General features: G+C 62.0%; 34 protein-coding genes. 5 read left to right on the forward strand and 29 right to left on the reverse strand.

Annotation, left to right across the window (positions count from 1 at the left end; translation table 11 throughout):
- From QMA15_RS28955 to QMA15_RS28990, 8 genes are all read right to left on the reverse strand, one after another.
- Positions 1 to 11,020: non-ribosomal peptide synthetase (locus tag QMA15_RS28955; protein WP_290287774.1), on the reverse strand; the 11,020-nt coding region annotated here is incomplete at its 3' end.
- A gap of 459 nt (positions 11,021 to 11,479) precedes the next feature.
- Positions 11,480 to 12,085 carry a 3-oxoacid CoA-transferase subunit B gene (locus tag QMA15_RS28960; protein WP_176749024.1) on the reverse strand — a complete coding sequence of 202 codons (606 nt, stop codon included), beginning with the start codon at positions 12,083 to 12,085 and terminating at the stop codon, positions 11,480 to 11,482.
- Positions 12,086 to 12,126: 41 nt separating this feature from the next.
- A complete protein-coding gene (locus QMA15_RS28965; RefSeq protein WP_290287775.1) occupies positions 12,127 to 12,882 on the reverse strand; it encodes a CoA transferase subunit A in 756 nt (251 codons plus the stop codon).
- A gap of 3 nt (positions 12,883 to 12,885) precedes the next feature.
- Entirely contained in the window at positions 12,886 to 13,713 is an 828-nt protein-coding gene (locus QMA15_RS28970; RefSeq protein WP_020906880.1) for a CoA ester lyase, read from the reverse strand.
- Positions 13,710 to 14,198 (reverse strand): MaoC family dehydratase, encoded by a 489-nt coding sequence (locus QMA15_RS28975; RefSeq protein ID WP_003942078.1) that lies wholly within the window; start codon positions 14,196 to 14,198, stop codon positions 13,710 to 13,712. The genes QMA15_RS28970 and QMA15_RS28975 overlap by 4 nt, the downstream gene beginning before the upstream one ends.
- Positions 14,195 to 15,358, reverse strand: coding sequence for an acyl-CoA dehydrogenase family protein (locus QMA15_RS28980; protein WP_007730190.1), 1,164 nt, complete (start codon positions 15,356 to 15,358; stop codon positions 14,195 to 14,197). The genes QMA15_RS28975 and QMA15_RS28980 overlap by 4 nt, the downstream gene beginning before the upstream one ends.
- Positions 15,358 to 17,397 carry an acetyl/propionyl/methylcrotonyl-CoA carboxylase subunit alpha gene (locus tag QMA15_RS28985; protein WP_290287778.1) on the reverse strand — a complete coding sequence of 680 codons (2,040 nt, stop codon included), beginning with the start codon at positions 17,395 to 17,397 and terminating at the stop codon, positions 15,358 to 15,360. Before QMA15_RS28985 ends, QMA15_RS28980 begins: the two co-directional genes overlap by 1 nt.
- Positions 17,398 to 17,402: 5 nt before the next feature.
- Positions 17,403 to 18,992: a carboxyl transferase domain-containing protein gene (locus QMA15_RS28990; protein WP_290287780.1), complete on the reverse strand. Its 1,590-nt coding sequence runs from the start codon at positions 18,990 to 18,992 to the stop codon at positions 17,403 to 17,405.
- 98 nt (positions 18,993 to 19,090) lie between these two features.
- On the opposite strand from QMA15_RS28990, the gene QMA15_RS28995 reads away from it, so the two are divergent.
- On the forward strand, positions 19,091 to 19,690 hold the full coding sequence (locus tag QMA15_RS28995; protein ID WP_003941968.1) for a TetR/AcrR family transcriptional regulator: 600 nt from the start codon (positions 19,091 to 19,093) through the stop codon (positions 19,688 to 19,690).
- A gap of 63 nt (positions 19,691 to 19,753) precedes the next feature.
- Positions 19,754 to 20,485: a GTP pyrophosphokinase family protein gene (locus QMA15_RS29000; protein ID WP_007730187.1), complete on the forward strand. Its 732-nt coding sequence runs from the start codon at positions 19,754 to 19,756 to the stop codon at positions 20,483 to 20,485.
- A gap of 158 nt (positions 20,486 to 20,643) precedes the next feature.
- On the opposite strand, the gene QMA15_RS29005 is transcribed toward QMA15_RS29000, so the two are convergent.
- Positions 20,644 to 20,904 (reverse strand): GlsB/YeaQ/YmgE family stress response membrane protein, encoded by a 261-nt coding sequence (locus QMA15_RS29005; RefSeq protein WP_021334317.1) that lies wholly within the window; start codon positions 20,902 to 20,904, stop codon positions 20,644 to 20,646.
- Positions 20,905 to 21,092: 188 nt separating this feature from the next.
- Here QMA15_RS29005 and dctA point away from each other — a divergent pair, with 188 nt between their 5' ends.
- Positions 21,093 to 22,490 carry a C4-dicarboxylate transporter DctA gene (gene dctA, locus QMA15_RS29010; RefSeq protein WP_172933339.1) on the forward strand — a complete coding sequence of 466 codons (1,398 nt, stop codon included), beginning with the start codon at positions 21,093 to 21,095 and terminating at the stop codon, positions 22,488 to 22,490.
- A 550-nt stretch (positions 22,491 to 23,040) separates the two neighbouring features.
- Positions 23,041 to 23,895, forward strand: a complete 855-nt coding sequence (locus QMA15_RS29015) for a glycosyltransferase family A protein (RefSeq protein ID WP_024487831.1) — start codon at positions 23,041 to 23,043, stop codon at positions 23,893 to 23,895.
- A gap of 45 nt (positions 23,896 to 23,940) precedes the next feature.
- Here QMA15_RS29015 and QMA15_RS29020 read toward each other — a convergent pair whose 3' ends face one another.
- From QMA15_RS29020 to QMA15_RS29030, 3 genes are all read right to left on the reverse strand, one after another.
- A complete protein-coding gene (locus QMA15_RS29020) occupies positions 23,941 to 25,305 on the reverse strand; it encodes a PQQ-binding-like beta-propeller repeat protein (protein WP_290287786.1) in 1,365 nt (454 codons plus the stop codon).
- Entirely contained in the window at positions 25,302 to 26,693 is a 1,392-nt protein-coding gene (locus QMA15_RS29025; protein WP_290287788.1) for a hypothetical protein, read from the reverse strand. Before QMA15_RS29025 ends, QMA15_RS29020 begins: the two co-directional genes overlap by 4 nt.
- Before the next feature lie 183 nt (positions 26,694 to 26,876).
- Positions 26,877 to 29,123 carry an MMPL family transporter gene (locus tag QMA15_RS29030; protein ID WP_070387076.1) on the reverse strand — a complete coding sequence of 749 codons (2,247 nt, stop codon included), beginning with the start codon at positions 29,121 to 29,123 and terminating at the stop codon, positions 26,877 to 26,879.
- Between the two features lie 224 nt (positions 29,124 to 29,347).
- Here QMA15_RS29030 and QMA15_RS29035 point away from each other — a divergent pair, with 224 nt between their 5' ends.
- The gene (locus QMA15_RS29035) at positions 29,348 to 30,796 is read left to right on the forward strand and encodes a hypothetical protein (RefSeq protein ID WP_290287789.1); all 1,449 of its coding nucleotides are present in this window, start codon (positions 29,348 to 29,350) and stop codon (positions 30,794 to 30,796) included.
- A 54-nt stretch (positions 30,797 to 30,850) separates the two neighbouring features.
- Here QMA15_RS29035 and QMA15_RS29040 read toward each other — a convergent pair whose 3' ends face one another.
- From QMA15_RS29040 to QMA15_RS29120, 17 genes are all read right to left on the reverse strand, one after another.
- The gene (locus QMA15_RS29040; RefSeq protein WP_019744235.1) at positions 30,851 to 31,963 is read right to left on the reverse strand and encodes an NDMA-dependent alcohol dehydrogenase; all 1,113 of its coding nucleotides are present in this window, start codon (positions 31,961 to 31,963) and stop codon (positions 30,851 to 30,853) included.
- A 48-nt stretch (positions 31,964 to 32,011) separates the two neighbouring features.
- Positions 32,012 to 33,511, reverse strand: coding sequence for an aldehyde dehydrogenase family protein (locus QMA15_RS29045; RefSeq protein ID WP_019744236.1), 1,500 nt, complete (start codon positions 33,509 to 33,511; stop codon positions 32,012 to 32,014).
- A 108-nt stretch (positions 33,512 to 33,619) separates the two neighbouring features.
- Positions 33,620 to 35,287: a helix-turn-helix domain-containing protein gene (locus tag QMA15_RS29050; RefSeq protein WP_290287793.1), complete on the reverse strand. Its 1,668-nt coding sequence runs from the start codon at positions 35,285 to 35,287 to the stop codon at positions 33,620 to 33,622.
- 4 nt (positions 35,288 to 35,291) lie between these two features.
- The gene (locus QMA15_RS29055; protein WP_069146263.1) at positions 35,292 to 36,929 is read right to left on the reverse strand and encodes an AMP-binding protein; all 1,638 of its coding nucleotides are present in this window, start codon (positions 36,927 to 36,929) and stop codon (positions 35,292 to 35,294) included.
- 207 nt (positions 36,930 to 37,136) lie between these two features.
- On the reverse strand, positions 37,137 to 38,414 hold the full coding sequence (locus tag QMA15_RS29060; protein WP_020906868.1) for an MFS transporter: 1,278 nt from the start codon (positions 38,412 to 38,414) through the stop codon (positions 37,137 to 37,139).
- Between the two features lie 327 nt (positions 38,415 to 38,741).
- Positions 38,742 to 39,281, reverse strand: coding sequence for a hypothetical protein (locus tag QMA15_RS29065; protein WP_290287796.1), 540 nt, complete (start codon positions 39,279 to 39,281; stop codon positions 38,742 to 38,744).
- A gap of 142 nt (positions 39,282 to 39,423) precedes the next feature.
- On the reverse strand, positions 39,424 to 40,722 hold the full coding sequence (locus tag QMA15_RS29070) for an HAD-IB family phosphatase (RefSeq protein ID WP_069146261.1): 1,299 nt from the start codon (positions 40,720 to 40,722) through the stop codon (positions 39,424 to 39,426).
- A gap of 82 nt (positions 40,723 to 40,804) precedes the next feature.
- The gene (gene eutC, locus QMA15_RS29075) at positions 40,805 to 41,578 is read right to left on the reverse strand and encodes an ethanolamine ammonia-lyase subunit EutC (protein ID WP_290287799.1); all 774 of its coding nucleotides are present in this window, start codon (positions 41,576 to 41,578) and stop codon (positions 40,805 to 40,807) included.
- On the reverse strand, positions 41,575 to 42,999 hold the full coding sequence (locus QMA15_RS29080; protein WP_019744243.1) for an ethanolamine ammonia-lyase subunit EutB: 1,425 nt from the start codon (positions 42,997 to 42,999) through the stop codon (positions 41,575 to 41,577). Before QMA15_RS29080 ends, eutC begins: the two co-directional genes overlap by 4 nt.
- Positions 42,996 to 44,468, reverse strand: coding sequence for an ethanolamine permease (eat, locus tag QMA15_RS29085; protein WP_003941913.1), 1,473 nt, complete (start codon positions 44,466 to 44,468; stop codon positions 42,996 to 42,998). Before eat ends, QMA15_RS29080 begins: the two co-directional genes overlap by 4 nt.
- Before the next feature lie 165 nt (positions 44,469 to 44,633).
- Complete coding sequence (locus QMA15_RS29090; protein WP_019744244.1) at positions 44,634 to 45,194, reverse strand: DUF779 domain-containing protein; 561 nt, start codon at positions 45,192 to 45,194, stop codon at positions 44,634 to 44,636.
- A gap of 91 nt (positions 45,195 to 45,285) precedes the next feature.
- On the reverse strand, positions 45,286 to 46,809 hold the full coding sequence (gene adh / locus QMA15_RS29095; RefSeq protein ID WP_007730158.1) for an aldehyde dehydrogenase: 1,524 nt from the start codon (positions 46,807 to 46,809) through the stop codon (positions 45,286 to 45,288).
- Between the two features lie 143 nt (positions 46,810 to 46,952).
- On the reverse strand, positions 46,953 to 48,266 hold the full coding sequence (locus tag QMA15_RS29100; protein WP_019744245.1) for a helix-turn-helix domain-containing protein: 1,314 nt from the start codon (positions 48,264 to 48,266) through the stop codon (positions 46,953 to 46,955).
- 105 nt (positions 48,267 to 48,371) lie between these two features.
- Positions 48,372 to 49,853, reverse strand: coding sequence for a mycofactocin system GMC family oxidoreductase MftG (gene mftG, locus QMA15_RS29105; RefSeq protein WP_290287807.1), 1,482 nt, complete (start codon positions 49,851 to 49,853; stop codon positions 48,372 to 48,374).
- A complete protein-coding gene (gene mftF / locus QMA15_RS29110) occupies positions 49,850 to 51,247 on the reverse strand; it encodes a mycofactocin biosynthesis glycosyltransferase MftF (RefSeq protein ID WP_020906864.1) in 1,398 nt (465 codons plus the stop codon). Before mftF ends, mftG begins: the two co-directional genes overlap by 4 nt.
- Before the next feature lie 97 nt (positions 51,248 to 51,344).
- Entirely contained in the window at positions 51,345 to 52,037 is a 693-nt protein-coding gene (gene mftE / locus QMA15_RS29115) for a mycofactocin biosynthesis peptidyl-dipeptidase MftE (protein ID WP_019744248.1), read from the reverse strand.
- A gap of 101 nt (positions 52,038 to 52,138) precedes the next feature.
- On the reverse strand, positions 52,139 to 52,692 hold a 554-nt coding region (locus QMA15_RS29120), incomplete at its 5' end, for an HNH endonuclease signature motif containing protein (RefSeq protein ID WP_290287809.1).

Raw genomic sequence — 52,692 nt, forward strand, 5'->3', positions numbered from 1 at the left:
CACCAAACCGCGCAGCAGCATCATCGAACCACGCCGACAACGTCGAATCCACACCACGATCGATCTGGCCAGCACTGAAGCGGGACAGCAGGTTTCGTTCACCATCGACCAAGATGTCAACGTCACCCACCGCTACGGTGGGATCAGCAGTCACCGCACGGAAGGTCCGTACCAGCCGATCACCGAATTCCACAACGGTCGACTCGTCGAACAGATCCGTCGCATACGTCAACGAGGCGGACATTCCGGCAGGTGCGCCGGCCTCGTCGGTTCGTTCGGTCAGAGTCAACTGGAGGTCGAATTTCGCCAACGCAAGATCGGCACTTTCGATCGACACTTCGAGGTCGCCCAGTTCGAGCGTTGCCTGTTCGTGGTTTTGGAACGTCAACGCCACCTGGAACAGCGGATGACGAGCCTGCGAACGAACCGGATCGAGAACCTCCACCACACGCTCGAACGGAACATCCGCATGCGCGAACGCTTGTAGATCCACTTCACGCGCCGAAGCCAACAGATCCGCGAACGACATCGACGGATCAACCTCGGTACGCAACACCAAAGTGTTGACGAACATACCGATCAGATCGTCGAGCTGCGCCTCACCGCGACCCGCGATCGGTGTACCGATCGCGATGTCGGTCGTTGCGGACAAACGAGAAAGTACGACGGCGAGCGCTGCGTGAACAACCATGAACGGTGTCGAGTTACTGCTGTGCGCAATCGAATTGACAGCTTCGTGCAGGGTGGCGTCGATATCGAACTCGACCTCGGCTCCGCGCCCTGAAGCGACCTCGGGACGCGGACGATCACCAGGCAGATCCAACTGCTCCGGAAGATCAGCCAACGCACCCGACCAGAACGCAATCTGCTGCGCGATGACGGACTGCGGATCGTCCTCGGGCCCGAGAACCTCACGCTGCCACAACGCGTAATCCGCGTACTGCACCGGCAACGGCGTCCAAGCCGGCACCGACGCTCGTGTACGTGCTTCGTAGGCAACCATCACGTCGCGGGTCAACGGGCCCATCGAGAAACCGTCGGTCGAGATGTGATGCACCACGAACACCAGGACGTATTCGCTGTCGCCGACTTTGAAGAGCTTGGCGCGCAACGGGACTTCAGACGTCACGTCGAAGCCGACCGTCGCCAGCTCTGCGACGCCTGCAGCCAGGCGATCTTCCGTGATCGACACGGGGCTGAGATCGACAACAACGTCTCGAACGTCACGGATTTCCTGGTACCCGACGCCGTCGACGTCCGGATACAGCGTCCGCAGTGATTCGTGTCGGCCCACGACATCGAGCACGGCAGCGTTGAGAGCTGCCACGTCGAGGGCGCCCGAAATCCTGATCGCCGCCGGAACGTTGTTCACTGCCGACGCGGGTTCGAACCTGTTCAGGAACCACATGCGCTGCTGCGCCAACGAAAGTGGGATCCGAGCGGGCCGGGACTGCGGGACCAGTGGGGCCGTGGCACCCGAACCGGCGTGCAGCTCGAGCCGGAGGGCGAGTGACTGCACGGTCGACGCTTCGAAGAGCGCACGAACCGGAACGCTTGTGTCAAGCGCCTCCCCCAGCCGTGCGGCGACACGGGTCGCGATCAGCGAGTTGCCTCCGAGCTCGAAGAAGTCGTCGTCGCGGCCAACCTGTGCGACTCCGAGAACTTCGGAGAACACCTGCGCGACAGTCTCTTCGACGGTCGTGATCGGCGCCTGATACACCTTCGACTCGAACACGGGCGACGGCAGAGCTTTGATGTCCGTCTTGCCCGCGGTGGTCAACGGAATCGAATCGAGCACCAGGACCGAGTCGGGAACCATGTAGCCGGTGAGGAACGTCGACACCGACTCGATGACCTGTGTGGGATCCACCTCGGCGCCGGCCTGTGGCACCACGTATGCAACGAGGCGATCGCCGAAGTGATCGTCGGAGCGTACAAGAGCAACAGCTTGCGCAACGCCCGCGCATCGGGTCAGCGCGGCCTCGATCTCGCCGAGTTCGATACGGAACCCACGGATCTTGACCTGGAAGTCACTGCGGCCCATGTACTCCACTGCGCCACCGTCGATCCACCGGACCAGGTCACCCGTGCGGTACAACCGCTCTCCCGGCGCCCCGAACGGGTCTGCGACAAAACGACCCGCCGTCAATGCCGGCTGTCCCAGGTATCCACGAGCGACCTGAACACCCGACACGTACAACTCACCTGCGACACCAACCGGAACGGGCTGCAAGCGGCCGTCCAAGATCCGCGCGGCCATACCTCGAATCGGGCCGCCGATGTTCATACGATCAAACGCGGTCAGCGTATCGCTGATGTTCGAGGCGACTGTCGACTCCGTCGGACCGTACGCATTGAAGAATCCACGCACACCGCCATCCGGAAGCGGCACCGCCCACTTGGCAACGAGAGACCGCGAACTGGCTTCGCCACCGACGACAACCACCCGCAACGCGTCAAGCCCGCTCGGATCCACTGATGCCAGCGCAGCGGGCGTCACGAACGCATGCGTCACGCCCTCCGAGCACAAGATCTCGGCCAGTTCCGCGCCGCCGTACACCGTCGTCGGCGCAATCACCATCGTCGACGCGGAGCCGAATGCCATCAGCAACTCGAGGACAGACGCATCGAAACTCGGCGAGGCGAAATGCAGCGTCCGAGCATCCGCGGTCAGCGCATAGCGCTCGACCTGCTCGGCACAGAAATTCGCCACACCGGCGTTGGTGACCACAACGCCCTTGGGCAGACCTGTGGTGCCGGACGTGTAGATGACGTACGCAGGCTGCCGCTCGTCGATCGCACTACGTCGATCCGAATCACTCACCGGCGCGCAGGATTCTGCCGCGCACGCCGCCACTGTCTTCTCGTCGTCGAGAACAACCCACGTCAACGCCGACGGCAATCCTGCCTCGACGTCACTGAGCGCAAGACCCAGCACCGCACCGGAATCGGAGATCATGTGGGCGATACGGTCAACCGGATACGTCGGGTCGACGGGCACGAACGCAGCACCCGTTTTCGCCACTGCCCACAGAGCGAGAACCGAATCGGCCGAACGCGGAATCGCGATCGCGACCCGATCCTCCGGCCCGACGCCCTTCGCAATCAGAACACGAGCGAGTCGCGACGACCGCTCGTCGAGTTCGAGGTAGCTGATCGACTGACCGTCGAAGCGAATCGCATCCGCCGACGGATCCACAGCGGCCGCCGCTGTGAGAATCTCGACCAGGGTTCCCGAGACCGACTGACCTCCATGAACATCGGCCAGCACACCCCGCTCGGCCGCATCGAGAATATCGATGTCACCGACGACAATCGAAGGAACCGACACGACAGTCTCGAGGATACGAACCAGACGCCGAGCAAACCCCTCGACCGTCGAAACGTCGAACAGATCTGCAGCAAACGTGAATTCGGCCGAGAGCCCTTGCTGGATCCCGTCTTCGCCGATCGACTCGGTTACTGCGAGTTCGAGGTCGAACTTGGCAGTGGTCGTGTCGATTTCGGCGGCCTTGATCGCCAGTCCCGGCAGTTCCAATGCCGTTTGCGCGAGATTCTGCAAGGACAGCACAACCTGGAACAGCGGATGTCTGGCCTGCGACCGGGCGGGTGCCAAGACGTCCACCAACCGCTCGAAGGGCACGTCCGAGTGAGCGAACGCTCCGAGCGCAGAATCACTCGCCGCAGCCAGCAGATCCGTGAATGCCTGGGCCTGGTCGACCTCGGTGCGCAGAACAAGCGTGTTGACGAACATACCGACGAGATCGTCGAGCGCCTCGTCGCCGCGACCGGCAACGGGAGTGCCCACGGCGATGTCCGAGGTCCCGCTCAGTCGGGCCATCAGAACGGCAAGCGCCGAGTGCAACGCCATGAAGAGCGTCGCGTTGTTCTCCCGTGCCAGCGCGTCCAATCGACGGTGCACATCCCCGGAGATCTCGAACGCGAATCGCTCGCCGCGCATCGACGCCACATCAGGCCGAGACCGGTCCGACGGAAGCTCGATCACATCCGGTAGGTCTGCCAGAGTTTCGGTCCAGTACGAGATCTGCTGCGAGATCAGTGATTCCGAGTCGTCTTCCGACCCCAGAACCTCACGCTGCCACAACGAATAGTCGGCGTACTGCACAGTCAACGGCTGCCACGCCGGCGCGATCGCGTCCTTGCGTGCCGAGTAGGCAATCATGACATCGCGTGCCAGGGGCGCCATCGACCAACCGTCAGCGGCGATGTGATGAACCACGATCGCGAGGGTGTGCTCGGTGTCGCTGACCGTCAACAGGCGGACACGGATCGGCACGTCGACGGTGACGTCGATCGCTGAGGATCCGATTGCAGCGACTCGACTTTCGAGCTCGTCCGGATCCGAAACCGACTCCACGGTCAGTCCGCCGAACGCCTCCGAAAGCGACAGAATCGACTGCTTCGGTCCGGAAGCCCCGTCCGGATATACCGTTCGGAGCACTTCATGCCGGGCCAGTACGTCCTCGAGCGCAGTTTCCATCGCGGCAGTATCGAGTTGACCAGTCAGGTGCAGAGCAAAAGTGATGTTGTAAGCAGCTGAGTCGGTGTCGAAGCGGTTCAGGAACCACATGCGCTGCTGCGCCAGCGACAACGGAATTTCCGCGGGACGCACCTGTGCGACGAGCGCCTTCTGCCCGCCGCTACCTACGTGCGACTCGATGTGTGCGGCGAGCGCCTCGACGGTGGAAACGTCGAATAGCGTTCGCACCGGCACCGTAGTGTCGAGCGCCCGCCCCAATCGGGAGGTGACCTGAGTAGCCACCAGGGAGTTGCCACCGAGTTCAAAGAAGTCGTCGTCGAGGCCGACTCGTTCCACTCCGAGAACATCCGCAATCACCTGCGCGACAATCTCTTCCACCGGCGTAGTGGGTGCACGAAACTCGCGGACCTCGAAAACAGGCTCCGGCAAAGCCCGGCGATCCAATTTGCCCACCGGGGTCAACGGAACCTCGGCGAGTTCCATGATGACGGACGGAACCATGTAGCTCGGCAGAGACTCTGCCACGAACGAGGCGAGCACGTCCCGATCGAAACTCGACCCGTCAGCCAGTTCGACGTAGGAAACGAGGGTTGTGACACCCGTCGCGCCTTCGCTTCCGACCGTCACCGCGAAGCGCACAGACTCGTGCGAGGACAGAACTGCGTCGATCTCACCGAGTTCGATACGGAATCCGCGAACCTTGACCTGGAAGTCACTGCGGCCGACGTATTCGAGAACCCCCGCGTCACCGCGCGCGTCTCCGCCGGTCCAGCGCACGACATCGCCGGTCCGGTACATTCGCTCGCCATCCGGCGAATACGGGTTGGCAACAAACCGTTCCGCAGAAAGACCTCGCCGCTCGTGGTAGCCGCGAGCCAATGCAGCGCCCGCAAAGTAGAGCTCTCCCCTGGTACCGACTGGAACAGGATGCAGACGCTCGTCGAGTACCAGTGCCGACATGCCCTCGACGGGACGCCCGATGTCGATCGATCGGCCGATCGCGAGATCGCCGAACGACGAGATGATCGTGGTCTCGGTCGGACCGTACCCATTGAAGTAGGCGCGCCCTGGGGCCCATTTCGCCAGCAACTCGGGAGTGGTCACGTCACCGCCGACGGAGACGACTCGCAATTCAGGCAGCTCTGCCGGCTCCATGGTCCCGAGTACTGCGGGAGTGATGATCGCGTGTGTGACCTTCTCGGAATGAAGAAGATCCGACAACTCGTGTCCACCGATAATTGTCGACGGAACGATCACCAAAGTTGCACCCGCAGAGAAGGCGACCATCCATTCGAGTACCGACGGGTCGAAGCTCGGCGAACAGATATGGAGGAAGCGTGAGGACTGTTCTACCTCGTAGCGACGCTGTGCTGCGTCTCTGACCCCACGGAGACCACCGTGAGTGACGCTGACACCCTTCGGTTTTCCCGTGGAACCGGATGTGTAAATGACATATGCAACGTGAGAACTGTGAATCGGAGCGATTCGGTCCTCGTCCGTGACCGGCGCTGAAGATTGCGTCGACAGTTCTCCGTTCAGCGCCTGGCCGTCAAGGACCAACCATTCTGTGACCGCAGGAAGCTGATCTACGAACTGTCCCGACGTGAGTCCGATCGCGGCCGAAGAATCGGCCAGCATGTGCCGAACACGATCTTCCGGATAGCTCGGGTCGACTGGGACGTATGCCGCCCCTGACTTCGCCACCGCCCATACTGCACAGACCATCTCGTACGAGCGAGGAAAGGCGAGAGCAACAATGGTCTCGGGGCCGGCGCCACGTCCGATCAGAACCCGTGCGAGCTTCGACGACTGCTCATCGAGCTCGCGGTAGGTGATCGATCGACCCTCGAAGCGCACAGCAACCGAATCCGCCTCAGCCGTGCCGGACAGGAAGATGTCGACGAGACTCTGCCGGGGCATCGTGTAATCCGCGGCTACGACCGTCAGATCGGTGCGCTCGGAGCGTGAGAGCAGGTCGATATCGCCGACGATCGTTTCAGGTCGGGTAGCCACGGCATCGAGGATGCGCACGAATCGAGTAGCGAAAGTGTTCACCGTGGCCGGATCGAACAGGTCCGTGGCATAGGTGAAGGTGGCGCTCAAGACGTCCGAGTCTTCGCTGCTTTCAGGATTCTCGGACACCATGAGCTCGAGATCGAATTTGGCGACCGGTACTTCCAGTTCAGCTGCAACTGCTTTGACACCTGAGAATTCCAGTTCGCGTCGTCCACTGATCTCCGCAGTGAGCGCAACCTGGAACAGCGGGTGACGAGCCTGCGAACGCGCCGGACTCAGAACTTCGACCAACCGCTCGAACGGCACATCGGCATGCCCGTAGGCAGACAAGCCCGATTCCCTTACCCGAGCGAGCAACTCTTCGAATCGTTCGTTCGGATCGACCTCGGTGCGAAGCACCAGGGTGTTCACGAACATGCCGATCACGTCGTTGAGTGCTTGATCGCCTCGCCCGCCGATCGGGGCACCGATCGCGATGTCGGAGGTACCACTGAGCCGGCTCAACAGCGTTGCATATGCCGCCTGCAACACCATGAACAGCGAGACGCTCCTCGAGCGCGCCAACTCGTTCAACTTGCGCGTCGTGCGTTCGCTGATCTGAAAATGGTGCTTGGCACCGTGATTGGACGCGATGGCAGGACGAGGTCGGTCGGTCGGCAGATCCAACTGATCCGGCAAATCGGCAAGTGCCCGGCGCCAGAAGTTGATCTGGCGAGACGACTCCGAGCGCGGGTCTTCGTCGGATCCCAGTGCTTCGCGCTGCCACAGGGCGTAGTCGGCGTACTGAATCGGCAGCGGCGTCCACGCCGGCGCAGACTTCTCACTTCGCGCCGAGTATGCGACGAGAAGGTCACGTGCGAGCGGACGGAACGACAGTCCGTCTGCAGCGATGTGATGGAGAACCATCACCAGGACGTAATCCGTCGGAGACACCTCGAAGAGGGCAACCCGTACCGGGATTTCGAGCGTCACGTCGAAGCCGCGAGACGCCACGTCGAACAGGGCCGCGTCGAGATGCGAATTCCGAATCTTGACCGGATTCAACTCCACTGCAGCCCGATCGACCGGCAGTACAAGCTGTTGCGCGGTTCCGTCGACATCAGGGTAGATCGTCCGCAAGGACTCGTGTCGCTCGAGAAGATCCATCACCGCGGCATGCAGGGCGGACGGGTCCACCGAACCGGTGAGCCGGACCGTGAACGGAAGGTTGTACGCGGGCGTCGACGGATCGAGACGGTTGATGAACCACATGCGCTGCTGTGCAAGCGAGAGCGGGACAACCTGGGGACGAGGCTTGGCGATCAGCGGGGTGAGCTGCCTGGCGTTACCCGCCACAGACTCGGCGCGGGCCGCCAAGGTAGCGACCGTGGTGGACTCGAAAAGCTCTCGAACGCCGAGTTGCACTCCCAAGGCGGAACCCACGCGGGTCACCAACTGTGTTGCAACCAGCGAGTTTCCACCGAGTTCGAAGAAGTCGTCGTCGATACCGACGCGCTCGACACCGAGAACGTCGGCAAAGACGTCAGCGACAACCCGCTCGATTTCGGTGCGGGGCTCGCGGTACTGCTTCGCACTCGCGAACACCGGCTCGGGCAACCCGGCACGATCCAATTTGCCACTCGTGTTGAGCGGCAACGCATCGAGCACCATCAACGCGGCCGGAACCATGTACGAAGGGAGGCTTCGACCGGCGAACTCACTGAGCACCGCAGCATCGATGTTTCGGCCCGGGCCCGGCACGACGTAGCCGACCAATTGATCACCGGTCGGGGTGACGGTCACCAAGACAACAGCCTGGGAAACGTCGGGGTGTGCCAGAAGGACGGTCTCGATTTCGCCGAGCTCGATGCGCTGCCCACGGAACTTCACTTGGAAGTCGGTACGCCCGATGTAGTCGAGGTTTCCGTCCTCACTGCGACGGACGAGGTCGCCGGTCCGGTACATACGCTCACCGGCCGTGCCGTACGGATTGGCTACGAACCGATCCGAGCTCAGGTCCGGTCGACCAACGTATCCGCGCGCGAGTTGAACGCCGGCGAGATAGAGCTCACCCGGCTGCCCGATGGGGGTCGGGCGAAGTTGTCCGTCCAGTACGTGCGCCTGAGTGTTCCACTGCGGCATACCGATCGGCACGGAAGTAGTATCCGTGGCCACGGCCTCGTAGTACGTGACCGATACCGCGGCTTCGGTCGGACCGTACAGGTTGTGCAGTCCGGCTCCACAGAGTTCGCGGAAGGCGGAAGACGTCTCGGGCGGGAGCGCCTCGCCGATGACGAACACGTGGCGCAACGAATCACAAGATCCGGCAGGTGCATTCGCAGTGAACAGCGTGAGCATGGATGGCACGAAGTCGGTGATCGTGACGCCGAGCTCCGCGATCTTGTTCGCCACGTAGATCGGGTCTCGATGACCGTCCGGAGTCGCGACGACGAGCGTGGCGCCGACCTGCAACGGCATGAAGAATCCCCACAGCGACACGTCGAATGTCGTAGCGGTCTTCTGCAGGTAGATGTCCGACGCCGAAAGCCCGTACTCGGCGTTCATCCACTGAAGCTGATTGTTGATCGCTGCGTGAGTGACCGCGACACCCTTGGGTCGCCCGGTCGAGCCGGAGGTGTAGATCACGTACGCGGTGTTCGAGAAATGCAAGGGAGACAGGCGATCTGCGTTGGCGATCGGCCTGCTGTCGAGCTGCCCATAGTCCAGTGTGTCGATCTCGATGACCCGTGTGCCCGAGGGCAGATCCACGTCGTCCCGCGCAGTGGTCACAACACACGTGGGCTGCGCCGACTCGAGAATGTAGGCCGTGCGTTCCGCTGGGTGGTCGGGATCCACCGGCACCCAGGCTCCGCCGGCCTTGGCAATCGCGTACAGACCGACCATCAAGTCCAAAGACCTGCGGATCGACAGTCCTACAAGCGATTCGGGCCCAACACCCATGGCGATGAGTTGACGAGCCAAACCATTTGCGCGAGAGTCAAATTCGGCGTATGTGAGGCTGGCGCCTTCGAAAACGACAGCGGTGGCATCGGGAGTTCTCTCGACCTGACGCTCGAATGCTTCGGTGATGGTCTGCGAGGCGACGTGGAAGCCGGTGCGGTTCCACAAGGCAACCTTGTTTCGCTCCTCGTCGGTGGCGACAGGAAGATCCCAGACCTTGCGGCTCGTTTCGGCCGAGACGAACTTCTCGAGAAACTCCACGAACCGCGAGTGATTTCGCTGGGCGTCCGCGGGCGCATACAGATTGGGATTCGACTCGAAGTCGATGTGTGTGCGGGTATCGCCGACGCTCTGGTACAGGTTGACACCGAGGTCTTCGATCAAACCCGTGGACAGGATGTGAAGCTCGCCGACGAGGGGCCCGAACGCCAACTCGGTGGAAAACATCATGATGTTGATCCACGGGCCGAAGAATCCGCCCCGGCCCGGCCCGTCACCGCCGCGAACCATGTCCTCGTGTCGGTATCGCTGGTGGCGCAGCGCGCCGGACATTTCGTTCCTGACGTCGTCCAGAAGCTCCTGGACGGTGGTGTCCGCAGTGACGGTCAGGCGCAGCGGCACGACGTTGGAGACCATGCCTCCGGATCGACGCAGCACGGCTGTCGTTCGACCGGAAACGGGCAGACTCAGCGACACGTCCTCTCGTCCGGTCATCTGAGCGAGGTACGCCGCAAACGCCGCGACGACAGTGCCGGCAACAGTGGTCTTCTCTATGCGCTCGAGGAACCGCCCGAGCAGCGCCTCGACGTGGTTGGACAGCGCTGCGCTGTCGATCCGACTGACTGGAGCCGGCGCGGCACTTCGACCCGCGAGGCTCGAGATCTCGTCGAGATTCTCGATCTTGTCTGCCCAGTACTTGCGATCGGTTTCGAAACGACTCGACTGGCGGTACTTGTTGTCTACCTCGTAGACGTTCCGGAGATCGGAGGCCTCACTCGGCTCCGGATCCCGGCCCTCCACGCGCGCCGAGTACAGCTCCGCCACACGAGTGACGAACGTCGACGCACCGAAACCGTCGAGAATTGTGTGGTGGACCCGCGTGTACCAGTAGTAGCGGTTCTCGCCGAGGCGCAGGATCGTGGCAGAGATCAGTCGGTCCGTAAGCATGTCGATCGGCCGACTGCGATCTGCTCGCATCCACCGCATGGCGGCGTCGTGCGAGTCGTCTTCACTACGAAGATCGACGTAACCGACTGAATCATCGAGTGTGGGGTCGATGATCTGGTACGGCTGGGCATCGATCTCGAAGATCCGCACGAAGGCCGACCCGATTTCGCGACCGGCGTCTGCACAGGCCTGGCGAAGGGCGTCAAGCTCCAGAGCACCACGGAGTTCGACGTACTGGGCGATGTTGACCGGTACTGCGGGATCAAGGTGCTGCGCGAACCACATACCGAGCTGGGCCGCCGAAAGTGGGAATGCGTCTGATCGCTGAACGTCTTCCGGCGAGCTGCCGACCTCCGGCTTGCCGCTCCCCAGTTCTCCGTTACCCAGCGAATTCACGCCCACAGCCTCTCTTCCACACCATTGCGCACCCGTGCGAGCCGAACGTCCGATTCGCAGCAGCTACCGACCTCATCCAACCTCGACGAGCCAGAACCACCCATTGTCTCCGATACATAGGTGACAAGAGAAATCCATACCCCGGTGTATCGACGGTTTTGCTGCAATTCGTTACAAATCGCCCAGCTCATCTACCCCCCGATCGCATTGCCGAAACGCACGGTTCAGACACTGTGCGCGACATCTCCACCCCTGGAACAATCAATTTGCTGCCGACGATCTGCACCCCCATCCACATCAGTCACCTCGGACAATTTACAGGCCCCTCAGCTACTTGGTGCCCGAGCTCGAACCAGATTCGACAGTCGCTGATCGAGACTATCGGTACACGCCGACAGACCGACGAAAGAACGCGCCGACCAGCGGTCGGCGCGTTCTTTCGATTGAAGGTACGAAGCTTCAGGAAAAACCCACACCAGTCACACTCTTCAGGTGTTCACTGGTGACACCTGGAGCCAGCTCCACAAGCTCCAGCCCGTCCGCGGTGACGTCCAGCACCGCGAGGTCGGTGATGATCCGGTTGACGACGCCCTGCCCGGTAAGCGGCAGGGTGCATGCCTCGACGATCTTGGGGTTTCCGTCGCGATCGGTGTGCTCCATCACGACGATGACGCGGCGGGCACCGTGGACCAGGTCCATCGCCCCGCCCATGCCCTTGACCATCTTGCCGGGGACCATCCAGTTGGCGAGGTCACCCGTCTTCGACACCTGCATCCCGCCGAGCACCGCGGTGTCGATGTGGCCGCCGCGGATCATCCCGAACGAGAGGGCCGAGTCGAAGAACGCGGCACCAGGATTGACAGTGACGGTTTCTTTACCTGCATTGATGAGGTCGGCATCGACCTGATCATCAGTCGGATACGGTCCGGTACCGAGGATGCCGTTCTCGCTGTGCAGGACCACCTTGACACCCTCGGGCAAGTAACTGGGGATCAGCGTCGGCAGGCCGATACCGAGGTTGACGTACTCACCCGGCCGCATCTCGGCAGCAGCGCGAGCGGCCATCTCGTGGCGGGTCCAACCGATACGAGTTTCCTCTGCGCTGCTCACTTGGTACCCCCTGAGACGGTCCGCTTCTCGATCCGCTTCTCCTGTGGGCCTGTGTGCACGACCCGCGCGACGAACACACCAGGTAGGTGCACGTGTGCGGGGTCGATGTCGCCCGGCTCGACGAGGTTCTCCACCTGCGCGATGGTGATCCGGCCGGCCATGGCAGCAAGCGGGTTGAAGTTCATCGCCGTCTTGTTGAAGACGAGATTTCCTTCGGTGTCGCCGTAGTCCGCGTGCACGAGCGCGAAGTCAGCGGTGATCGCCTCTTCCAATACATACGTGCGGCCACCGAACACTGCCGTCGCCTTCGGTGGCGACGCCACGGCGATCGAACCGTCCGGGTTGTATCGCCACGGCAAGCCGCCCTCGGCGATCGGTGTGCCGACGCCGGCCGGAGTGTAGAACGCCGGGATGCCGGTACCGCCAGCTCGCAGCCGCTCGGCCAGCGTCCCCTGCGGCGTCAACTCCACTTCGAGCTCACCGGCGAGATACTGGCGGGCGAACTCCTTGTTCTCCCCCACGTACGACGCCGTCACCCTGGCGATCCGGTGCGCGCCGAGCAGAATGCCGAGACCGTAGTCGTCGACACCGCAGTTGTTGGAGAACACCTCGAGATCGGTGGCGCCGCCGTCGGCGATCGCCGCGATCAGTGCGTCGGGAATACCGCACAGCCCGAAGCCGCCCACTGCGAGCCTGGATCCGCTCGCGATGTCGGCAACTGCCTCAGCTGCCGTATTCACGACTTTGCTCATCCGTTAGTTCTCCTTCTGCTGAAAGATTCCGGCTCGGTGAAGAAGCTTCTCGGCGTGACGAAGAACGGGAGCGTCGACCATCTTGCCCTCGAACGCGAACACACCACGTTCAGTAGACACCGCGGCAAGCACTCGTGTGGCCCAGTCGATCTCTTTTTCCGAAGGTGCGAAGGCACCACGGATGACCTCGACCTGACTCGGGTGGATCGCAACCTTCACGTCGAAGCCGACTGCGACAGCATCAGCGGACTCGACGCCCAGGCCGACGAGGTCCTTGATGTCGAGATAAACGGAATCGACAGCCAACCGGCCGTAGCTCTTCGCAGCCAGGAGAGACGTCGATCGGACGTGCTTGGCAACGTCGCGGTACGAACCGTTCGGGTGCCTGCTCGAGTTACCGCCGAGACCGGCCACAAGGTCCTCGGCTCCCCACATGACACCGATGGCGTTCGCAGCAAGCGCGATGTCGGCCACGGCGAGGGCTCCTCGCGGGGACTCGACGAGTGCAACCACGTCCGCCGGTGCGAGCGAGAGGACGTCCTCGGCCGATTCGCACTTGGACAGCATGAGACGCGAATAGTGTGTGCCGTCCAGCGCGATCAGATCGAGTTCGTGATCAGGCGTACCGACCGGATTGACGCGCACAATCGTCCGGTCCGGATCGAGAGGAGTGTCGATCAGGGCTGCACGTGCGGCTTCTTTGTCGGCCGGAGCCACCCCGTCTTCGAGATCGAGGATCACGACGTCGGCAACGGCGGCCGCCTTCGCGTAGCGCTCGGGACGATCCGCCGGGCAGAACAACCAGGCCGGCCCCGGTGGCGTCCACGTCATGAGGACACCTCTGCCGGACGCAGTTGCACCAACGTCTTGCGCGTGGCCAGTGCGACGACATCGCCGTGCTGGTTACGCCCGGTGTGCACGAGCGTCACGATGCCTTCACCTGGACGACTCTTCGACTCGCGCTTGTCCGCGATGAGCGTCTCGGCATACAAGGTGTCGCCGTGAAAGAGCGGCTTCGGGAAGCTGATCTCGGAGAAACCGAGGTTCGCCACGATGGTGCCCTGCGTCAACTGCGCGACCGAGAGGCCGACGATGGTCGACAGGGTGAACATCGAATTGACCAACCGCACACCGAATTGAGTGTCCTCGCTGTACGCGGCATCGAGATGCAACGCCTGCGTGTTCATCGTCAAAGTCGTGAACAGGACGTTGTCAGCCTCGGTCACGGTCCGGCCTGGGCGATGCTCGTAGATCGCGCCGACCTCGAACTCCTCGAACCAGAGCCCGCGCTGAGTGATCTTCTTGGGGTTCGTCACAACCCTGCCTCACGGGCGATGAGCATCAACTGCACCTCGGTGGTTCCCTCACCGATTTCGAGGATCTTGCTGTCACGGTAGTGGCGCGCGACGGCGTACTCGTTCATGAAGCCGTATCCGCCGTGGATCTGGGTGGCGTCGCGGGCATTGTCCATGGCAGCTTCGGAGGAGATGAGCTTGGCGATGGACGCCTGCTTCTTGAACGGCTTGCCCGACAACATGAGTGCGGCCGCGTCGTAGTACGCGGTACGTGCGACGTGGGCACGAGCCTCCATACGCGCGATCTTGAACGCGATGGCCTGGTTGTGTCCGATGGGGCGACCGAACGCCTCGCGTTCCTTGGCGTACTTGATCGACTCGTCGACACAGCCCTGGGCGGCACCGACGCTCAACGCGGAAATCGCGATGCGGCCTTCGTCGAGGATGCGCAGGAAGTTTGCGTAGCCGCGGCCGCGCTCACCGAGCAGATTCTCTTCGGGGACACGAACATCGGCGAACGTGAGCGGATGGGTGTCGGATGCGTTCCAACCGACTTTGTTGTACGCCGGTTCGGCCGTGAAGCCGGGCGTCGTGGTCGGCACGAGGATCGTCGAGATCTCCTTCTTGCCGCCGTCCTTGACACCCGTGACCGCGGTGACCGTCACGAGCTTGGTGATGTCGGTGCCCGAGTTGGTGATGAACTGCTTGTTGCCGTTGATGATCCACTCACCGCTGTCGAACTTCGCGGTGGTCTTGGTTCCGCCGGCGTCGCTACCCGCACCGGGTTCGGTCAGGCCGAAGGCAGCCAACGACTTGCCGCTGGTGAGCTGCGGAAGCCACTCCTGCTTCTGTGCCTCGTTACCGAAACGGTAGATCGGCATGGCACCAAGGGACACACCAGCTTCGAGAGTGATCGCGACGCTCTGGTCGACCTTGCCCAGCTCTTCGAGCGCCAGGCAGAGTGCGAAGTAGTCGCCGCCCATTCCGCCGTACTCCTCGGGAAACGGCAGGCCGAACAGTCCCATGTCGGCCATCCCGGCCACTACCTCGTACGGGAAGGTGTGGTTGGCGTCGTGCTCGGCAGCAACCGGTGCCACTACGGTCTTCGCGAAGTCCGCAACCGTCTTGGCGAGCTGCTGGTATTCGTCCGGAAGCGCTCCGGTGGCAAGGTAATCGGACATCAGGCGTCTTCCTTCTGCGTCGTGTTCTCGGTCTTTACTTCTGCAGTCTCTTCGTCCGTGACAGGTACCACGCGGGCCAGAACCTGATCCACCATCACCTGATCGCCCTGACGGACAAGCACTTCCACGATCCCGTCGATCGGGGATGTCAAGGAGTGCTCCATCTTCATGGCCTCGACCACGACGAGTGGTTGTCCCGCGCTCACTGCCGCGCCGTTCTCGACGTTGACTGCGATGACGGCACCGGGCATGGGGCTGGCGATTTCGGCGTCACCGGCGTGCTTGTCCTCACCGCGAACGCTGACTTCGGCAACCTCGCGCACGTGCCAGGTTCCGCCGCCCGCCAGCCACAGACCACCATCGGTCTCGGCGACGACAAACCTGCGTCGGCGTCCGTCGATGACTACCGCCAGTTCGGATCCCGTCAGGGTCGCGCTGAATGCGCGCGGCTGTGAACCTTCGACCTCGACCTTTGCATCGGCGGGAACGCCGACGATCGCAAAGTGCGACGTTCGGGTGCCGGCGGCGAGCCTGATGCTGGTCGGAGCGGGAGTTCCGACGCGCCATCCACTCGGGACGTCCCAGGGATCAACGGATTCCGAAGTTGTCCATCGCGAGAGCCAGCGATACGCCGCGGCAGCAATGAGAACCTCGTCGGAGGCATCGGCCGCGACAAAGTCTTCGACGCGACGATCGAGCAGACCGGTGTCGAGGTTGCCCGCGATCACATCCGGATCAGCGAGGAGGAATCGTGCGAACTCGATGTTGGTCACGACTCCGAGCACTGCGGTGTCACCGAGTGCGCGATCGAGCTTGCGCAGTGCGCCCGCGCGGTCGGGAGCATGGGCGATGACCTTGCTGAGCATCGGGTCGTAGTCACTGCCGACGACCGTGCCCGCGAGCAGTCCGGAATCGACGCGCACGCCGGAACCTGACGGCTCGACCAGATCGACGACGCGACCGCCGGTCGGCAGGAACCCACGGCCCGGATCCTCCGCGTACACACGAGCTTCGATAGCGTGACCGGTCAGTGTGATGTCGCTCTGGGAGAAGGCCAACTTCTCCCCTGCTGCCACACGAACCTGCCATTCGACCAGATCCAGTCCGGTCACCATTTCGGTGACGGGGTGCTCGACCTGCAGGCGGGTGTTCATCTCCATGAAGAAGAACTCGTCCGGCTTGTCGGCGGAGACGATGAACTCGACAGTGCCGGCGCCGGTGTAATCGACGCTTCGAGCGGTGTTGCACGCTGCCGCGCCGATCCGGTCACGGGTCACCTGATCGAGCAGCGGCGACGGAGCCTCTTCGATGACCTTCTGGTGACGCCGCTGCAGGCTGCATTCGCGCTCACCGAGGTGAACGACGTTGCCGTGCTGGTCGGCGAGAACCTGGACCTCGATGTGCCGGGGCCGCAGGACGAATCGCTCGAGGAACAGGGTGTCGTCGCCGAACGACGACGCGGCCTCACGGCGGGCACTGCGAAGAGCCTCGGCCAGATTGGCCGGATCCTCGACCAGACGCATTCCCTTGCCACCGCCGCCTGCCGAAGGCTTGACCAACACCGGGTAGCCGATGTCCTCGGCCGCTGCGATCAGTTCTTCGTCGGTCAGATTCGGGCGAGCGATACCCGGGACCACCGGCACGTCGAACGCGGCAACCGCGTTCTTCGCGGTGATCTTGTCGCCCATCACCTCGATAGCCCGCTCGGAGGGGCCGAGGAAGGCGATTCCGGCGGCCGCACAGGCAGCCGAGAACGCCGAGTTCTCCGACAGGAAGCCGTAACCGGGGTGAATACCCTGAGCACCGGTGGACTTGGCAGCATCGATCACCTTGTCGATGACGAGGTAGCTTTCACGCGCCGCGGCCGGTCCGATGTTGACGGCAGTGTCGGCCTCGCGGACGTGGCGAGCATTCGCATCGGCGTCGCTGTAGACGGCGACGCTGCGAATTCCCAACTCACGCAACGTGCGGATCACGCGAACCGCGATCTCACCGCGGTTGGCCACGAGAACAGTATCGATAGTGCGCAACTCAGTCATTTCGCTCACATCCGGAAGACGCCGTAGGAGACCGGCTCGATCGGTGCGTTTGCGCACACCGAAAGGGCCAGGCCGAGAACAGTTCTGGTATCTGCGGGATCGATGACACCGTCATCCCACAGCCGCGCAGTGGAGTAGTACGGATTGCCCTGAGCCTCGTACTGCTCACGGATCGGCGCCTTGAAGGACTCTTCGTCCTCGGCCGACCACGGATTGCCCGCGCTGTCGAGCTGCTCGCTACGAACCGTCGAGAGCACCGAAGCTGCCTGCTCGCCGCCCATGACCGAGATGCGCGCGTTCGGCCACATCCACAGGAAGCGAGGCGAATACGCCCGTCCACACATGGAGTAGTTGCCGGCGCCGTACGAGCCGCCGATGACAACTGTCAGCTTGGGGACCCGTGCACACGCAACTGCCGTGACCATCTTGGCGCCGTGCTTGGCGATGCCGCCGGCCTCGTAGTCGCGTCCCACCATGAAGCCTGCGATGTTCTGCAGGAACAGCAGCGGCACACTGCGCTTGTCGCACAGTTCGATGAAATGTGCTCCCTTCATGGCGGATTCGCCGAAGAGCACGCCGTTGTTGGCGATGATGCCGACCGGGTGGCCCTCGATGTGCGCGAAACCGGTGACGAGCGTCTTGCCGTACTCAGCCTTGAACTCCTGGAACGCGCCACCGTCGACGAGCTTGGTGATCACCTCGTGCACGTCGTACGGAGTACGGGGATCGGTCGGGACGACGTCGTACAGCTCGCTCTGATCGGCGACGGGCGGAACCGTGGAGATGACGTCCCACGGGCGCTCGGAGCGGGGGCCGAGCGTGGCAATGATGTTGCGCACGATCCGAAGTGCGTCGCGGTCATCCTCGGCCAGGTGATCGGTGACGCCGGAAACCTTGGAGTGCAGGTCGCCGCCGCCGAGCTCTTCGGCCGTCACGATCTCACCGGTGGCAGCCTTCACGAGCGGCGGTCCGCCGAGGAAGATGGTGCCCTGGTTGCGGACGATCACTGCTTCGTCGCTCATCGCGGGCACGTAGGCGCCGCCCGCGGTGCACGAACCGAGAACCGCGGCGATCTGGGGAATCCCCTTGGCGCTCATGGTCGCCTGGTTGAAGAAGATCCGGCCAAAGTGCTCGCGGTCCGGGAAGACCTCGTCCTGGCGCGGCAGGAAGGCGCCACCAGAATCGACGAGGTAGATGCAGGGAAGGTTGTTCTGCAGCGCAACTTCCTGCGCGCGCAGGTGCTTCTTCACCGTCATCGGGTAGTACGTGCCGCCCTTGACCGTTGCGTCGTTGGCAACGATGACGCACTCGCGACCCGACACACGGCCGATACCGGTGATGACGCCGGCGCCCGGGCACTCGTCGTCGTACAGGCCGTTGGCCGCCAGTGGGGACAGCTCGAGGAACGGGCTGCCCTGGTCGAGCAGCGAGTCGACGCGATCTCGCGGCAGCAGTTTCCCTCTGCTCACGTGGCGCTCGCGAGAGCGCTCGTTGCCACCCAGCGCTGCTTGCGCCAGTTTCTTCTTCAGTTCGTCCACCAGAACGGTGTGATCGGACCGGTAGCCCGATCCTTGCGTGATTCCACTGGGAGTCATCCCGCCGCCTTCGCCATGAGTTAATGCTCGATAACTGAAACTAGATTAACTATGATTAACTGAGTTGTCCAGAACACAAGCGAAGAAAGATCGAGAGAATGACCTCTGAGCAGGTAGCAGCTCCGACGCGACGCGATCAGATGAAGGCCGACCGTCGTCGTCAGCTCTTGGATGCCGCCGCACGGTTGATCGCCGAACGCGGATTCGTGAGTGTGCGACTCGAAGACCTCGGCGCGGCCGTCGGTATCAGCGGCCCGGCCGTGTACCGGCATTTCCCCAACAAGGATGCCGTCCTCGTGGAACTTCTCGTCGGCATCAGCACGCGCCTGCACGAAGGCGGTTCTGCGGCAGCGGAGGCAGCGGACTCACCGAGCGCCGCTCTCGACGCACTAGTGGAGTTCCACCTCGACTTCGCGCTCGGCGAGCCGGACCTGATCCGCATCCAGGACCGCGACCTCGAAAGCCTGCCGGCCGACGCCCGTCGACAGGTGCGCCAAACGCAGCGCAAGTACGTCGAGGTGTGGGTCGGAGTCCTCGAGCAACTCGATCCCCAGCTCGACCAGGCGGATGCCCGCATCAAAGCGCATGCCACTTTCGGACTGATCAACTCGACCCCTCACAGCGCCAACCCAGCTTCGCCGGCACGCGCACGTCGCGTCCTGCGGGATATGACGCTCGCCGCACTGCGCACCCACTGAAACCGGACACGGCACAATCGGTGGCAGACTGGTTACACCAGCTAACAGATGAGGGTGCCGAACGTGGAAGACAGCAGTGGGGTCAGCAGAGCCGATTTCGCCGAACTGCGGACCGAGTTCTCCCGCTTCATGATGTTGTACCAATTCGGAATCTCCGAACTGATGACCAAGGTGAACATTCTCAAGGACGAGTTCACTCACATCAATCAGTACAGCCCCATCGAACACGTGACGTCACGGGTCAAGTCGCCGGACAGCATCCTGCGTAAGGCTCAACGCCTGAACATCCCGCTCACGATCGACGACATCTCGAAGAACATCTTCGACATCGCCGGCGTGCGCATCACCTGCAGCTTCATTTCCGACACGTACCGGATCGCCGAGATGCTCACCAGCCAGACGGACCTTCGGGTGATCGAGCGAGAGGACTACATCGCCGATCCGAAACCCAACGGCTACAAGAGCTTGCACCTGATCGTCGAGGTCCCGGTTTTCATGAGCGACCGCGTCAGGCACGTACCGATCGAACTCCAGATCCGCACCATCGCGATGGATTTCTGGGCGAGCCTCGAGCACAAGATCTATTACAAGTACAACCGCGAGGTTCCCGTCGAACTCCTCGACGAACTCACCGAGGCTGCTGCCGCGGCACATCGCCTCGACGTCAAGATGGAACGCCTCAACGACGAGTTCGCGAAAATCAAAGCGCTGCCGCATCCCGACGACGAAATTCTCGAGCAGGATCTGCCGGCGCAGTTCCTCGAGGCGCTGCATCTTCAGCGACGAGCGCTCTGAATTTACGGCGACCCTCCCCCTGAGCGAACGCGCCTTTCGGCGCATCTGAGGCGACGAGAGTGCCGTTCGCTCACAACTGGGGTCGGACAACTAGGGCAAACCAAAAGTGCGCCCTCCCGAACTTCGGGAGGGCGCACTTCGCGAATCGCGTTGGCTTGCTATTTCTTGCCAGTGACGGCGCTGTAGCCGATCGAGAGCACGGCCGCCGCGGCGATGCTGATGATCCAGCGGATCCAGTCGATTCCACCCGTGTCGCCCTTGTCCGAGATCGCTCCCCAGACCCAGTACCCGATAAGCGCTCCGGCGACACCGAGGACGACGGTGATGATCATGCCGTACTGCTGCTTACCTGGCAGTACGAGACGAGCCAGGATTCCGATGACTGCGCCGAAAATGATGGTTCCGATAATTTGCCCCATGACAGCCCCTCTCACACGTCGTGCATGCACGCGGACGGAAGATCACCGCTCAGGGAAACAATAACCACAGTCACACACAACTGTCGCTTGTTGACCGAATTGTTGTCCGAGATGCAACCTCGACGCGTTACATCCACGACATTCGCGAGTTATTTTTTCGCAATCAAGCAGACCTACCGTTCCCATCCATGCCAACTTCCGTAAAACTGCCGAACAGCGAGCTCGCGCGACTCGCCAACAAGCCGCCCTGGTACCGATCACTGTTCGTGCAATTGATCGCCGCTATCGTCATCGGCGTTCTCATCGGCTGGTTGTGGCCGGAATTCGGCGCGAATCTCAAGCCCCTCGCCGACGGCTTCATCAAGCTGATCAAAATGCTGATCGCGCCGATCATCTTCTGCACCGTCGTAATCGGGATCGCCCACGTCGGGGATCTGAAAGCGGTGGGGCGTATCGGCGTCAAAGCACTCATCTACTTCGAGGTCGTGACCGCCTTCGCGCTGCTGTTCGGACTACTCATCGGCAACCTGATGAAACCAGGAGCGGGATTCAACATCGATCCGGAGACGCTGGCGAACGGTGCGGACGCCGTGGCCGCCAAGACCGGAAGTGGCGAACTACCACACACCGTCGAATTCCTGCTCAATATCATTCCGGTGTCGATAGTTTCGGCCTTCGCCGAGAACGCACTCCTCCAAGTCCTCTTCTTCGCCGTACTGTTCGGGCTCGCCTTGGCCAAGGCAGGCGAGAGTGGACCACCGATCGTGTTCGAACTAGTCGATCGTCTGAGTCATCTGTTCTTCACGATCATCGGCTGGATCATGAGACTGGCGCCGTTGGGCGCTTTGGGCGCGATGGCGTACATCGTCGGCCAGTACGGGATCGCTTCGCTCGGAAGTTACGGAAAGCTGATCGCCGCATGCTATCTCGCCGCCGTCCTGTTCATCCTCATCCTGGCCGCGATAGTCAGGTACTTCGCGGGCGTGAACCTGTGGAAGTTCGTCAAGTACATCAAGGACGAACTCTTCCTCGCGTTGGGAACGGCGTCGACCGAAGTAGTTCTGCCCCGAATCATGGTCAAGCTCACCAACGCCGGATGCTCGCGCACTACAACAGGATTGGTGGTGCCTACCGGCTACTCGTTCAATCTCGACGGCGCCACGCTGTACCTGTCGATCTGCATGCTGTTTCTGGCTCAGGCACTCGGCGTGGACCTGACACTCGGTGAACAGATCACTGCCGTCCTGGTACTGATGCTCACGTCCAAGGGAATGGCCGGCGTGCCGGGATCGTCATTCCTGGCACTGTCCGCCACCGTGGCCGCGATCGGTCACGGCGCAATTCCAGTTGCCGCAGTCGCCCTCCTGCTGGGCGCCGATCGAATCATGGACTCGATGCGAGTCTCGGTGAACCTGCTTGGGAACTGTGTCGCTACCTTCGTGGTCGCAAATTGGGAGGGGCAGCTCGACAAGGAGCGCATGCGCCGAGTGCTCGACGGAGAAGACGTTCCACCGCTCGAGGAAGTCGATCCGATCACCGGGAAAACTGTTCCGGCACCCGAAACCGAAGGCATCCTGACCCGTTAGGTAAGTGCCGGCTACTGGTTGCACGTCGGGAATCGGTGCTGACGAGTCGCGGGGACGTACTTTGCTGGAAAATCCAGACCGGCAAGTACAAAAGCAAATATTTGCAGATGGCGACAACCCGGCCGACGAGGGACCGTTGAATCTACAAATACGACGCTTGCGCTGCACTGACTCGACATCACTGAAAAGCGACTCGCGATATCTCGATATTGCTACGCGGTTGCCTCGGCGGTGATTAAAAAATCAGCGAACTGCCAGCATTATGTTTGCCGGAATTACAAGGACTAAAGTCCGGTGTTCAACCGACGAAGAGACTTGAGTGGGTAAAAATCAATCAGCTCTGAAAGCACTCTCGTGCATACAGTTACGCCTTCCCACCTGGTCTTATGTAGATTATTTCACGCGATGAGCTATTGCGGGTTTGACCATATGCCCATAGGTTCAAATTGTCCGAATGGTCACCTATTGCTATCGTAACCTTTGCGAAGGACTGGACCCGATTGCCCAGCAAAGGAATACAGTGACCGCATCCATGCAGGATATTGAACACTTGTCCACTAATCGACTCTCGGTGGTTGTTCCGGTATTCAACGAAGAAGACGCGGTTTCCGACTGCATCGAGCGTCTTCTGACCCAGCCGGAAATCGATGAGATTCTAATTGTCGACAACAACTCGACAGACGGCACTGCATCGATCATCCAGGAGTTCGCCCGGAAGTACGACAAAGTCAGATACGTCTTCGAGGCCCGCCAAGGCGTCGTACACGCACGGAACGCGGGCTTCGACGCCTCGACCGGCAACATCATCGGTCGGATCGACGCAGATACTCGGGTCCAACCAGGCTGGGCTAGTGCCGTCAAAGCATTTTTCCAGCGCAGCACCGCTCATTCAGCGGTCGCCGGACTCACCTATCTCTTCGAATCGCCGTTTGCTCGAATCCACCGATACGCACTGGACAGGCAGGTGAAGCAGGGGAAGTTCGATTGCGAACGTCAAGTACTCGCTGTCGCCGGAGCGAACATGGCGATCAGAAAGAGCGCATGGCTGTCCGTCCGCGAGCAAGTCAGTGACCGGCCGGACATTCACGAAGATATCGACCTTTCACTGTGCCTTCGGGAGGGTGGAATGACGATCGGGCAGATCGCGGACATGCGAGCGGAAACGTCCGGCCGACGCGGCGAAACCCCTCCGTTGGAGTACTTGAAATACAACCAGGCTTCCGAGTCGGTTCTGCACCTTCACAACATCATGAATTGGCGCCTCAAACTAACTATCTGGGGCGACTCGATGCTCCACGCACTGGCGTGGCCCGTCTACCGCCTCTACAACTTCGAGCAGGAGCGCTTGGAATTCAGATGCTTGTTTTCCAGATCGCAAGGTCGAATCATGCCGGTTCACCAGTAGCCCATCGAGTTTCGCTGATCACCGAAGATTCGCAGGCCCCGAATTTCACGACAGTTTCAACGCCGTGATGCGGTCTTCACTGGAACGCAACAGCACCTTGTCCCCCGCCCACAGCTCCCGCGGCATCGCCCAGGGGGTGAACTCGTCGTCCCCGTCCTGATCCACCCGAACCTCCCAACTACGTTGGCCCGTACGGACATCCGTTCCGTAGACGTTTCCCTCGTCGATAACGACATCGCCGTGCCAGACAACCTCCCCGGCGCGCTCGGCGTTCGATCGCCACAGGACCTCACCGGTGAAGAGGTCCACGAACTGGACCTCGGGTTCGGAACCGGAACGGGTCACGGCAACCACGTTGCCGATCACCGCCAACGACTGTGCGGTGTCGAAGAGTTCACTGTTGGACCACAATTTCTCGCCGGAAGTCCGGTCGAAACCGCTGTGTCCCAGAATGATCGGAGTCGATCTTCCCGCGGGATCATCTCGGCTGTATCGCCCGCCGTAGTACGAGGACTCCGAGGGCAGTTCGTCCGTCCTGGCGAACTCGCGCCCGTTCTGATCGAGCGCGTACTCACTTGTCGGACGGCCATTGCCTTCGCAACCGCCATCCGACACCAATGTCACGCCGTCCGACGATGTATGCGCGGTCGAACAGGTGGAGTAACCGTGTACCCACCGCTGTTCGCCCGTCTTCAGATCGAATCCCAGAGACTCGTCGAGAGCGATCACACCCAGATCGCCGTGCACCGACATCACCGGATCGACGTATCCGGCTTCCCACGATCCACCGACGTCGAACGCTTTGGACCAGTTCGCTTCCGGATCGTCGACGGTTCCGCTGTGCACGCGAACGTCGTTGCTCTCGATATCACCCTCGAGCGCGAGGACCGTGTCACCCGAGACAACCGCGATGATCGGTGCCCACGGCGTCTTGATGTCTCGACGCTCTCCTGTCTCGATATCGAAAAGCGAGTACGAACCACCGGATACGTACGGCCCGGAGAAACACAGCACCGAACTGCCGAGCAAAGTCTCGGAGCAACCACCGATGTCGACCGCCGACGTACGCCAACGGACCGCGCCGTCCTCAGCGTCCAATCCGACCAATTCCGCGTCGTCCAACGAATACGCCTGGCGGTCCGGCATGCCGACCATCGTGACCACGAGTGATCCGGCGTCGATGAATCCGCCCACGTCCATGTTGAATTCGGTTCCAACAAGTGGGCTCCGAAATATCGCGAACTCGCGCCCGAGAATCTCGGAGGCCTCGACGCTCCATGGCGGCGACGAGATCGCTGTCGGTCCGGAACTCGTCGACGTGACCACCGTGGCGATGGCGGCGGTGACCGTGACTACGGCTACGGCGGCTGCGATCCGAAGGCGGGCCTTGGGCGAATACCTGGCGGTCATCGAATCTCCAGCCCGTCGATCGTCGCGAGAAACTCCAACTGCTCGAACGTCATCGGCACGTTCGGTGCCTCTGCCGAAGAGCTCACCGTTACTTGCGTCCCACCGGGGTGGGTAACTACTACAGACCTGTGGACATTCTCCCAGCGACTCTCATCACGTTCGATCACGGACCCGTCCTCGGCGGTCACCATCGAGAGCGGGTGTCCGTCGTAAGAAGGGTCGTACTTGTTCGGAGGCGTAGGAAGCGGCTGCCCACTGGTAATCGAGATACTCAGACGCGACTCGTTGCCGCCCGACCGTGCAACGACATACTGGCACGCAGTGGTGGTGTCGTTTTCGGCCAGAACCAGATCACCCAGCTGGCTGCCGAGGTCAGGCGCTTCTGACGGTGCTGCGCGCCAACCCGATCGGAGCGCTTCACCGAGCGCGTCGACGATTCCTCGATCCAGTTCCCGCCCTGATGACTCGTCCGTCCAACCGCCGCAATCAATCTGAAGCGGAGCAGTGCCTGGTGGAACTGGCGTGGTGATTCGCAGCTGTGGCATTTCGACAAGGGTTACAAGTTCGTCGAGCGTCAGTGGCACCACGCCGGAACTCTCGGCGTCCGGACCTCCGTCGTTGTTCGTGTCGTTGAGATACGCCTGAATACGGGTCCCGTCGACTCCGTACAACATTGCCGACCGATTAAGGGTGCGTACACCATTGGTTTCGCTCCACGTATCCTGCAGATCCACCACAGACTGGTCGGCCAGCACCCGACGTTCGACGAGCGACCCCGCAACACACGATGGGATCGGATCAGAACTCGAGTGCAGCATCAGGCTGAGCGCGCCGATCTTCCCGTCCCGAATCAGCGTCCCGGACGCAGTGGTGGACGCCAACTCCTCGAGCGAGAATCCCTCGGGCAGCCCATCTGTGTTCGAAGGTGCAGAGATTGGCCCGAACTGCAGCGAATTACCCGGGCTGGCGAACTTCAGCTCGACATCTTTCGGGAGCGCCTGCTTGACCGCTTCCGACATCGCGGCGGCCTTGGCACTCGAGAACCACGGAAAGCGTGGATCGTCGTACGTGTCAGATCCGTCCAGAATATAGGAGAAGAACGAATCCTCTTCTGGCGCTTCGACGCTTTCACAACCCGGAATCGTTGTCGGGTACACCGCGCTCGGCGTGACGTACGAGAATTCAGGCACGTCCTCCGCCGGAATCTCGTCCGGTGTAGACGTCATGGTGATCGAAGATGACGCAGCTACAGAGATGTCATCGGACGGCGAGCTGCTCCACCGATCCACCAGCCCGGCAACCACTGTCCCACCGGCGATCAGGGAGACGACCGTCAGCGCAAAGGTCCACTTCTCGGCCCGCTTCGAATCGGTTTGCTCCTTCGACACGTACCCTCGCAGTCACCGTCACGGCTCGCTCCCGATGCGCGTCGCCTCTGGAAGTCCTGTCGCGATCACAGCGATTTCTGTTACCAACCGGATGGTTTCCTATCGCACGAGCGCCGTATGAACACAGAAGGACGGGGTGCCAGTTGCTGTGCAACCGGCACCCCGTCCTGACGACCTGAGTGCTTACACCCTCACAGGCACCTGATTCGGGTCTGGATCGGAATCCGGATCCTGCTCGATCGGAATCCGTCGAATCGCTTCACCCTCGATGTCGACGTTCGGCAGGATCTTGTCGAGCCACGCCGGCAACTTCCACGCCGAATCACCGAGGATCGACATGACCGCAGGGATCACGATCATGCGGATGATGAAGGCGTCGAAGAAGACTGCCGCCGCGAGACCGAAGCCCATCATCTTGCTTGTCGTCTCCGAGGACAGCATGAATGCGCCGAACACGGAGATCATGATGATGGCCGCCGACGCGACCACGCGAGCACCATGGGTGTAGCCGGAGATGATGGCGTCCTTGGCCGACAATCCGTGCACGTATTCCTCGCGCATTCGCGTCACGAGGAACACTTGATAGTCCATCGCCAACCCGAAGACCACACCGATCATGAAGATCGGCAGGAACGAGATGATGGGTTGTGTGTGCTCGATCAGCCCGAAGTCGCCCAACTGGAAAATGGCCACCGTGGCGCCGAAGGTCGCACAGACGGAAAACAGGAATCCGAGAGTTGCGGTCAGCGGCACCAAGATCGAGCGGAAGACGACCATCATGATGATGAACGCCAGCCCCACAACCACGATGAGATACGGGATGAGCGCGGAACTGAGCTTCGACGACATGTCTGCAACGATCGCGGTTTGACCCGCTACACCGAGTTCTGCGCCTTCCGACTTCACCGTCGATCCGTAGTCCCGGATCTGATTCATCAGCTCGTGGGTTTCGGGGCCGCTCGGAGACATCTGCGGGGTGACCGCGATGAGCGCAGAGTTTGCGCCCGCCATCGGGTTTGCCGCGTCCGGTCCGTTTCCGACCCACATCAACTGATCCGGCGTTGCGACGTTGTCGAGGCCCTTGATGTGCGCGACAGTGCCTTCGGCAATCGCAGTGATGTCGGTACCGTCGGGCGCGTCGAGCACGACGAACAATTCGCCGTTGACGCCTTCACCGAATCCTCGTTGCAGGAGGGCCAGTGCCGGTCGCTCTTCGTCTTGAGTGAACGAGAGTCCGAGTTCGAGCTTCGTCATCGGAATAGCCGCGATCACCAGGAGGACCAGAGCAGCACCCGCGATCGGCCACGGGTACTTGGTGACTATCTTGGCCCAGCGATGTCCGTTGGATTCCATCGTCTCGGGCTCGTCACCGTGGCGAAGCCCGGGAATACGAGGCGAGAACGCGAACCGACCGAAGATGCCCAGAACTGCCGGGATCAACGTGATTGCGCCGAGCACGGCGATGATGACGGCAACCGCCGCCGAGATTCCCATCTGCGTGATCATCGGGACCCCGACCACCGCCAGGGCTGCCAGCGCGACCACCACTGTCAGGCCCGCGAATACGACCGACGAACCTGCTGTACCTACTGCGCGTCCGGCAGCAGCTTCCCTGGTTCCGCCCAGATTGAGCTCACTGCGGTAGCGCGAGACGATGAACAACGCATAGTCGATCGAGACTGCGATGCCGATCATTGTGACGATTCCCGTGACACCTTCGTTGATGTCGAAGAAGCCCGAGCCGAGTGTGACCGTCAGAGTGGCCAGCGCAATTCCAAGAATTGCAGTGAACAACGGGATGAACGCCGCGATGAGTGCGCCGAACGCCACGATCATCACGATGAACGCCACCGCGAAGCCGAGCATCTCCGACAGACCGCCCGCGGCCTGCACCTGCATCATCGAACCGGTGCCTTCGACTTGCAGGCCACCGGTGCGGAATTTTGCCATCAAATCGAGGAACGCCGTCTTGTTCGCCTGCGTCTGATCCTCGATGCGAATCGACTGATTGAGCTGGATCAGCCCGACCTTGCCGTTGTCGCCGAGAACGGCGGACGCCACCGCCGGATTGGCCTCCGCGAGAGTGACCGGATTGACGATCTTCTCGGGATCGACGATGTCCGGCAACGTCTTCGCCTGTGCGATCAACTGGTCGATCTGATCGCTGTGCGCGGCAAGCCCGTCGTCTGCCGCGATGAGAATACTGGTCGACGCCTGAGTTTGCTGCTCCGCTGCCGCTGCAAAGTTCTCGTTCATCAACTCGGTCGCACGCTGTGAATCGGTGCCCGGAAGGTTGAATTCTTTGGAGAACGTCGGATTTGTGGCGCTGATAGCGCCCCCCACCACCGCGATCACGATAATCCACGCGGCCACCACAAGATACTTGTGGCGGAAAGCGAACTTCCCCAACCTGTAAAGATACGTAGCCAACGTAGGCCTCTCTCGCCGTGGACTGGTCTGTCCGAAGAACACGGAGTCTTTCGGTGCCAAGGTCATACGGTACGGACCGACCGGCTCGTTGGCACCTGGTATATCTGCGAAAACGGCATATCCGGCGCGCTCTCCGTCTCCTTTTCAGACCGCTCGGTACCGTGGACACGACACGGGCAGGCGCCTCACCAGAGCAGACGTCGCGTAGTACGAAAGGCAATCCCATGAATCACGGCCAGGCCGTCGATCGCGATCTCCTCCTTGCAGGCCAACAGCGACTCGACGCGCGGGGGCCACGATTGACGGGATCACCTTCACACCACGCGGTGGTGGAGGAAGTCGCGAACGAACTGACCGAACTGGGCCTCGAAGTCCGGCGTGATTCACACACTTTCGAACGCTGGGATCTACCGGCAACGTCTGACGGACTTCGCATCGAATTGCCCACGGGGCCGATCAAGGTTTCGTCCGCATTCCCCTACTCGGGATTGACCGGCCCTCAGGGAATCTCCGCTCCCCTGGTCTACGTCAGCGCGCGACGCCCCAAGTGGTCCTTGGCCAAGGGCGCGATCGCGGTGATCGAGGTCCCGCACGTCGATCTTCCCCGCAAGCTACTGGTCAGCGAGTGGGGTCCGATCGCCACCGACGAGACTCTTCGAAATCCGGTTCTCTCCGCAACCCTTCTTGGCCCGAAACTCGACAAGGCCCGCAAGGCCGGAGTGCTCGGCGTGATCGCGGTATGGCGTGACATCGCTCCGGACAACGCGCTGGGACAATATCTTCCGTTCACGCAGCCGTACCACGACATCCCCGCCGTCTGGGTGGCCGGCGACGAAGGCAAGAAGGTTGTCGCTGCAGCTCGTTCCGGTCAGCGGGCGACTCTGGTTCTGGATGCAACTCTGCATCCGGACACCCGGACCGACACGGTGTGGGCGGTATCCCCGGGGACATCACCGGAAGAGACGATTCTGCTCATCACTCACAGCGACGGAACCAACGGCGTCGAGGAGAACGGGCATCTGGGAATGTTGGCCTTGGCGCGGCACGCCGTCGCGCAGCCGCATCGACGGTCGTACGTTTTTGTGCTGACGACTGGCCACCTGCGAATTCCAGCGGTGTCCAAGCACGGACAGGCAACCTCCACCTGGCTCGAAGCGCACCCCGAGATGTGGAAGGGCGAGGCCGGTCAGGCGCGCGCAGTAGCCGGGATCGCGATCGAACACCTCGGCGCGCTGGGTGATACCGAGGACACCTCGAGCGGCAGCTATGCGTTGGTGACCACTCCGGAACCGGAACTGCTCTACGCGACGAGCCGAGAAGTACACGACATCGTTGCACCGCTGTGGCGCGACATCGGGGCAGGCGATCGCCGAATCGTGGCGCCAGGACCGGTCATTCATTTCGGCGAGGGTGAACCACTGTTCGAGCGGAAGATCCCGGCAGTCGCCTTGGTGACGGCGCCGCAGTACCTACTAGCTCTGCGCGATGCCGACGCCGCCACGCACGTCGATCTCGACGCGATGGTCAAACAGGTCGAAAGCTTCCGCGATCTGCTCGACGCGTTCGATGCAACCGACACCGCGGCTTTCGGTCCGGTGGTCTCGCGCTCGGTATTCGCGAAGTTCTCGGCACTACTTCAGTTGATGCAGATTTTGTCGAAAGCCAAGAAATAGTGCTGTGCGCCTTTATTAACCGCGGGCGGTTAATAAAGGCGCACAGCAGTTGTCCTACTTGTCGTGAATGATCACGCCACGGATGTTCTTGCCATCACGCAGATCCTGGTAGCCCTGGTTGACGTCTTCGAGGCTGTAGGTGTTGGTGATCAGTTCGTCGAGCTTGAGCTGACCCGCATCGTAGAGACGAAGCAGTCGCACGATGTCGTACTGCGGGTTCATTGATCCGAACAACGTGCCCTTGATCGTCTTCTGATTCAGCGTCAGATCGGTTCCCGACACGTGCACGGTCAGCTTGGCCGGATCGGCGAGACCAGTGATCACCACGGTGCCGCCCTTGCCGATCACTGCTGTCGCTGCACTGACCACGTCCTCGTCGACGGTGCCGACAAGGATGAGCGCCGCGTCGGCGCCCTGTCCCCAGGTCAGCTCGTTGACCTTGGCAGCAGCGCTCTCGGCGTCTGCAAAGGCATGGGTTGCACCGAACTTCAGTGCGGTCTCACGCTTGAGAGCAACCGGGTCGACCACCACGACATACTTGCAGCCGGCCGAAACGGCGCCCTGGACGGCGTTGATGCCGAGACCACCGATGCCGTAGATCACAGCGGTGTCACCGGCGCGAAGGTTACCGGCATTTACTGCCGTTCCCCAACCCGAAGGTACGCCGCAGCCGACGACCACCGCTGTCTCCAAGGGAAGCCAATCGTCGATCTTGACCACCGAGTGCTGAGAAATGGTGGCGCGCTCGGAGAATGTTCCGAGCATGCACATTCCGCCGAAATCCATTCCGTTGCCGTGGAAACGGAAGGAACCGTCCGTCATCGAACCTTCGAGGATGGTGGCACCCATGTCACAAAGGTTCTGGCGACCGGTCGAGCAGTAGCGACAGGTGCCGCAGTTGGGGATGAAGCTACACACGACGTGGTCGCCCGGCTTGACCTTCGTGACGCCGGGTCCGACCTCTTCGATGATGCCCGAGCCTTCGTGTCCGCCGACAATCGGGTAACGCGGCGGGAGATCACCGTCGGTCAGATGCAGATCCGAATGGCACAGTCCGGCAGCGGTGTACTTGATCAGTACCTCACCCACCCCGGGGCCGTCGAGGTCGAGTTCCATGATCTCGAAAGGCTTTCCGGGCTCGAGCAGTACAGCAGCTTTGGTCTTCACTGGTGATCTCCTTGATTGTCGGACGAGAGAATGAGCGATGGGGGTCGGTCAGAGGGCGATGTTGACGGCCTTGGTCTGGGTGTAGAGATCGATAGCCGAAGCGCCGAGCTCGCGGCCCCAACCGGACTGCTTGTATCCGCCGAAAGGCATTGCGGTGTCGAAGCCGTTGTACTGGTTGATCCACACCGAGCCAGCCTTGAGACGCTTGGCCGTGCGGTGGGCCTTGGAAATGTCACGGGTCCAGATGCCGGCGGCAAGTCCGTAGATGGAATCGTTTGCGGCAGTGATGGGTCCGTCGTCTGCGTTGAACGGCAGCGCTGCCACGACGGGTCCGAAGATCTCCTCCTGAACGATGGAGAATTCGGGCTTGACGTCGACGAAGACAGTCGGCTCGACGAAGTAGCCCTGATCGCCCCAGCGGTTACCGCCGGTGAGTGCACGTGCGCCGTCGGCGATCCCCTCACGGAGGTAACCGGTGACCTTGTCGAACTGCTCCTGCGAGACCAGCGGTCCGAGCTGGGTGGTGGGATCGAGGCCGGGTCCGATCTTGACCTGGCTCGCTGCGTGCGCGACGGCCTCGGTGAACTTCTCGAAGATGGTGTCCTCGACGTACAGACGGGTACCCGCAACGCAGCACTGACCGTGGTTGAACAGCCAGGCGTTGAGTGAACCCTCCACCGCGGAATCGAAATCCGCGTCGGCGAATACGATGTTGGGGCTCTTGCCACCGAGCTCGAGCGTAACCTTCTTCAGGTTGCCCTTGGCGGCGTCGACGATCTTCTTACCCACCTCGGTGGAACCGGTGAACGCGACCTTGTCCACGTCGTCGTGGCCGGACAGTGCAGCACCTGCATCGCCGAAGCCGGGAACGATGTTGACGACGCCGGGCGGGAATCCGGCTTCTTCGAAGACCTCCGCGAGAAGCAGTGCGGTGAGCGGGGTCTGCTCAGCGGGCTTGAGGATCACCGTGTTGCCGGCGGCGAGCGCGGGGGCGAGCTTCCACGACGACATCAGCAGCGGGAAGTTCCACGGCACGATCAGTCCACAGACGCCGATTGCCTCACGCAGGGTGTAGGCGTGGAACTCGCCGCCCGGAGAGAAGGGCATCGACACGTTGACGGTGCTGCCTTCGATCTTGGTGGCCCAACCCGCGTAGTAGCGGAAAACGTCTGCAGCCCAAGCCACGTCGACGGCGGTGGCGATGGCAACGGACTTGCCGTTGTCGAGAGCTTCGAGCTGACCGAATTCCTCGGCACGAGCACTGAGAATGTCTCCGACGCGCCAGATCATCCGCTCGCGCTCGTTTGCCTTCATCCGAGACCAGGGGCCGTCCTCGAAAGCCGTTCGGGCGGCGCGTACCGCGCGGTCGATGTCTTCGGCCTGGCCGTGTGCCACGTCTGCGAGCTTCTGTCCGTCAGCCGGGTTGTACGTCGCGAAGGTCTGACCCGAAGCGGCGTCGACGAATTCGCCGCCGATGTAGAGCTTCTTCGGTCCGTTCAGGAAACCCTGTACCGCGGAACTGATGGTGTGTTCGGCTACTGCCGTCATCGGAAACTCCCCTGAAGTAGTGAGGTGCGAATGTGATGCACGCCATACTTCCGCGCTTCCGGGGGTGCTAACTGTCCGAACTTTGTACAACTCAATTCGGACAGCAAACTACACAGTGATGTCGAGCGCCCGCATCCGTGTGTAGAGAGTGCTTCGGCTGATTCCGAGTTGCGCCGACGCGTGAACCTTGTTGCCGCCGCAGTCTTTCAACGCTCCGATGATCGCCTGGCGCTCGGCCTTCTCCCGCCCTGCCAACCGCGACACCTTGGCCGTGGTGCGATAGTCCTCGGGCAGATCGACGACGTCGATGCGATTACTCGAGCGTTCACCTGAGGCCCGATTCAACACGACGCGCAATTCGGCCAGGTTGCCCGGCCAACTGGCCGCAGCGAGCGCTTCGGCAGCGCTGGCGGTCAACCTCAATTCGGGCGAGATCCCCTCCAACATCGCCTGAGCCAACTCGGCGACCTCGGCTTGTCGTTCTCGCAGCGGGTTGATGGCAATCCTGGAGGCACAACGCGAGATGAGTGACACGATGGCTGGCGGCAAATCCGCGACCGCGCCGCTGGTCAGTACGATCTTCGGCCCCTCGGCGCTGGCATCGATCAGGTCCGCGACCAGCGGCAACACCGAATCGGGAAGGAGCTGCACCTGTTCGATCACGACCACGCCCGAACGCTTACGGGCTGCTCGCACAAGATCGGTGATCCACTGCTCACGGCCGTCGAACGCGATCCGCGTGGCATCGTGCCAACTGGCGTCGACGCTCCCGACCACGTCCGATGCTGCCGAAGTTCGACCGGAACCTGCTTCACCCGAGATGGCAACCGCGGACGACGACGACCGCGCCCGCATCAGGTCGCGGCGCAGTCGCTCCCCCGGAGATGGTGCCCGCTCGTGGGTTCTGCGGATGGGTGCCCGTTCCCGCTGGAGTGGTTCGACCAGGAAGAGTGCGCCGCCGTCGGCCCCGGAAATCCGGTCGGCTTGAACTCGCGCCAGCGCACCGGACGCCAATTCGACTGTCACAAGCCTTGATTGATCAGGATTGAGATCGGCGATCAAGGACCGGAGTGATACGTGGTCGGCGGTGTCGAGCAGATCCAAGGCCGTTCGGTTGCTCAGCAGGATGTCGTCACCGATGGCCGCGACAGCAATGTGGCGCTGATGTGAAACTCGCTGGAATGCGTCGACCAGCCGCTGCTCCGACGCTTTGGAGCCTTCGAGCAGTCGTTTCTCGATATCCGCCGCAGCACGCGCAAGGAAGGGCGCGAACAGCGGGTTGGCCTGCGAGACAACGCCGGTCATGTCGAGAATACCCTCGACGCGACGTGTGACGGGATGCAGGATCGGCTGGCCGTAGCAGCTCAATCCCTTGAGGCTGTCGAGGAAATGCTCGTCCCCGTGGATCACCACGCTTCGACCTACCTCGAGCGGCGTACCGAGTGCATTGGTACCGGCGTGCTCTTCACCGAAGCGTGAACCGTTGACGACGCCCAACCGCTCGATTGTCCGCTCGACGCGGCTGTCGGAGTACACCGAAGCGACCACGCGGCATTCTCGATCAGCAAGCAACACACAGAAACCGGTGCCCGCGATCTGTTGCGACACCTCGTCGAGCACGGGCGCGGCGGCCCGGAGCAGACGAGATTCGCCGTCTTGCTCCTCGGTGTCCACGGCGATTGCCGACGACGGATCGAGGCCACTCAGTCGAGAACGCTTCCAGGAGAGCGCGATCTCGGGGCGTACCGGCTCACGCTCCCCTGGGTTCGCGGACATACGCTCAGGCCTGACCGATCAATTCGATCGCCTGTTCTCGCATCGCGATCTTGCGGACCTTGCCCGTGACTGTCATCGGAAACTCGTCCACGACATGGACGTACCGCGGAATCTTGTAGTGCGCGAGCTTGCCGGTACAGAAGGCACGGACCGAATCGGCGTCCAGATCGTCTGCACCTTCGCGCATCTGGATCCACACCATCAATTCCTCGCCGTACTTTGCGTCCGGCACACCGATGACCTGCGCGTCGAGAATGTCGGGATGGGTGTAGAGGAACTCCTCGATCTCACGCGGATAGACGTTCTCGCCACCGCGGATGACCATGTCCTTGATGCGTCCCGTGATAGCGACGTATCCGGCCTCGTCCATGACGCCGATGTCTCCGGTGTGCATCCACCGGGCAGCGTCGATCGCCTCGGCGGTCTTCTCCGGGTTCTCCCAGTAGCCGAGCATGACCGAGTAACCACGTGTGCACAGTTCGCCCGGCTCGCCGCGCGGCACCGTCAGTCCGGTTGCCGGATCTACGATCTTGATCTCGAGGTGCGGCCCCACCCGACCGACGGTTTCGGTGCGCTGCTCGATCGAATCGTCCGAGCGGGTCTGCAGCGACACCGGCGACGTCTCGGTCATGCCATAGCAGATGGACACCTCTGCCATACCCATACGATCGATGACCTGCTTCATCACTTCGACCGGGCAGGGCGAACCCGCCATGATGCCGGTGCGAAGGGACGACAGATCGAAGCTGTCGAAGTCCGGCAGCGCCAATTCTGCAATGAACATCGTCGGAACGCCGTAGAGGGACGTGCACTTTTCGGCCTGGACGGCTTCGAGCGAGGCGCGCGGATCGAATGCCGGGCCCGGAATGACCATGGCAGCACCGTGACTGGTGCACGCAAGGTTGCCCATCACCATGCCGAAGCAGTGATAGAACGGCACCGGGATGCACACCCGATCGACCTCGCTGTAGTGGCACAACTCGCCGACGAAGTAGCCGTTGTTGAGAATGTTGTGGTGGCTGAGCGTCGCGCCCTTCGGGAAACCGGTAGTGCCCGAGGTGTATTGGATGTTGATCGCGTCGTCGGCCGACAACGCGGCTTGGGCAGCTGCGAGCGGAGCCGGATCGCTTGCCTGGGCCGCCAACCCGTCGGCAAGCACCGCGTCCCACTCGGGTGAACCGAGCAGGAGCACTGAAGTCAGATCCGGGCACTGCGGCCGCACCGTCTCGATCATCGACGCGTAGTCCGAGGTCTTGAAGCTGGCCGCAGACACCAGCGTCGAGATTCCGGCTTGCTCGAGCACGTACTGCAACTCGTGCGAGCGGTAGGCCGGATTGATGTTGACCAGGATCGCGCCGATCTTTGCCGTCGCGTACTGCGTGAACGTCCATTCCGGACAGTTGGGAGCCCAGATCCCCACCCGATCGCCCTTCCCCACACCACGGGAAAGTAGTCCGGCAGCGAGCCCGTTCACCTGCTCGGCGAACTCCCGGTACGTCCATCGTCGACCGCTGGCGTGGTCGATCAACGCATCGCGGTCGCCGTGTGCGGCAACCGTGCGATCGAGGTTGTCTCCGATGGTGTCGCCCAGCATCGGACCGTCCCATACTCCGGACGTATAGCTGGGCAGCGGCGTACTCATGTGTTCTGTCCTCTCCGGTTACCTGTTCAGGCACCTATGAGAGGGGCCGCCGCAGCGGACCCTCTCATCTACGAATTTACTCGATTCGGTGTGATGCACGACATACTTCCCGGTGCGGGGTGCCTGTAACTGTTCGAAGTCCGGACACCCCACCCGCCTGCTGTGCGCCTTTATTAACCGCCGGCGGTTAATAAAGGCGCACAGTGTTTACAGGGCGTGGTCCTTGGTCTCGACGAGCGCCCAGGTGCAGACCAGACTCACCACGCCGAGGATTGCCAACATGATTCCGATGGCCATACTCCCGTAGGCCGAGGCCAGCGGTGCGGCGATCAGCGGCGGCACTGCGCCACCGAGCACTCCGGCGAGGTTGTAGCCGAGGCCGGCACCGGTGTAGCGGTAGCGGGTCTGGAACATTTCCGGAAGCAGCGCACCACAGGGGCCGTACGCGATTCCGAAGATCATCAGCGTGCCGAACATTCCGAGGATGAACGCGATCGGTGTTCCGGTGTCCAGGAGCGGGAACAGAATGAGCGCCCACACCACAGCCAGACCACAAGAGATCATGATGACCTTGCGACGCCCGATGCGGTCCGAGTACAAGGCGGAGACGATGATCGCCGCACCGAAGACGAAGGCGGACGCGATACCGACCGACAGGACGAACGGGCGGGAGAAGCCGAGGGTCTTGGTTCCGTAGCTCGTGAGGAACGCCGTGCCCATGTAGAAGAACGCGAACAGGCAAGCGAGGGCGCCGGCCGAGAGCAGGATCTCCTTGGTCTGGAACCGCCAGGCATCCAGGAACGGGAGGGTGCGAGGTGCTTCGTTCTTCTGCTCTGCAACGCGCTCTGCCTGCTCCGCCTTGAAGACCGGGGTCTCCTCGATAGCGAGTCGCATGTAGAGGCCGATGCCGACCAACACGATGGAGAACAAGAACGGGATACGCCAGCCGTAGTCGAGGAAGGCCTGATTGGTGTCGCCGAGAACAGCGCCGGTGATGAGGAATGTACTGCTCGAGAGCACGAAGGCGATTGCAGGGCCGAGCTGCGGGAACATCGCATACAGACCACGTTTGCCCGGTGGGGCGTATTCCGCGGTGAGCAGAGTTGCGCCTGCCCATTCACCACCGACCGCGAAGCCTTGGCCGAATCGCAAGAGCACCAGGATGATCGGAGCCGCAACACCGATGGTTGCCGCACCGGGCAGCAAGCCGATCAGGAGCGTCGAGATACCCATGAGCAGGAGCGTCGAGATCAGAGTCTTCTTGCGACCGATGCGATCACCGAAGTGTCCGAACAGCATTGCGCCGACGGGCCGGGCGATGAATGCGACTGCGAAGGTCGCAAACGATGCGACGGTTCCCGCGGTGGCACCGAGCGCGGGGAAGAATACCGTCGGAAAGACAAGTGCCGCAGCAGTTCCGTAGATGAAGAAATCGTAGAACTCGATGGTCGTGCCGATGCAGCTCGCGATCGCGACGCGCCGCACACTGGTGGTCTGCGGGGGTTGTGTCGCGCCTGCGGCACTCGCACCCCCGGCGCCGGCGGCGCTGTTGCCGCCTGTGGGAGAGACTGTGGTCACTCGATTCCTCCGTGGTCCCGTGGTGTCGCCCTGTGGGCATCACCGTCGATAGGAGGAAAGGTAGTGATGTGGCTCACCCCTGCACTACCCCCGAAAGGGGGTAGGAGTGATCTCGGTCACGACTTGTATGCAATGGTAACGAGTTTCACGGCTCTTCACATGCCGTGGGCCGTCCGATTCGTTCACACGAATCGGACGGCCCACGCTGAACTGCGTCAGGTCCAGCGCTACGAATCAAGCCTTTCCGGCAGCCCCGAAAAGCTCCTGACGGATCTCTCCCCACACCGTGGCGTAGGAGTCGATGATCGGTTCTGAAATCCACTTGGACTCCCCCGCTTGAACTTTCGCGAGAGCATCCGAGAAGAGATCCTGGTAGCGGGACAACCGCGGAACGAATGTCGACAAATCGTCGAACAGGTTTGCAGCCCGGCGGTCCAGCTCGGCAAGGGAATTCGCGTCTGCGTCGTCGATAAGTGCAACGAACTCCTCGTCCAGCGGAACGAAAGCCTCGTACACCTCGCCGATGGAGTCCTCGTCGATCGAGACCCGCTCAGCGTCCAACTGATCTTCGAGTTCCGCGAGGCCTTTCTCGGTCAGGCTGATGGCACCTTCTGCTTCGGCCGCTTTACCCTGCGCGACAAGTGCGTCGTACGCAGCTTGACCGGACGCTGCGCTGACGCCCAAATGCTCGGCCAGTACAACCGCTCCGACCCGCTCCTTGAGACGCACTGCTTGGAGCAGTGCCAACTCGTCCACATTGCCAGCGAAGGCCATCGATTTCTCCTACTCACGTGCCGCCTCTGCGGCTCCAGCATCACAGCGGACACCCGTGGGTTTCCGCAGCCCGACAAAGGGCTCGAAAGAATCAGATCACACGCCGATCGATCGTTGTGAAGTCACCGCAGCAAGCCGACTGTCACGCGACGGAATCGACCTGATCGGGGATCACGCTGCCGTCCGCACGAGTTACGGCGCCTTTGGCCCCGGCCGCGTCAGTGTAGGCATCGGTCGAGCAGTGATAGGGAGCATCCGCCTGTGCTTTCGGTTCGATGAACATGGGGTTGACCAGCCATTTTCCGTCACTGTTGTCGTAGGCATTGCACATCAGTTCGGGATTGTTGCGGTTGATCACCAGACGCGCACCGGTCGCATCTCCGAGGAACGTCACGTCGGTGACAGAATCACCGGCAGCAAACACCTGACGCCGATCGGCAGGCAACTGCTCGAACGCCGTAGGCCCTTGGACCCCGTAGACAACCTCGTTGACCTGACACCGCTTCCCGTCGATGTACGGAATGACCGAGTCGTCACCGTCCGCAACCCCACCACATCCCCGCAGGCGCCCCGTCAGAACGCCGCCTTCGACGATCGGCCGAACTCCCATCACGTGATCGGCATCCAATCCCAGCTGCTCCGACCAGACTCGAACGACCGGTTCGGCCGACGCGGAGATGATCCGCACGTCGAATCCATGAGCGCCGAGTGATTTCACCAAATCTTCGATTTGCGCGTAGTAACGCACCGAACCGTCGACTTCCGTGGTACCGACGGTCTGATCGGATCCTTCTGCGGCAGCGAGATTCTCAGCGCGCGCTGCGCGGGCGTACTCGGTGATCTCGCCCTCGGTGTGCCCTGCCATCAACTGCACCGCCCACGCGTACGCAGCCTTGGTCCGGCGGTGATCGTAGCCGTCGAATGCAACCTGTCCGTCGCGAGTTTTCTCCTCGAGTACCGCAACGATCTCGTCAGCGCAGTCCAAGTCGGTACTGGTTACCAAGGGTTGACCCGCGGCGGTCTCCGAGCCACACGCGGCGGAAAGTGCGGCAGCGCCGGCTGGAGTCATGAAGCGACTGGTGGTTGCCCAGTCCGCTCCCACGGGCTGTAACACCTTGTTGTTCTTGATCATCCAGAATGCAGTGGCGCTTCCGATGTCGTTCTTGACAACTGTGTTGTCCCAGTCGAAGAGCGCCAACGGAGCGCCGTTATCGACATCACCTGCAGCTCCACACGTTCCGAACTCCGTCATCATGGCATCCAACCTCACACGGTTGTCGCCGTACCACGCCAGACTGGGATCCAACACCGCGCAGGATGAACCACTCTGCGCCGCATCCTCTTTCGTGGCACTCTCGGCCGAACTACATGCAGTTGCACTCAACAGGACACTACCTACGGCCAACGCACACAGGGCGCGGGCATGCAGCGAACGGAACATCGATTCCCTCATTTTCGTCGTGATTCGGGTACGACGGCATACCCGAGTGTCGATCGACCCGGGTATGCCGTGCAGCTGTCAACTAGTCGAGCGTCAGCACTTCTCCCGACGCAACGGCGTCGGCGCGAGAGGTGTCCTTGAGGTCGACGCCGGAGCGGCCCAATTGGCGCGCTCCCGTCACCAACCCCAGGACGACACGAGCAGCCTGCTCGTATCCGAGGCCCTCGGGTGGGTGGACATTGGAAATGCAGTTTCGATCCGCGTCGGTACGACCGACGCGCGGAAGGTGAGTCAGATAGATCCCGACGCTGTCCGCAACGGAGAGCCCTGGACGTTCGCCGATCAGGACGATCGCCGTCTGCACTCCCATCGCGGCGGCGATGTGATCACCCAGTGCCACACGGGCATTCGTGGCGATCACCGGCGGCGCAATCGAGTACCGCTCCCCCAACACCGTGACCAACGCGGACAGTAGTTGCTCGCCGTGGTCCATCAGTGCTCGCGGGGAGAGTCCGTCGGCGAGGATGAACCCGATTTCCTTGTCGGAGCTCTTGATCGCGCTCAGGTCAGCAGGCTGGCGACCCAGGTCGGGTCTCCGGAGATACTCGCTGCGAGTGGAGACGCTGCTCGCGACTACCACCGGTGCCCCGATACCCAGCCCGTCGACCCGACTGGCGAGAGTCTCGGAATCGAGTGGCTCGTGCACTGCGTCGCGGGCTGCGGCGTGTGCTGCCTTGAATTCGAGAACCCGCTTGGTGGGCAACGAATCTCCGGCACGCCCCAGCCCGATACGCGATTGTGTGGTCTTGCGCAGTGGACCCCAGAAATCGAGGATCGGCGCCTGATCTTCGGTCATGAGTTCACCGTCAAAGCCCGCAGCGGCGACATTTCGGCGTCGATCGGAAGAACCCGACCGTTTGCGTCGGTCATCCCCAAGTTGTGGAGCCAGGTCTCGAACTCCGGGGCGGGCTGCAAACCGAGGACCTTACGCACGTACAACGCGTCGTGGAACGCCAGACTTTGATAGCCGAGCATCACGTCGTCGGCGCCGGGCACCGCGATCACGAACGCCGCGCCGGCGACGCCCAGCAAGGTGAGGAGGTTGTCCATGTCGTCTTGATCTGCTTCGGCGTGGTTGGTGTAGCAGACGTCCACTCCCATCGGCAGCCCGAGGAGTTTTCCGCAGAAGTGATCCTCCAAGCCCGCGCGAATGATCTGCTTGCCGTCGTAGAGGTACTCGGGACCGATGAAACCGACCACCGTGTTGACCAGCAGCGGCTCGAGATCTCGAGCCACGGCGTATGCCCTGGTCTCGAGTGTCTGCTGATCGACCGGGGCTCCGCCGGTGCCGTAGTGGGCACCTGAACTGAGGGCGGACCCCTGCCCTGTCTCGAGGTACATGACGTTGTTGCCGACCGTTCCGCGGTTCAAGGAGCGTCCGGCCTCGTTACCTTCGCGCAGTAGCGGAATGTTCACTCCGAAACCGGAATTGGCGCCTTCGGTACCGGCAATCGATTGGAAGACAAGATCGACCGGCACCCCCGATTCGATCAGTCCGATCGTGGTGGTCACGTGAGAGAGCACGCACGACTGAGTCGGGATCTCGAATCGCTGACGGATGTCGTCGAGCAGGTGGAGCAGGTCCGAGGTGGCCTGGGGTGAATCCGTCGCAGGGTTGATGCCGATGACGGCGTCGCCACATCCCATCAGGAGACCGTCCAATGTGGCCGCCGCAATGCCGCGTGGATCGTCCGTCGGGTGGTTTGGCTGGAGTCGGGTGCTCAGCCGTCCAGGCAGACCGATGGTGGTGCGGAACCCCGCGGTGACCGTGATGGCCTTGGCGACGGCGATCAGGTCCTGATTGCGCATGATCTTGCTGACCGCGGCTACCATCTCGGGGGTCAGACCGGGACTCACGGCAGACAAGCGTGCTGAAGCTTCCGGCGCCGACGCAGTCTCGAGCAGCCAGTCCCGTAATCCGCCAACAGTCAGGTGGGCCACCGGCGCAAATGCGAGGCGATCGTGGCTGTCGATGATGAGCCGGGTCACCTCGTCGTCCTCGTACGGAACCAACAGATCTTCGAGGAACACCGTCAACGGAAGATCAGCCAGAACCCATTGGGCAGCAGCACGTTCAGCATCGGAGCTTGCCGCGCAACCGGCTAGTTCGTCACCCGACCGCAGTGGTGTCGCTTTTGCCATCAGATCGACGAGACCGTCGAACGAGTAGTTGGTTCCGGATACCTGCTGGTGATACTTGGCCATCCCGCGACTCATCCCAATTCTTCTTCCGCCTGTGCAAGTACAGCAAACTCCTCGTCCGGCGAGTTGGCAACAAGGTGGTGACGACTGTAGAGACCGAAGTACGCCATCAGAACTCCGAAGGCAACCAACGTCAGCAATGCCGCAACGGGATCTACCAGGAAGGTGGCCACCACCGACACTGCCGCGATCACGAGCGCAAACGAGGTGGTGGCGATACCGCCGGGCGTGCGGTACGGGCGCGGCATGTTCGGCTCACGCTTACGAAGAACGATGTGACTCACCATCATCAGGACGTAGCTGACTGCCGCGCCGAACACCGCCATGTTGAGCAACATGGCACCTTCACCGGTGAGTGAGAGCGCGAAGCCGATGATTCCGGGAACGACGAGCGCGAGAGTGGGGGCCTTGCGCTTGTTGGTCACCGACAGGTTCTTCGGCAGGTAGCCGGCGCGGGAGAGCGCAAACGTCTGACGTGAGTAGGCGTACATGATCGAGAAGAAGCTCGCGACCAGACCGGCAAGTCCGATGTAGTTGACGGCCTTTGCCGCTCCGCTGTCCCCCAGCGCCTCGACGAGCGGATTTCCGGAGGTGGACAGGGCGTCGGCGCCGAGCGCACCGGTGGCGAGGAAGAGAACCGTTGCGCCTGTGACGATCAGGATCAACATGCTGATGATGATGCCGCGGGGGACGTTCTTCTCCGGTTCACGTGCTTCCTCGGCGGCCAGCGGTACACCTTCGACGGCAAGGAAGAACCAGATCGCGAAGGGCACGGCGGCCCAGATTCCGAGCAGACCGAATGGCAGGAACGACGACGATCCGACTGCGCTGGTGTCGACGGCGATATCGGTGAGGTTGGACGAATCGAAAAGGCCGACAGCCGAAACCGCGAACACGACCAGGCCGACGAGTGCAATGGCGGTGATGATGAACATCGCCTTGAGTGCCTCACCGGCGCCGGTGAGGTGAATGCCGATGAAGATCGCGTACACCGCGAGGTACACCCACCAGCCGTCGGTGATCCCGAACAGGTTCAGCGACTCGACGTACGCCCCGATGAAGGTCGCGATCGCTGCGGGCGCGATCGAGTACTCGATGAGAATCGCTGTGCCGGTGGCAAATCCACCCCAGGGACCCATGGCCCGTCTGGCAAACGTGTACCCCCCGCCCGCAGCCGGAAGCGCCGACGACATCTCGGCCATACCGAGCACCATCGCCAGGTACATCCCCGCGATGACGACGGCCGCGATGAGAAGGCCACCGAAACCACCTTCGGCCAGACCGTTGTTCCAGCCGGCGTAGTCACCGGAAATCACATAGCTGACACCCAAACCCGCAAGCAGCACCCACCCTGCTGTTCCCTTTCGGAGTGTTCGTTTCTCCAGATACGAATTGTCTTCCGCATGGAAGTCTGCGCCGTCGTGGTGTGCACCCGCGGCACCGGCGTTTTTGCCGGTTGCATGGTCGGAAAGAGACATGTCCATCCTCTGAATCAGTCAAGAATGAGACGACGCACGGTGGATGCGTCGCGTGAAATGAACGGTATGTGGGCGATGTACGGAGAAGGTCGCCTGGAGATGACCGTGCTGTTAACTGGCTGTCATGTGAGCGGCCCCGAGTCTGTTCAGATCTTCTTCAGGCGGCCGTTCTCACGATCGGGCGGCCGCGCCTGGCACCGGGCAGGCATCGACGGCCTCGGCGACGACCTGGGGAACTGTCGGGGGCGATGGACGCACGCCCGCTTCCCAATCAGCGCCTACGAGAATGCTCGACGCGCCGAGTGCTTCGTTTTCGTCCGGTGTGAATGCCCTTGCTCGACTGAGGAATCTGAATCCTTCAGGAGACTCCAGGCTGAATCCGCTGCCGCGGCCGGGCACGACGTCCAGCACCAACTGGGTGTGCTTCCAGGCTTCGAACTGTGATCCAGAAATCCAGACCTGTACAGCGTCGGTTCCGGTGGGAAGGTCTTCGGGAATCTCTCCGACCGCAAGTCGGAGATCGACGATTCCGAGTAGTACGTCACGGTCCCCGACGATGAATTCGCCTGAGGGATAACACATCGGGGCCGAGCCGTCGCAGCATCCGCCGGATTGATGCATCATCAGTTCGCCGTGAGTCCCGCTGAGGCGGCGTAGCAGGTCAGCCGCCCCAGCGGTGGTCACCAACCGGGGTGGAACGGCGCCGGTATCGGGTGTGTCCGTGGCGCTCATTCCAACCTCCGTGTGTTTGTGCAGGTTTCGCGTGTTGCAGTCTTGCGCACCGGCACCCGCAGCGAGGGGCTCACGGGTGCCGGTGGGTCGATCAGAAGAAGCCCTGAGCCTTCTGGGCGTAGCTGACCAGGAGGTTCTTGGTCTGCTGGTAGTGCGAGAGCATCATCAGGTGGTTCTCGCGGCCGATGCCGGACTGCTTGTATCCACCGAAAGCGGCGTGTGCCGGGTACTGGTGGTACGTGTTGGTCCAGACGCGACCGGCCTGGATGTCGCGGCCTGCGCGGTACGCGACTCCGCCGTCGCGGGACCAGACACCGGCGCCCAAACCGTAGAGCGTGTCGTTGGCGATTTCGATGGCCTCGTCGTAGTCCTTGAACGAGGTGACCGAGACGACGGGTCCGAAGATCTCTTCCTGGAAGATGCGCATCTTGTTATTGCCGGTGAACACCGTCGGCTGGACGTAGTAGCCGCCGGACAGGTCTCCGCCGAGTTCGGCCCGCTCACCACCGGTGATGACCTTGGCGCCTTCGGCCTTGCCGATCTCGATGTACGAGAGGATCTTCTCGAGCTGATCGTTGCTGGCCTGGGCACCGATCATGGTGTCGGTGTCGAGCGGATCCCCTTGGCGCACAGCCTTGGTGCGAATGGCGGCCATCGCGAGGAACTCGTCGAAGATGTCTTCCTGGATCAGCGAACGTGACGGGCAGGTGCAGACCTCGCCCTGGTTGAGGGCGAACATCGTGAAGCCCTCGAGTGCCTTGTCCTGGTAGTCGTCATTGGAGGCGAGGACGTCGGAGAAGAAGATGTTGGGGCTCTTGCCACCGAGTTCGAGGGTCACGGGGATGAGGTTCTGCGACGCGTACTGCATGATCAGGCGACCTGTGGTGGTTTCACCGGTGAACGCGATCTTCTTGATACGCGGGCTCGACGCGAGCGGCTTTCCGGCCTCGACGCCGAAGCCGTTGACGATGTTGAGCACACCGGCAGGCAGCAGGTCACCGATGATGCCGATGAGGTGCAGGATCGAGACGGGCGTCTGCTCGGCAGGCTTGAGCACGATGGCATTGCCGGCAGCAAGGGCGGGAGCGAGCTTCCACACGGCCATGAGGATCGGGAAGTTCCACGGAATGATCTGGCCGACTACGCCGAGCGGCTCGTGGAAGTGGTACGCCACGGTGTCGGAGTTGATCTCCGAAAGCGAACCTTCCTGTGCGCGAATAGCTCCCGCGAAGTAACGGAAGTGATCGATGGCGAGCGGAATGTCAGCGTTGAGGGTCTCGCGGATCGGCTTGCCGTTGTCCCACGACTCGGCGAGTGCGATGGATTCGAGGTTCTCCTCCATACGATCAGCGATCTTGTTCAAGATGATCGCGCGCTCGGCGACCGAGGTCTTGCCCCAGGCCGGAGCTGCTGCGTGCGCTGCGTCGAGAGCGAGCTCGATGTCTTCTGCGGTGGAACGAGCCACATCACAGAAATTCTGTCCGGTCACCGGTGTCGGGTTCTCGAAGTACTGACCCTTGACCGGAGCAACCCATTCGTTGCCGATCCAGTTGTCGTATCGAGACTGGAAGGACATGATCGCGTCGGCGGTACCTGGGCGGGCGTACACGGTCATTGCAAGCTCCTATGTAAACGTGATCTTCCTGGGCGCACCCACCAAATCGGTGACTGCAATCCCACCCCCCGGCGGGGTGTGATTCACAACACTAGGAGTTGCAACGTTGCAAGTACGTTGCGTGCGAGAAACGCAGATGATTCTCAGATGCCCAATTGGCGGTCGAGGAGATCAATTCTTGCCTGGACCTGCGAATACAGCGGAGATTGAGGATCCAACGTGGACAGGTAGGCCTCCCACACGACGGAGTCTTCGCGCCCGTGTACGGACGTGGTCCACCGGGCCAGCAGGTTGGCGTCACCTCCACGCAGCAGAGCCGCCTGAACCCTGGTGCGTAGTTCTTCCCGCACCTCTTCGATTCCCGGGGAGGCCGAGCCTGCCAGTACCGGGCCCGAATACAGTTTCATCGCCGTCGCTGCGTCTCCGCGATCCAACGCCGCCCGCACGTCACCGACGTCTGTCGTGAACTCCGTGATGATCCGATAAGGACGCGAAGCCAGCCGGTCGGCGCCGAAAACCTTACGAAGCCGCGACATTTCCGCGCGAATGGTCACTGCGTCGAGCTCCCCCTCGTCGAGCAGGACCGCAAGGTGGTCGGAGCTGAGACCCTCCGGATGTTCGGAGAGCAGAAGGAGAATCTCGGCGTGACGCTGCGAAATCGGGATGCGGTCACCGCCGCGAACCAGCGTCGGCCGGCCGGCACCGAATGTTTCGAGGCGCGGAGCCGTGGCGCTGAGCGGGATAGGCGAGTTCAAGAGGTGGAATCGCAATTCCGATTCGGCGGCCGCAACAGTTGCACGGATCAGCGACAGCACTTCGGGAACCGCGACCCTGGGACCACCGGTGATGTCGATGGCACCAAGGATTTGCCCAGTGGTGGGATCGTGGACGGGTGCGGCCGAACAACTCCAGTCGTGCACGGTTCGGTTGAAATGCTCGGATCCGAAAATCTGTACGGAGTGATCGAGAGCAAGCGCCGTTCCCGGCGCATTGGTGCCGACACGATCTTCGCTCCAGTCGGCGCCTTCGACGAAGTTCATGGACAACGCTTTGTCCTTGGCCGAGTTGTCACCCTCCACCCAGAGCAGTCGACCGTGTGCGTCACTGATCGCGATCAGCAATCCGGTCTCGGCAGCATCTTCCACCAGGAGTTTCCGAATCACCGGACGGATCAATGACATGGGATGCGCGGACCGATATTTTTCGAGTTCCAACCCCTCGAGCATCTCAGGATTGCCGACAACGTCAGGATTTACTCCCTTGTTGCGGCTCCGCATCCAGGACTCGAGCACGACCGAACGGACATGGGAGTCGTCGGTCAGCCCTTGGCCGGGCACGCCGCGGGCATCGATGAACGACTGATGGGCAGACGAAAGTCGCCGCGCGAGTAACGCGACGTCATCCCCTGGCCTGACCGCCACCCACGGGTTGCCGGACACAGCCTGTTCACGTGCCATATTTTGCGTTCCTCCGCTCCGTGGACCACTGTAACGCCGATCACAGCCCATAGGCGAGAACGACCATTCGGTATGACTGTCGACCTAGCCTGCCGCCACTCGCGGTCACTCGTCACCGAGCAGGATGGCGCTTGCTCGTTCCGCGACCATCACCGCGGTCGCGTGTGGGCCGCGGGTCGGGATCGTCGGCAGGATTGACGTGTCAACAATACTGAGTCCTGCCGCGCCGATCACACGGCACCGATCATCGACGACTGCGAACGGGTCCGATTCGGCGCCCATCACGCAGCTACCGGACATGTGCAAGGACGTACCGAGGCGAGATTCGATCCACTCGTCGGTGTACTCCACGACGGGGCGATCGATCAACCCGGTGTCGGCGATCGACTCGAGAAGGTTCTCGGCGATCTGCATTCCTTCCCGAATGGCTGCTCGATCGTGCGTCGACGCGACGTAGTTGTATCGAATACGCGGTGCCCCAGCGGGATCCCCCGATGCCAGTTCGATGCTCCCCCGACTGCGCGGCGCCATGAGGACCATCCCGACGCCGTGATCCATGCGAGGCACACCGGGAACCAAGTCTGTGAAAGATGCGGTGTACGGGCGGATTTCAACTTCGGTGAGATTGAGTGCAGTCTCCAGCACCGGTGTCTGCGAGCGAATCGTACGAGGCGTCGAAAAATGGTACGGCAGCAGCACTTCCGGATGGTCGACGAAGTTCTGGCCGACGCCAGGTCGATCGAGAATGACGGAAACTCCTTGCTCTGCAAGTTGTTCCGCCGGACCAACACCGGAATTCAAGAGAATGTGCGGCGTCGCCACCGCACCCGAACACACGATCACGTGGTCGGCACGAATGCGTCGGACGTTGCCGTCGTCGAGAACGTCGACGCCGATCGCACGGGTTCCCGAGAATACGATGCGAATGACGTTCACTCCGGATTCCACCCGCAAATTCGGGCGGTGCAACGCCGGCATCAGATACCCGATCGCAGTACTGATCCGACGATGATCCGCCACGTTCAGTGGCACTCGGCCGACGCCGAACGAGTCCGGCGCATTCTTGTCGACGTCGTCGGGAAAACCTGCTCCGAGCGCTGCCGCATGAAACTCACCGCTCAGTGGATGCAGTTGGTCCCACGCTCGACGCTCGACCGGGATCGGACCGGCGGTCCCGTGGAACTCGCCCTCGAAATCACGATCCGTCTCAGACTTCTTGAAGTACGGCAAGACGTCGTCGTATCGCCAAGCACTCGGCCAGTTCTCGAAATCTGCGCGGGTCGCGCGCGTGAAGTACGCACCGTTGACGGCCCCGGACCCACCGAGTGTCCGCCCGCGCGCAATCGTGGACGCCCGACGCGGTGTCAGTTCGACCGGATACGTCCACGTGTATTCGCTCGCAGGTCCGACCGGCAGCCGGTACGGATCACCCAGGACGTCCGGAAGTTCGAGCGCCGAACGATATCCGCTTCCCGATTCGAGGAGCATCACCGTGGCGGATGGATCTTCACTGAGCCTGGCTGCGACGACGCAGCCACACGTGCCACCACCGACAACCAGGAAGTCTGCGTAGTCGGCTTCTGTCACTTGGTGATTCGAGGTTTCAGCGCCGCCCAGTCGCGAGCGTCGAACGCGCCCCGCCAGAGTCCGGCTCCATACGCGATGTCATCTGCTCGTTTGAAGAAGACGTACCGAACCGGACCCAGCCCGCCTGGCTCACGGTGGCGATACCAGTCCACCAAACCTTCGGTGACTGCCGCAGCGACGGCCAGTCGCCGAATTCGACGGGAAGCGATCACCGCCAGAAGAGTCACCGGCCAGTAGTGACGACACATCGCCGAGGCGAGTTGCCAGAATCCTCCGACAAACCCCTGCGCAGTGAGGATCGCTGCGATCCGGGTGGGCTGACTCAGCCCGTTGAACATCTTTCGCAGGCGATACACCGTGAAGAGCAGAGCGCCCAGCGCACTCGCAAGACCGGAACGGGTCAGTGTTGCGGCGGCGATGCACGCGAAGAGCGTCGAGAACGACATCGCCATCGGCGGAACCGAACCCTCGTGTCTTGCAGCCAACGGCGCCGCGCCCGTGCCGTAGAACGCTCTCCTGGCGAACCACTTGTCGAACTGAACTCGATGATCGTGGGCGACATGCGCAACCGGTTCGTACCTCAGTCGCCAACCCGCAGCCTGTAGTCGCCAGCAGAAATCGACGTCCTCGGCCACTTCGAGACTCTCGTCGAAACCGTTGCATTCGAGTGCCACGTCGCGCCGGACGATAACGGCCGCGCTGGGGACATAGGCGACCGGACTTCCCGACTTCACCGCAGCTTCTTTGCGTCCGAGGTCGAGAGACGATCGCATGTTCTCGTACCGCGCCAGCGCCGTCCCGTACGGATCGAGGGCGACGATGCGGGGCGCAACAAGGGCAACCCCTGGATCGCTGAAGTGGCCCAACATCAACTCGAGCCAACCGGCACGCGGTATGACGTCTGAGTCGAGGAAAGCTACGAAACGTGTTTGGGCCGAACGCAATCCCGAGTTTCTCGCTGCCGAGGGTCCGCGGGCGCTCTCGTGCCGCACCACTGTGATGGTTCCGGTGCCCGGGCAGGCGCGACGGGGCTCCACCGGCACTTCCGAACCGTCGTCGACAACGATGACGGTCAGATCCTTGAGGACGGGCAGTAGGCGTTCGACGCCGGCCTGGTTGTCCTTGACCGGAATCACGACGGTGACATCTGCCGCAGACGGTGTCGACATCGGACGAGGATTCGCGACGCCTGAATCGAGAAGGTGACGAGCAACCGCAGCGCTCTGCTGGTCGACCACCTCGAGGAAGCCGTCACCGATCATCGCCGCAGCCGTCGGAGCCAGCTTGAGCATCCGTGTCGGAGAGCCGCCGATGAGCACCCGGCCGCCCGAGTACGTGCGCACCTTGGGGTCCAACCGAATGCCGAAGCCGTCGGGGAGTCTTGCTGGTCGCATCAGATGATCGTAAGGGACGTAGCCCGTCGTGCTGCAACTCGTCGCAGCCTCGAAAGCCGTCGCAGGTGGACCGTCCGCCCCCACTCGGTCGTGGTCGTCACCGAAGCCTCCCATCTGGACCAGGCTCCCACCGGGCCAGTCCATCCGTCACGCGTCCTACCAACTCACCGAAGATGTATGCGCCGTCTTCGGCGGTAGCCCCGACTGGATTGCCGAGAACGCCGTTTTGCGACACAGCGACCATACCGCCCGAACGCATTCCTGGCATCAGGTCCGCGATAGGAGACAAATTTCCTGTCTCAGCAAGGCTCATGTGCACCAAATCGGGCGAAAGGTGCAGCAATAGGCTCGTTTCAGTGTGCCCCGCGTGCGCATCGGCACCCGCAACAGCGCACGGCACCCAAGCGGCGTCACGTCCCTCGTATCGAAGAAGTGCCACAGCTTTGGCCAGCGCGGGACCGTTTCCGCCGTGGCCGTTGACGAACAGCACCCGCTTCGTCCACCTGAACGCCGACCTTCCGTATTCGACGACGAGGGTTTCCATAGCCTCGGCACCGATCGAAATCGTGCCGGCAAACCCTTCGTGTTCGCCGCTCGCCCCGTATTCGATGGCCGGGGCCACGACAACGTCGGGCAGAGCCTGTGCGACTGCTCTCGCGATCCGGGTGTCGGTATCGAGAGGCAGGTGCGGTCCGTGTTGTTCGAAAGAACCGACCGGGACCACGACGGTGAGCGCAGTGCCCTCGAGCGCCGGACTCGGGATGGCAGCAAGGTCACGCGGAGAACTCATCCCCCGATCGTATTGGTGCCGGCCCCTCCCACCGCAACACAGCATGCGGATACACCGGGGCATGGTTGTGCCCCGGTGTATGAGTTTTCAGTTGTCGCGGTTCACGCCGCGGTGGGCGGACTGTTCCCGCCGATCGGCTGCTGGTGCGGATCAACCGACATCGGTGGGTAGAACACCGTCTTCCGATCCGGTCCGATCTCGACACGCCACTCGGTGTGGTGCATCGTCCGGTGGTGATGACCGCACAACAAGATCAGGTTGTCGAGATCTGTTGGGCCACCATCGTTCCAGTGAACAATATGGTGAGCATCGCACCACGCCGACGGCGTCCCACACCCCGGAAACGCGCACCCGCCATCACGAACTGCCAACGCCCGCCGCTGCGGAACCGTCGCCGTTCTCGCTTCCTTACCGCAGTCGAGCGGAACACCGTTCTCATCCAACAAAATCCGGGTGACGGTGCAGTCGCACGCCAGCATCCGGGCAGTGTCGAGGCTGATCGGACCCACCCAATCCGTCCACGCAAACCCCAACTCCTCAGTGGACGGCAGGAGGTCTTTCAAGGCCTGCAGATCCGTCACGTCCTTCGCCGACGCGGTCACCGTGATGTGTGGTTTCACCCCGCCCTCGATCGGACCCAACCCCGCCCGCTCAT

The organism is Rhodococcus sp. APC 3903 (assembly GCF_030407755.1).
Taxonomy (GTDB): domain Bacteria; phylum Actinomycetota; class Actinomycetes; order Mycobacteriales; family Mycobacteriaceae; genus Rhodococcus_F; species Rhodococcus_F erythropolis.

What these genes read in the sequence shown, in the direction of transcription:
- QMA15_RS28960 (WP_176749024.1), bottom strand. Translation starts at nt 12,085, where the DNA reads ATGGCCGCTCGCGCTGCTGCCGAGATGCGGCCGGGTGAGTACGTCAAC.
- QMA15_RS28965 (WP_290287775.1), bottom strand. Translation starts at nt 12,882, where the DNA reads ATGAGCAAAGTCGTGAATACGGCAGCTGAGGCAGTTGCCGACATCGCG.
- QMA15_RS28970 (WP_020906880.1), bottom strand. Translation starts at nt 13,713, where the DNA reads ATGACGTGGACGCCACCGGGGCCGGCCTGGTTGTTCTGCCCGGCGGAT.
- QMA15_RS28980 (WP_007730190.1), bottom strand. Translation starts at nt 15,358, where the DNA reads ATGTCCGATTACCTTGCCACCGGAGCGCTTCCGGACGAATACCAGCAG.
- QMA15_RS28985 (WP_290287778.1), bottom strand. Translation starts at nt 17,397, where the DNA reads ATGACTGAGTTGCGCACTATCGATACTGTTCTCGTGGCCAACCGCGGT.
- QMA15_RS28990 (WP_290287780.1), bottom strand. Translation starts at nt 18,992, where the DNA reads ATGACTCCCAGTGGAATCACGCAAGGATCGGGCTACCGGTCCGATCAC.
- QMA15_RS28995 (WP_003941968.1), top strand. Translation starts at nt 19,091, where the DNA reads ATGACCTCTGAGCAGGTAGCAGCTCCGACGCGACGCGATCAGATGAAG.
- QMA15_RS29005 (WP_021334317.1), bottom strand. Translation starts at nt 20,904, where the DNA reads ATGGGGCAAATTATCGGAACCATCATTTTCGGCGCAGTCATCGGAATC.
- dctA (WP_172933339.1), top strand. Translation starts at nt 21,093, where the DNA reads ATGCCAACTTCCGTAAAACTGCCGAACAGCGAGCTCGCGCGACTCGCC.
- QMA15_RS29020 (WP_290287786.1), bottom strand. Translation starts at nt 25,305, where the DNA reads ATGACCGCCAGGTATTCGCCCAAGGCCCGCCTTCGGATCGCAGCCGCC.
- QMA15_RS29035 (WP_290287789.1), top strand. Translation starts at nt 29,348, where the DNA reads ATGAATCACGGCCAGGCCGTCGATCGCGATCTCCTCCTTGCAGGCCAA.
- QMA15_RS29045 (WP_019744236.1), bottom strand. Translation starts at nt 33,511, where the DNA reads ATGACGGCAGTAGCCGAACACACCATCAGTTCCGCGGTACAGGGTTTC.
- QMA15_RS29050 (WP_290287793.1), bottom strand. Translation starts at nt 35,287, where the DNA reads ATGTCCGCGAACCCAGGGGAGCGTGAGCCGGTACGCCCCGAGATCGCG.
- QMA15_RS29055 (WP_069146263.1), bottom strand. Translation starts at nt 36,929, where the DNA reads ATGAGTACGCCGCTGCCCAGCTATACGTCCGGAGTATGGGACGGTCCG.
- QMA15_RS29065 (WP_290287796.1), bottom strand. Translation starts at nt 39,281, where the DNA reads ATGGCCTTCGCTGGCAATGTGGACGAGTTGGCACTGCTCCAAGCAGTG.
- QMA15_RS29070 (WP_069146261.1), bottom strand. Translation starts at nt 40,722, where the DNA reads ATGTTCCGTTCGCTGCATGCCCGCGCCCTGTGTGCGTTGGCCGTAGGT.
- eutC (WP_290287799.1), bottom strand. Translation starts at nt 41,578, where the DNA reads ATGACCGAAGATCAGGCGCCGATCCTCGATTTCTGGGGTCCACTGCGC.
- QMA15_RS29080 (WP_019744243.1), bottom strand. Translation starts at nt 42,999, where the DNA reads ATGAGTCGCGGGATGGCCAAGTATCACCAGCAGGTATCCGGAACCAAC.
- eat (WP_003941913.1), bottom strand. Translation starts at nt 44,468, where the DNA reads ATGGACATGTCTCTTTCCGACCATGCAACCGGCAAAAACGCCGGTGCC.
- QMA15_RS29090 (WP_019744244.1), bottom strand. Translation starts at nt 45,194, where the DNA reads ATGAGCGCCACGGACACACCCGATACCGGCGCCGTTCCACCCCGGTTG.
- adh (WP_007730158.1), bottom strand. Translation starts at nt 46,809, where the DNA reads ATGACCGTGTACGCCCGCCCAGGTACCGCCGACGCGATCATGTCCTTC.
- QMA15_RS29100 (WP_019744245.1), bottom strand. Translation starts at nt 48,266, where the DNA reads ATGGCACGTGAACAGGCTGTGTCCGGCAACCCGTGGGTGGCGGTCAGG.
- mftF (WP_020906864.1), bottom strand. Translation starts at nt 51,247, where the DNA reads ATGCGACCAGCAAGACTCCCCGACGGCTTCGGCATTCGGTTGGACCCC.
- mftE (WP_019744248.1), bottom strand. Translation starts at nt 52,037, where the DNA reads ATGAGTTCTCCGCGTGACCTTGCTGCCATCCCGAGTCCGGCGCTCGAG.